The 57,671-nt window shown below is 43.5% G+C and carries 54 protein-coding genes (1 of these 54 only partly in view); 23 read left to right on the forward strand and 31 right to left on the reverse strand.

The features are described 5' to 3' along the window. Positions 1-72: 72 nt before the first annotated feature. The 3 genes from F6K64_RS17650 to F6K64_RS17660 all read right to left on the reverse strand — a co-directional run bounded on the left by F6K64_RS17650 (position 73) and on the right by F6K64_RS17660 (position 3,146). A complete protein-coding gene (locus F6K64_RS17650) occupies positions 73-744 on the reverse strand; it encodes a hypothetical protein (protein ID WP_287265919.1) in 672 nt (223 codons plus the stop codon). Between the two features lie 457 nt (positions 745-1,201). After that, positions 1,202-1,564 carry a hypothetical protein gene (locus tag F6K64_RS17655; protein ID WP_287265920.1) on the reverse strand — a complete coding sequence of 121 codons (363 nt, stop codon included), beginning with the start codon at positions 1,562-1,564 and terminating at the stop codon, positions 1,202-1,204. Between the two features lie 103 nt (positions 1,565-1,667). Next, entirely contained in the window at positions 1,668-3,146 is a 1,479-nt protein-coding gene (locus F6K64_RS17660) for a protein kinase domain-containing protein (RefSeq protein ID WP_287265922.1), read from the reverse strand. 330 nt (positions 3,147-3,476) lie between these two features. Between F6K64_RS17660 and F6K64_RS17665 the strand changes: the two genes are divergently transcribed. Both F6K64_RS17665 and iscB (F6K64_RS17670) read left to right on the forward strand, forming a co-directional pair. Next, the gene (locus tag F6K64_RS17665) at positions 3,477-4,331 is read left to right on the forward strand and encodes a shikimate dehydrogenase (RefSeq protein WP_287266023.1); all 855 of its coding nucleotides are present in this window, start codon (positions 3,477-3,479) and stop codon (positions 4,329-4,331) included. 213 nt (positions 4,332-4,544) lie between these two features. Next, positions 4,545-5,804, forward strand: a complete 1,260-nt coding sequence (gene iscB / locus F6K64_RS17670; protein WP_287255028.1) for an RNA-guided endonuclease IscB — start codon at positions 4,545-4,547, stop codon at positions 5,802-5,804. 92 nt (positions 5,805-5,896) lie between these two features. Here iscB (F6K64_RS17670) and F6K64_RS17675 read toward each other — a convergent pair whose 3' ends face one another. Beyond that, positions 5,897-9,787 carry a two-partner secretion domain-containing protein gene (locus F6K64_RS17675; RefSeq protein ID WP_287265923.1) on the reverse strand — a complete coding sequence of 1,297 codons (3,891 nt, stop codon included), beginning with the start codon at positions 9,785-9,787 and terminating at the stop codon, positions 5,897-5,899. 488 nt (positions 9,788-10,275) lie between these two features. Between F6K64_RS17675 and aroC the strand changes: the two genes are divergently transcribed. Continuing rightward, complete coding sequence (gene aroC, locus F6K64_RS17680) at positions 10,276-11,370, forward strand: chorismate synthase (RefSeq protein ID WP_008183970.1); 1,095 nt, start codon at positions 10,276-10,278, stop codon at positions 11,368-11,370. 7 nt (positions 11,371-11,377) lie between these two features. After that, a complete protein-coding gene (locus F6K64_RS17685) occupies positions 11,378-12,229 on the forward strand; it encodes an MBL fold metallo-hydrolase (protein WP_008183967.1) in 852 nt (283 codons plus the stop codon). Between the two features lie 126 nt (positions 12,230-12,355). On the opposite strand, the gene F6K64_RS17690 is transcribed toward F6K64_RS17685, so the two are convergent. After that, entirely contained in the window at positions 12,356-13,261 is a 906-nt protein-coding gene (locus tag F6K64_RS17690) for a phosphodiester glycosidase family protein (protein WP_008183965.1), read from the reverse strand. A gap of 93 nt (positions 13,262-13,354) precedes the next feature. On the opposite strand from F6K64_RS17690, the gene F6K64_RS17695 reads away from it, so the two are divergent. Then, positions 13,355-13,477 carry a hypothetical protein gene (locus F6K64_RS17695; protein ID WP_267872027.1) on the forward strand — a complete coding sequence of 41 codons (123 nt, stop codon included), beginning with the start codon at positions 13,355-13,357 and terminating at the stop codon, positions 13,475-13,477. Here F6K64_RS17695 and F6K64_RS17700 read toward each other — a convergent pair. Further along, positions 13,447-14,355, reverse strand: a complete 909-nt coding sequence (locus F6K64_RS17700) for a phosphodiester glycosidase family protein (RefSeq protein ID WP_008183963.1) — start codon at positions 14,353-14,355, stop codon at positions 13,447-13,449. The two genes, F6K64_RS17695 and F6K64_RS17700, sit on opposite strands and share 31 nt — an antisense overlap. Before the next feature lie 146 nt (positions 14,356-14,501). Between F6K64_RS17700 and argZ the strand changes: the two genes are divergently transcribed. Further along, positions 14,502-16,607 carry a bifunctional arginine dihydrolase/ornithine cyclodeaminase gene (argZ, locus tag F6K64_RS17705; protein ID WP_287265925.1) on the forward strand — a complete coding sequence of 702 codons (2,106 nt, stop codon included), beginning with the start codon at positions 14,502-14,504 and terminating at the stop codon, positions 16,605-16,607. Positions 16,608-16,733: 126 nt separating this feature from the next. Here the strand turns inward: argZ and F6K64_RS17710 are convergent, their stop codons facing one another. Further along, on the reverse strand, positions 16,734-16,970 hold the full coding sequence (locus tag F6K64_RS17710) for a hypothetical protein (protein WP_044493099.1): 237 nt from the start codon (positions 16,968-16,970) through the stop codon (positions 16,734-16,736). Positions 16,971-17,476: 506 nt separating this feature from the next. Further along, positions 17,477-17,680, reverse strand: a complete 204-nt coding sequence (locus F6K64_RS17715; protein ID WP_008183956.1) for an NblA/ycf18 family protein — start codon at positions 17,678-17,680, stop codon at positions 17,477-17,479. Positions 17,681-17,939: 259 nt separating this feature from the next. Between F6K64_RS17715 and F6K64_RS17720 the strand changes: the two genes are divergently transcribed. The 3 genes from F6K64_RS17720 (at position 17,940) to F6K64_RS17730 (ending at position 20,354) form a co-directional block, all read left to right on the forward strand. Beyond that, positions 17,940-18,113, forward strand: a complete 174-nt coding sequence (locus F6K64_RS17720; protein ID WP_154659776.1) for a hypothetical protein — start codon at positions 17,940-17,942, stop codon at positions 18,111-18,113. Positions 18,114-18,553: 440 nt separating this feature from the next. Further along, complete coding sequence (gene iscB / locus F6K64_RS17725; protein WP_008183953.1) at positions 18,554-19,840, forward strand: RNA-guided endonuclease IscB; 1,287 nt, start codon at positions 18,554-18,556, stop codon at positions 19,838-19,840. A gap of 220 nt (positions 19,841-20,060) precedes the next feature. Continuing rightward, on the forward strand, positions 20,061-20,354 hold the full coding sequence (locus tag F6K64_RS17730) for a DUF433 domain-containing protein (RefSeq protein ID WP_008183950.1): 294 nt from the start codon (positions 20,061-20,063) through the stop codon (positions 20,352-20,354). Positions 20,355-20,358: 4 nt separating this feature from the next. Here F6K64_RS17730 and F6K64_RS17735 read toward each other — a convergent pair whose 3' ends face one another. Then, the gene (locus F6K64_RS17735; protein ID WP_008183948.1) at positions 20,359-22,134 is read right to left on the reverse strand and encodes an N-acetylmuramoyl-L-alanine amidase; all 1,776 of its coding nucleotides are present in this window, start codon (positions 22,132-22,134) and stop codon (positions 20,359-20,361) included. A 1,355-nt stretch (positions 22,135-23,489) separates the two neighbouring features. On the opposite strand from F6K64_RS17735, the gene F6K64_RS17740 reads away from it, so the two are divergent. Beyond that, a complete protein-coding gene (locus F6K64_RS17740; RefSeq protein ID WP_008183946.1) occupies positions 23,490-25,232 on the forward strand; it encodes a SulP family inorganic anion transporter in 1,743 nt (580 codons plus the stop codon). Between the two features lie 198 nt (positions 25,233-25,430). On the opposite strand, the gene F6K64_RS17745 is transcribed toward F6K64_RS17740, so the two are convergent. Further along, the gene (locus F6K64_RS17745) at positions 25,431-25,976 is read right to left on the reverse strand and encodes a pyridoxamine 5'-phosphate oxidase family protein (RefSeq protein WP_008183943.1); all 546 of its coding nucleotides are present in this window, start codon (positions 25,974-25,976) and stop codon (positions 25,431-25,433) included. A 279-nt stretch (positions 25,977-26,255) separates the two neighbouring features. On the opposite strand from F6K64_RS17745, the gene F6K64_RS17750 reads away from it, so the two are divergent. Continuing rightward, entirely contained in the window at positions 26,256-27,479 is a 1,224-nt protein-coding gene (locus tag F6K64_RS17750) for a chromate transporter (protein ID WP_287255257.1), read from the forward strand. A 136-nt stretch (positions 27,480-27,615) separates the two neighbouring features. Here F6K64_RS17750 and F6K64_RS17755 read toward each other — a convergent pair whose 3' ends face one another. The 5 genes from F6K64_RS17755 to F6K64_RS17775 form a co-directional block, all read right to left on the reverse strand. After that, on the reverse strand, positions 27,616-28,221 hold the full coding sequence (locus F6K64_RS17755) for a hypothetical protein (RefSeq protein ID WP_287265927.1): 606 nt from the start codon (positions 28,219-28,221) through the stop codon (positions 27,616-27,618). A 53-nt stretch (positions 28,222-28,274) separates the two neighbouring features. After that, the gene (locus F6K64_RS17760) at positions 28,275-28,739 is read right to left on the reverse strand and encodes a DUF4365 domain-containing protein (RefSeq protein ID WP_287255252.1); all 465 of its coding nucleotides are present in this window, start codon (positions 28,737-28,739) and stop codon (positions 28,275-28,277) included. 210 nt (positions 28,740-28,949) lie between these two features. Next, entirely contained in the window at positions 28,950-29,345 is a 396-nt protein-coding gene (locus F6K64_RS17765) for a hypothetical protein (RefSeq protein WP_008183934.1), read from the reverse strand. Beyond that, positions 29,342-29,728 carry a DUF433 domain-containing protein gene (locus F6K64_RS17770; protein WP_008183932.1) on the reverse strand — a complete coding sequence of 129 codons (387 nt, stop codon included), beginning with the start codon at positions 29,726-29,728 and terminating at the stop codon, positions 29,342-29,344. The genes F6K64_RS17765 and F6K64_RS17770 overlap by 4 nt, the downstream gene beginning before the upstream one ends. Before the next feature lie 167 nt (positions 29,729-29,895). Then, entirely contained in the window at positions 29,896-30,312 is a 417-nt protein-coding gene (locus F6K64_RS17775) for a helix-turn-helix domain-containing protein (RefSeq protein WP_287265929.1), read from the reverse strand. 175 nt (positions 30,313-30,487) lie between these two features. Between F6K64_RS17775 and F6K64_RS17780 the strand changes: the two genes are divergently transcribed. After that, a complete protein-coding gene (locus tag F6K64_RS17780; protein WP_287265930.1) occupies positions 30,488-30,613 on the forward strand; it encodes a hypothetical protein in 126 nt (41 codons plus the stop codon). 578 nt (positions 30,614-31,191) lie between these two features. Here F6K64_RS17780 and F6K64_RS17785 read toward each other — a convergent pair. From F6K64_RS17785 to F6K64_RS17820, 8 genes are all read right to left on the reverse strand, one after another. Beyond that, entirely contained in the window at positions 31,192-33,849 is a 2,658-nt protein-coding gene (locus tag F6K64_RS17785; protein WP_287265931.1) for a CHAT domain-containing protein, read from the reverse strand. A 224-nt stretch (positions 33,850-34,073) separates the two neighbouring features. Next, positions 34,074-34,937, reverse strand: coding sequence for an S-layer family protein (locus F6K64_RS17790; RefSeq protein WP_008183923.1), 864 nt, complete (start codon positions 34,935-34,937; stop codon positions 34,074-34,076). A 50-nt stretch (positions 34,938-34,987) separates the two neighbouring features. Then, positions 34,988-36,592: a filamentous hemagglutinin N-terminal domain-containing protein gene (locus tag F6K64_RS17795; RefSeq protein ID WP_008183921.1), complete on the reverse strand. Its 1,605-nt coding sequence runs from the start codon at positions 36,590-36,592 to the stop codon at positions 34,988-34,990. Between the two features lie 319 nt (positions 36,593-36,911). Next, entirely contained in the window at positions 36,912-37,139 is a 228-nt protein-coding gene (locus F6K64_RS17800; RefSeq protein WP_044493093.1) for a hypothetical protein, read from the reverse strand. Positions 37,140-37,155: 16 nt separating this feature from the next. Next, a complete protein-coding gene (locus F6K64_RS17805; protein ID WP_008183917.1) occupies positions 37,156-37,572 on the reverse strand; it encodes a helix-turn-helix domain-containing protein in 417 nt (138 codons plus the stop codon). A gap of 377 nt (positions 37,573-37,949) precedes the next feature. Beyond that, positions 37,950-38,267: a hypothetical protein gene (locus F6K64_RS17810; protein ID WP_287254765.1), complete on the reverse strand. Its 318-nt coding sequence runs from the start codon at positions 38,265-38,267 to the stop codon at positions 37,950-37,952. A gap of 91 nt (positions 38,268-38,358) precedes the next feature. Continuing rightward, entirely contained in the window at positions 38,359-38,982 is a 624-nt protein-coding gene (locus F6K64_RS17815; protein ID WP_131827469.1) for a glutathione S-transferase family protein, read from the reverse strand. 402 nt (positions 38,983-39,384) lie between these two features. Beyond that, entirely contained in the window at positions 39,385-39,525 is a 141-nt protein-coding gene (locus F6K64_RS17820; RefSeq protein WP_008188457.1) for a hypothetical protein, read from the reverse strand. A 161-nt stretch (positions 39,526-39,686) separates the two neighbouring features. On the opposite strand from F6K64_RS17820, the gene F6K64_RS17825 reads away from it, so the two are divergent. Continuing rightward, positions 39,687-39,893, forward strand: coding sequence for a hypothetical protein (locus F6K64_RS17825; protein WP_044494884.1), 207 nt, complete (start codon positions 39,687-39,689; stop codon positions 39,891-39,893). Beyond that, a complete protein-coding gene (locus F6K64_RS17830; protein ID WP_154659921.1) occupies positions 39,880-40,146 on the forward strand; it encodes a hypothetical protein in 267 nt (88 codons plus the stop codon). The genes F6K64_RS17825 and F6K64_RS17830 overlap by 14 nt, the downstream gene beginning before the upstream one ends. On the opposite strand, the gene F6K64_RS17835 is transcribed toward F6K64_RS17830, so the two are convergent. Beyond that, positions 40,128-40,298: a hypothetical protein gene (locus F6K64_RS17835; RefSeq protein ID WP_287265932.1), complete on the reverse strand. Its 171-nt coding sequence runs from the start codon at positions 40,296-40,298 to the stop codon at positions 40,128-40,130. The genes F6K64_RS17830 and F6K64_RS17835 overlap by 19 nt on opposite strands. A gap of 43 nt (positions 40,299-40,341) precedes the next feature. Between F6K64_RS17835 and pyrG the strand changes: the two genes are divergently transcribed. Beyond that, positions 40,342-42,009, forward strand: coding sequence for a CTP synthase (pyrG, locus tag F6K64_RS17840; protein WP_008188463.1), 1,668 nt, complete (start codon positions 40,342-40,344; stop codon positions 42,007-42,009). 758 nt (positions 42,010-42,767) lie between these two features. Further along, positions 42,768-43,187, forward strand: coding sequence for a hypothetical protein (locus F6K64_RS17845; protein ID WP_008188465.1), 420 nt, complete (start codon positions 42,768-42,770; stop codon positions 43,185-43,187). Positions 43,188-43,746: 559 nt separating this feature from the next. On the opposite strand, the gene F6K64_RS17850 is transcribed toward F6K64_RS17845, so the two are convergent. The 5 genes from F6K64_RS17850 to F6K64_RS17870 form a co-directional block, all read right to left on the reverse strand. Further along, a complete protein-coding gene (locus F6K64_RS17850) occupies positions 43,747-44,571 on the reverse strand; it encodes a metallophosphoesterase (protein WP_502708045.1) in 825 nt (274 codons plus the stop codon). Between the two features lie 197 nt (positions 44,572-44,768). Next, positions 44,769-44,948, reverse strand: a complete 180-nt coding sequence (locus F6K64_RS17855) for a hypothetical protein (RefSeq protein WP_287265936.1) — start codon at positions 44,946-44,948, stop codon at positions 44,769-44,771. Between the two features lie 62 nt (positions 44,949-45,010). Continuing rightward, positions 45,011-47,026, reverse strand: coding sequence for an ArnT family glycosyltransferase (locus tag F6K64_RS17860; protein WP_287265937.1), 2,016 nt, complete (start codon positions 47,024-47,026; stop codon positions 45,011-45,013). 9 nt (positions 47,027-47,035) lie between these two features. After that, complete coding sequence (locus F6K64_RS17865; RefSeq protein ID WP_008188473.1) at positions 47,036-47,224, reverse strand: hypothetical protein; 189 nt, start codon at positions 47,222-47,224, stop codon at positions 47,036-47,038. A 10-nt stretch (positions 47,225-47,234) separates the two neighbouring features. Further along, the gene (locus F6K64_RS17870) at positions 47,235-47,924 is read right to left on the reverse strand and encodes a glycosyltransferase family 2 protein (RefSeq protein ID WP_008188476.1); all 690 of its coding nucleotides are present in this window, start codon (positions 47,922-47,924) and stop codon (positions 47,235-47,237) included. 1,061 nt (positions 47,925-48,985) lie between these two features. Here F6K64_RS17870 and F6K64_RS17875 point away from each other — a divergent pair. From F6K64_RS17875 to F6K64_RS17895, 5 genes are all read left to right on the forward strand, one after another. Next, positions 48,986-50,185: a glycosyltransferase gene (locus tag F6K64_RS17875; RefSeq protein ID WP_287251645.1), complete on the forward strand. Its 1,200-nt coding sequence runs from the start codon at positions 48,986-48,988 to the stop codon at positions 50,183-50,185. Between the two features lie 187 nt (positions 50,186-50,372). Continuing rightward, positions 50,373-52,061, forward strand: coding sequence for a glycosyltransferase family 39 protein (locus F6K64_RS17880; protein ID WP_287251646.1), 1,689 nt, complete (start codon positions 50,373-50,375; stop codon positions 52,059-52,061). Next, complete coding sequence (locus F6K64_RS17885) at positions 52,040-52,183, forward strand: hypothetical protein (RefSeq protein WP_165691865.1); 144 nt, start codon at positions 52,040-52,042, stop codon at positions 52,181-52,183. Before F6K64_RS17880 ends, F6K64_RS17885 begins: the two co-directional genes overlap by 22 nt. 154 nt (positions 52,184-52,337) lie before the next feature. Continuing rightward, positions 52,338-53,084, forward strand: a complete 747-nt coding sequence (locus F6K64_RS17890) for a sulfotransferase family 2 domain-containing protein (RefSeq protein WP_071102962.1) — start codon at positions 52,338-52,340, stop codon at positions 53,082-53,084. Between the two features lie 82 nt (positions 53,085-53,166). Next, on the forward strand, positions 53,167-54,078 hold the full coding sequence (locus F6K64_RS17895; RefSeq protein ID WP_287251649.1) for a CoB--CoM heterodisulfide reductase iron-sulfur subunit B family protein: 912 nt from the start codon (positions 53,167-53,169) through the stop codon (positions 54,076-54,078). 425 nt (positions 54,079-54,503) lie between these two features. On the opposite strand, the gene rpmA is transcribed toward F6K64_RS17895, so the two are convergent. Next, positions 54,504-54,776, reverse strand: coding sequence for a 50S ribosomal protein L27 (rpmA, locus tag F6K64_RS17900; RefSeq protein ID WP_008188487.1), 273 nt, complete (start codon positions 54,774-54,776; stop codon positions 54,504-54,506). Positions 54,777-54,852: 76 nt separating this feature from the next. Then, positions 54,853-55,290 carry a 50S ribosomal protein L21 gene (gene rplU, locus F6K64_RS17905; RefSeq protein WP_008188488.1) on the reverse strand — a complete coding sequence of 146 codons (438 nt, stop codon included), beginning with the start codon at positions 55,288-55,290 and terminating at the stop codon, positions 54,853-54,855. Between the two features lie 585 nt (positions 55,291-55,875). On the opposite strand from rplU, the gene F6K64_RS17910 reads away from it, so the two are divergent. Continuing rightward, on the forward strand, positions 55,876-57,360 hold the full coding sequence (locus F6K64_RS17910; protein ID WP_502708044.1) for an alanine/glycine:cation symporter family protein: 1,485 nt from the start codon (positions 55,876-55,878) through the stop codon (positions 57,358-57,360). Between the two features lie 47 nt (positions 57,361-57,407). Beyond that, positions 57,408-57,671 carry the 5' portion of a universal stress protein gene (locus tag F6K64_RS17915; protein WP_287265938.1) on the forward strand. It continues 171 nt past the right edge of the window, so only the first 264 of its 435 coding nucleotides appear in the window; its start codon is at positions 57,408-57,410; the stop codon falls past the right edge of the window.

A 57,671-nucleotide genomic window follows, 5' to 3' on the forward strand; every position in this document is an offset into this window, starting at 1 on the left:
AGCCACAACAAATAGCCACCACAGATAGCCACAAAACCATACACTTCGCTGCAGTTGTCGGTAACTACACCTCTAATCCGACATAACCTCGATAATTTCAGTATCTGAAATCATTTCGCCATTATGAACTAAATCCTGATGATTGTTGGAATTTAAGGTAACCTTGATTTCATTTTTACCAGGTTCAAGCTTGCCAATATAGTACCAATTGCTGTAAATCCTGTTAATTTTTTTGCCATTGATGTATAGATGTCCATGTCCTTCTCCTGGTTGATGGGCTTTGCTAGCATTCTTGGGAGAAAATTGGAAGTTAGAAACCTTTATTTCTAAATTCCATCCTGTCATCGGATCTGGATACACCACTAGGTCAACATCTGGGACAGGTTGACCAGAAGGAATTTCCATTGTGCCATGATGATGACCCATTCCTTCACCATGGTTGCTACTGCTACCGGCCTTGTGATTATGGTGATTATGCTCCATCTGTTTACTATGGTGATTACCGGTTTCGGTTTTATGACCATGGAGCTGAGCATGGAGCTGTTCAGAATCTAGATCTTCATAGGCTACCATTCCACAACCACTACCAAGTAAGCTGATAGTTACTAGACTGGCTGATGCTAATTTTAAAATAGTTCTAAGTGCTGAAAATAGTGTTAAGTCCTGAGGGCTAAGTATGCTTTCTTTGGCTCGGTAACTTAATAAGGTCTTGCTCATCCGATCGACAATTGTTGTTTCTACCATGGACTTTTGTAAATTGCCCATGAAATATTAAATCAGGTCAGGTTAATTGTCAAAAGACAAGCTGTAAAACTTATTAATTAGTTTAGGTAAGCAGTCAGCAGTCAGCAGTCAGCAGTCAGCAGTCAGCTTAAAATAAACCTTTTTGGCCTATGGCCACGCTACACAGAACAGCTTTGTGGCACAGGCTTCTATTAGTGGCACAGGCTTTGACCCTGTGAGATTAGCTAATGGTTACCTCTTTATTCAAAAGCTAATAGCTAATAGCTAATAGTTAATAACTCATATAGCGTTTATAGGACTCATGAGGTACAGTCTTATTTGAAGGTGATTACCTGTCTGAAGGCAGCCCATCGCTATTCCCTCTTATCTCTTCCCTGTCCCCAGATCCGCTGTTCCCTGTTCCCTAAAATCTAGAAATTGTGTACCTCACCAGTCGTATAATTGCTATAATTTACGATTACCAACCCACTTCTTGAGCTACTCCATACAATTCTTCTAAATGTCGGCAAAATTCACTGTAGGTTCCAATTGGGCGTGCGTCTAATCCAGTTAAATCTAAATTTTCTTCAGTACTTTTCTGTTGGAGGTCTACTCCTTCCTGTTTGTTCCGCATATTTAATCGGTAAGCATTTTGGTCTGGATAAATTTCAAAAATTATCTCGATCGCGTCTTCATAGGTATCTAAGGAAAGGCTTAGATCGAAGGGCTTTCCAGGTAAAACTAAGCTTATGCTGTCATAGCCTGTTACTTCTTCTGTGTAAAAAACTTGCGATTCGGACATGCTGATAATTATTTGAGTCCAGGCAGGAAAGCTAGTCATGTTTATTCTCCTTTAGGTAGTGATAGCAATGCCCCTAGGCTTAACCTGGAACTAGCATCGAACGCACTGAACACACCGACGCTACTGTTGAGCAATAGGTGATTCACCACGGCACTAGGGAGGTTACCCCAATCAAGAATACTAATAATAACAACAATAGTAGAGTAACTATGATACCAGTAATGACGAAGGATGTGATTGCCCAACCCCGTTGATGGCGCTTAAAGGCTTTGATACTCTTCCAACGGCGACTTTTCCATGCCCACTCATTGCCCTTGATGCCCAAAATAATCCCCATCACTGGCCAAGCAAGAAATCCAGTCACTAAGGATAGATCCGTCCAGGCAATCAGTCCAATCCACACTTGATTGGTAACACACCACAAACCTGGTAAACAAAAGGCACCCCAGTTCCAGCCTTGAATCTCTGCTGGCACTGGCACAGATTCGTTAAACACTTGCTTACAACCGGAATTATTGATGGGAGTCGGTGGCGGGTAGGATTTAGACTGGGGAGTTACAGCTACAGTACCCTTGATTTCTGTTTCTCTAACTTTAGAATCATCAGAATAATCGGTTCCGATTAGGTTTAGAACCTCTTGAGCAGATTGGAATCGCTCAGAGGGTTGGGATGCTAGCAAACGAGATAGAATACTATTAAAATCTGGGGATAGAGTTACTTCTTCTTCAGTTCGCCAGTTGAGGGTATAAGGATCAACCAGTTCCTGGGGCTGTTTGCCAGTCATCAGTACTAGCGCTGTTACTCCCAAAGCATACAGGTCACTATGGGGAGCAGCAATCCCTAGGCGTAGCTGTTCATCAGGTGCATAGCCAACTTTACCTAGACAAGTCCCACCAGCGTAGATGGCAGAGTTTTGCCCACTTGTTACCGGAGTATTGACTTCTAGGGCAATTTGTTTGACACCACCCAAGTCAATTAATACTGGCACTCCATCGGAAGCACGACGGATAATATTGTCTGGAGCAATATCCCGGTGAATTATGCCTAATTGGTGCAGGTAGCTTAAGACCGGGAGCAATTGCTGAAACAGTTGGATAATTTCGGTTTCGCTGAACCGTTCCCCTTTGCTTACTCGTTCTTCGAGTAAAGTTTGATAGGTTTTTCCTTCAATGTAGTCTTGGACGAGAAACAACCGTTTGCCATCCCGAAAAAATTCCCAGAATCTCGGAATTTGGGGGGATGAAAGCTTGTGCAGCATGGTTGCTTCCCGTTGAAATAGTTCTTCCGCTTTTTCTAGGGTATGGGTGCCTTGGTTTCTTGGAGTCAGCTCTTTTAGGGTTACTAGTTCATTAAAGCGTCCAGTGTCTTTGGCCAGGTAGGTTTTGCCAAATCCCCCTTGTCCTAAGGTGCGCTGAATTATGTAGCGATCGCGTAATCGGCTTCCAGTCTCTAATCTATGGTCTAGATTACTATGGTCTAATGAATTGTCTAGATTAGTATTATTTAGATTAGTCTCTAGGGGACTGGTACTGGAAGGAGATAGAGAGGCACCACAACGAGAGCAAAAACTTGCCCGACTGGGATTGATTTGCTCACATTTCATACAAATGATTGAATTCATGGCTCCACTCTTTTGAATACCAGCTGGGTTCATGCCGTTGCTGCCTAGTTAATTGGTATTATAATTGCCACTATAATTGGCTTGATATGATCTATTTTAGCCACCATGAGAAAAATGATAGTTCATTCAAATGTGATGTTTGGGGTAATAATATTAGACGGTTGACGGTTAATTGTCAAGGAATTGTTAACTAATTATCAACGGAAGGCAGCAATCTTAATAAGACTTAATAAGAAATAGTTAATAAGAAATATTGAAAAATTGAGCAATCTCGCAATTATTAACTATTTCGCGATTAAAATTCAAAGTTATGTGCGTAAAACGTGGGTGATGGTGCAAATAACAGGAACAACAAAGTTACTGGGTGTGATTGGTGATCCAGTGGAACATTCTTTATCACCACTGATGCATAACCGAGCGATCGCATCCTTGGGTGTGGATTATGTCTACCTACCTTTACCGGTAAAATCAGCAGATTTGAAAAATGCGATCGCTGGTTTTGAGGCGATTGGTCTAGTGGGCTTCAGTATCACTATTCCCCACAAACAGACTATCATCCCCTTGTTGTCGGAAATTTCAACAGTGGCTCAAGGGGTGGGAGCAGTGAATACGGTTTATCGCACCGATCAGGGTTGGATTGGTACGAATACCGATATCGAAGGATTTATCTCCCCGTTGCAAGGGTATGACCGGGATTGGAGTCAAACTACTGTAGTCATTTTGGGGTGTGGTGGTGCAGCACGAGCTGTAGTAGTCGGTTGTGCTCAACTCGGTTGTACTGAGATTCATGTGCTTGGTCGCAATCAGGAAAAGTTAGGTCAATTTCAGGACAGCTGGATTAATTCTGACCTTGCTATTACTATTCATACTCATCCTTGGGAACAACTACCGGAACTCCTGGCCCAAGCCAATTTGTTGGTTAATGCTACTCCGGTGGGGATGTATCCCAAGGTCGAGCAGTCTCCTGTTGATGAGCTAGCCATGGCCAGGTTGCCGGAAAATGCGATCGCTTATGACTTGATTTATACTCCTAATCCTACTCAGTTTTTACGACAAGCCAAAGAACGGGGAGCGATCGCAATTGATGGATTGGAAATGCTGGTGCAACAGGGAGCAGCAGCTTTCAAAATTTGGTTAGGACAAACTCCGCCAGTGGATATTATGCGTCACGCTCTCCTAGTGTAAGCCTTGGTAATCCCCGGTAACTCTTGGAATTGCCAAACTAGGATGCAGACTTAGGATTAATTTCCTACGTTGATTTGGTTATGACACCCAAGGGTGAACTCCAGCCCTTGGCTCTGTCGCTAATCATTAAGTCAAAGGCAAAATGTGTGATTAGCTTAACAAGCCATTTTAACCTTGTCGAGGAACACATTACCGAATTGAGACGCATTAAAAATGCAAAATTACGTATTTGTTATTGACACGAACAAACAGCCATTAAATCCAATTACTCCAAAGAAGGCACGTCGGTTATTGGATAAAGGTAAAGCTGCGGTTTTTAGGATGTACCCGTTCACAATCATTTTGAAAACAGCGATCAATAATCCAACGATATCACCCTGCCAAATAAAGATAGATCCTGGCAGTAAAGTAACTGGATTTGCCTTAATTCAAAACAACCAAGTCATTTGGGGAATGGAGCTAGAGCACAGAGGAGGATTGATCAAGAAAAAACTAGAATCTAGAAGGGCTGTAAGGCGTGGGAGGCGTAACCGAAACACTCGCTATAGAAAACCCAGATTCCTTAACCGTAAGCGCCCAGAGGGATGGCTACCCCCTAGTTTAGAACACAGGATTTTGACTACTCAAACCTGGGTTAAGCGATTGATTAAGTTTTGCCCAGTAAATGAGATTTGGGTTGAAAGAGTTAAGTTTGACACCCAAAAAATGCAAAATCCTGAAATTAGTGGAGTTGAGTACCAACAGGGGGAACTAGCTGGTTACGAGGTCAGAGAGTATTTGCTTGAAAAATGGGGGAGGGAATGCACTTATTGTGGCAAGCAAAATGTACCCTTACAGGTTGAGCATATCCATCCAAAATCAAAAGGAGGAAGCGATCGCGTAAGTAATCTTTGTTTAGCTTGCGAAAAATGCAATCAACGAAAAAGTGACAAACCTATAGAGGTTTTCCTAAAAAAGAAGCCGAGCTTGCTCCAAAAGATTAAAGTCAAAGCTAAACTACCATTGAAGGATGCGGCGGCGGTTAACACAACTCGCAACAAGTTAGTGAAAGTACTCCGAAACGCCAGACCTGTAGTAATTGGGACGGGAGCACAAACTAAGTACAACCGGACGAAGCTAAGACTACCTAAACAGCACTGGATTGATGCTGCTTGTGTTGGAGACATTGAGACCCTAATGTTGAAAACCTCTCAGCCACTATTGGCAACCTGTAAAGGGCAGGGTAGCAGACAAAAAGCAGCACTCAATAAATACGGTTACCCCATTAGACACAACCCATTAAGACCGATTAAAGGTTGGGCTACCGGAGATATAGCTAGGCACCAAAAATTAGGAATAGGCAAGGTTACTCCCAGAAGCAAAGGAAGTTTTGGATTTACCCCGTTAGGAATGAAGGGGTACAAGAGCTGTAAACCTCAAGATATATCGGCGATACACCGAAAAGATGGATACACTTACAGCTTTTGCCAGTAAATACCGGAACTTGCCAAGTAATAGTTGCTCTAGATTCACCTGCAGGAGAAATTGGGATTGTTGAAAAGTTAGCTAAAATTGATAGCGCTGTGCTATAAATCTCGGCAAGAGACATAGTGATACCAAGGCTTGGGTGGGCTAGTGGTATCGGTAGGGAAAGAAGTGAGAATGATCGTACCATCGGGACCAGTCATCCAACCTTGAGCTTCCACAATCCGTTTTGGCTTAGAATTCTGTGGAATAGAATTGTGTTCGGTCGAGGGAGCTAACGTCTGATTGTGATCAATTTCACTAAGGGTTTTATCATCTAGAGTCACCCAATCAGCAATGATGGTTTGACCGATAATCGGGTCGAGGGGACTAGCTGGAATGCCACCGCGTCCAGTAACAATAAATTCACCGAGTTCATCTACTGAGATTTTGCCACTCCTCGGACAGCTAGCAACAATCAGTGATGATGGGTCAGTTAAATTAATTGGTAGTTGATTTAATCCCCGAGAGGGTTCAAGATTCCCCGTATTGATGGTCACTATTCCTTGTGGACCAGACTGAGAACTGGCATCAATATCATTGGTGCCATTGTCTCGGATGGCTTTACGCTCCTCAATCAAACGGACATCTTCGGCATTAATAGTGATCTCACCACCTTTTCCCTGTTCAGCTTTGGCAATGATATCGCTACCATTAGGACCAGTTGGGGGAAAGGCAATTAAGACGTCGGTATCAATATCAATGTTGCCACCGGTAGCTTGATCGGAAGCCTCTGCGGAGATTAGGCTTTCGTTCAGCATCACTATCGAGTCTGATACGTCTAGTGTGATATTCGCTCCATCTTCCCCTCCACTCAGTTGAGTTTCAGCTAAAAGTGTGCCGTTGTCAAGCAACAGGGAATTAGCTTTAATGTCCAGATTTCCTGCTATCCCTTTCTCACTTTTGACTGTTATTTCCCCTTCATCCTCAACTTTGAGGGCATCAGTATTGATTGTGATATCGCTGGCTTGACCGATAGCTTTCTCTTTAGCAGCGCTGGAAATGACTCCACCATTAACAGTTAGTGTATTGGTGGTTAAATCTATAGGTCCACCGTTACCATTACTATTGGTGCTAGCATCTAAGGCTCCGCCATCAGTCACAGCAATTGAGTTAGCGTTAATTTTAATCTTACCACCGTTGCCCTGTGTTGACCTAAGATCCACACCAGTCAAGATCTGACTAGGTTGGTCATTAATGCCCACTCCGTCTATTAAAACCTGATCATCAACCGTAATGATCACATTGCCACCATTTCCCTTCTCTTGAGTACCAGATTGTAACCTAGCACCTCCAGTAATCGCCAATGAACCTTCTTTAACTTTGATCTTGATATCGCCACCATTGCCATCGCCATTACTTCTAACATTACTAAATATGCCAGTAGTGATTGACCTGGTTTTGTCCACTCCGTCAAGTAAAACCACTCCGTCAACTAAAACGCGATCGCGAGCTTTGATTTCCACATCACCCCCGTTTCCTTTGCCACGGGTTTCGGAATTTATCACAGCACCGTTGGTAAACGAAACTGACCGACCTTCAATCAATACGTTGCCACCGTCGCCCTCTGCTGTTTGTCTAACTCGAGTGAATATAATACTTGAAAAGCTTGACACCTTATTATTCCTGTTTTTATTTCTGAATATTAAAGCGCCATCAAAGATAACGTCATCCTCAGCAATAATTGATATGTTGCCAGCCTTTCCTTTGTCATATATTTCAGCACTTATTTGACCGCCATTGGTCACAAAAACTGACTTTCCCTTTATGGTGATGTCGCCACCATTACCTATAGCTTGTGGTTTGTTGCGAAACCTTGGGTTTTCTCTATCTCGACCGACCCGAGAGCGCAACCCGCTGGCTAGTGTCAGATCACTGTTTACCCCGTCAATGGTAACTGTATCGCGAGCTGTTATAGTTATATTGCCCGCATCTCCTATTCCCAGGGTGTCAGCTACGAGTCTAGCACCATTGCTGATAGTGACTGATTCGGCATCAATCGATATATCTCCTGCGCTGCCGATTACGGAAAAATCCACTTCGGTCAGAATCGAGTTACTGTTCTGGTCAACGATAACTTGGTCATCAGCAATAATTGTTACATCTCCACCATTTCCCTGTCCTTTGATCCTCGACTGCAAGAAAGCATCATTCATAAACAAAGAGCCTGTGGTCATGGAAATACCACCACTATTACCGATAGCGTCTTGTTCTATGTTGTTGAAAATTCCAGTAGTGTTAGGATTTTCCGGTTTCCCTTCAAAGGTGACTGTATCATCAGCAACAATAGTCACTTTCCCTGCATCAGCTTGACCAAAGGTACTGGTTTCGATCTGAGCACCGTTTTTGGCAGAGAGTGAGCCAGTATCAATAGTGATATCCCCACCCTTTTCTGTTCCGAAGGTGTTGCTAATAATGAAACTGTTGTCAAGGGATAGTTGATCATTTGTAACCACGGTAATATCCCCTGCTTTACCAGAAGCGGAAGAGGCATCAATGCGTCCGCTTATTTCAATGGGGCCCCGATAATCAATAATCACCTCACCACTATTTCCCACAAACCCACCGAAATCGTCATCAGTGCGGAGTGTTCCAATCTCCAGCTTGTTACTAGGATTCGATCCGTTCGGTTGATACTGATTGGTTAAAAATACCAGTCCATTCGGTGCTTTAATCGAGATGTCACCAATTTCGATATCTGCACTAGTAGCACCAGTCCCAAAGTTAGACCCTAAGTTTCCACTATCGGTATTTCCTGGCAAACCCCCCAGTAATGTCCAATCTATACCAGCACGGATATCTAGGGTCGGTTGGTTACTGCCATCTATCACTACCGATGTTCTCGCTTCGTCGGACAAGGTCACATTAGCCAGACTAGCTAAGAAGGGATTGGAGTTATCGGGGCTAATCGCATTATCAGCGGTATCGGTAGAGTTAATTTCGATGTCCCCAACGGTAACACTACCTCCTGCCAAAATATGGAGTGATGCTCCGGTATAGTTTCCTAAACTGACATCCCCATTGGCCAGAATTATCGGATCATGGGGACTGACTAAATTTCCCGGTAGCCCATCCAACTGTTCGATACTGACACTGCCGCCAGCGGAATAGTAAGCATTCCCAGCGATAGGATTATGCGATTGCAACCGTAAATCAGAACCAGCAAATAAACCACTTAGGACATGGTTATGGGCAGCAATATCAATTGACTGATTGCCCTGAATTAGCAGCAAGCCACCTGCTGACAACCTAAAGGGTTGCGCTACACTATCCCTAATCGTGACTGTATCTTCTGCGAACAGAGTTAAATCCCTAGCAGCTTCCAGTTGACCTTGTAAATCCAGATGGCCAGCGGCTAGGGTTAAATCTTGTCCTACTGCTAAATTCCCAGCATTTGTAATTGTGCTCCTCGGGTCATATTTGCCATACTGCAATCCTGGGGTGATATTAATGGTTAACAGTGGCGGGGCTTCTGGTGATGTGGCACTAAACTCCTGGCCATCACCAAATACCAAACTATTGGCAGTAGAGGCGAAAAAGGAACCAGCTACATCTAATCTCGCCTGATCTCCAAACACAATACCATTGGGATTGAGTAAAAACAGATTCGCTGGCCCATCTACTCCCAAAGTGCCTAAAATATTGGATAGATTACTTCCGGTTACCCGTGTTAAAATCCTCTGAATCCCAGAGGGATTAGCCAAATAAACTCGTTGTAGTTCTCCTACATTAAATTCAGCAAAACTATGGAACAAATTCTCCCCACGAGTTGCTCCCCCTTCAATTAAATCTGCCAGCGCCCCCTTGACCTCTACATTAGGAGTTACCCTTGACGCTTCATTTCCCAAGCTGCCATCGGGAGTAAGTTCAGCTACAACTGGAGCAGAAAACCCCCAAGCAAAACATCCGGTTAGGCAAATTATCCTTAATTCTAAAAATGCACCAACAGCCATAAGCATCCTAACCAATAAAATCGGATTATTGGGAAATTATATAACAGATTTTAAATTAGGATCATCAAAACAATTTGAACTTAACTAATCTTAATTAGTAGGTAAATTATTAAGTAAATCATTAGGTAAATCATTAGGTAAATTATTAGGTGGGAATCCAACAGGACTTAAGCCGCCAAACAGTTTTACTAAGGAATAAGATAAGTAAGTACGTAAGCATATGCGCTACAGATGGTGCTACTTGAGGTGCCGTCAGCCGTCAGTGGTCAGTAGTCAGTGGTCAGTGGTCAGCTTATTTTATTCAAAAACACCGATCTAGTAGGATGGCACAGTCTTCGACGCATCGGACCTAAGCCATAAGCACCTCAAGTAGCGTGCGCGTAGCGCATAAGCTGATAGCACCTCAAGTAGCGTGCGCTAATCGCTGACCGCTGATAGCTGATAGCTTAAGTAAGTACTACCATTAGAGGACTAATAGAGCACTAACTATGGGCAATACCTTTGGACATTTGTTTCGGATCACGACATTTGGAGAATCCCACGGGGGTGGGGTTGGGGTAGTCATTGATGGCTGTCCACCGCGACTGGAAATTTCTGCGGCAGAAATTCAGGTAGAACTAGACCGCAGGCGTCCGGGTCAGAGTAAGATTACTACTCCTCGTAAAGAAACCGATACCTGTGAAATTGTTTCGGGAGTATTTCAGGGCAAAACCCTGGGCACACCAATTATGATAATGGTGCGCAATAAAGACACTAGACCCCAAGACTATAGCGAGATGCAAAAAACGTATCGGCCTTCCCATGCTGATGCTACTTATGATGCTAAGTATGGCATTCGTAACTGGCAGGGGGGAGGACGTTCCTCAGCCCGGGAAACTATCGGACGAGTGGCAGCGGGTGCGATCGCAAAAAAAATTCTCCGGCAAGCTACTGGTGTAGAAGTCATTGGCTACGTCAAGCGTATCAAAACCTTAGAAGGTATCGTAGACTCCAACACCGTCACTCAAGACCAGGTAGAAAGTAATATTGTTCGTTGCCCTGATTCCGAATGTGCTCAACGGATGATTGAGCTCATTGAAGAAACTGGACGTAGCGGTGATTCCGTTGGGGGTGTAGTAGAGTGTGTGGCTCGCCATATACCCAAAGGCTTGGGAGAGCCAGTATTTGATAAGCTAGAAGCCGATTTAGCCAAAGGGGTGATGTCCCTACCAGCTAGTAAAGGTTTTGAGATTGGCTCTGGCTTTGGGGGCACTGTACTTACCGGCAGTGAGCATAATGATGAATTTTACACAGACGAAACCGGTGCAGTGCGCACGGTTACCAATCGCTCCGGTGGGGTTCAAGGTGGCATTAGTAACGGCGAGACTATTATTATTAGAGTAGCGTTTAAACCCACTGCTACCATCCGCAAAGAACAACGTACTGTCACCAGTACTGGTGAAGAAACCATTCTAGCTGCTAAAGGACGTCACGACCCTTGTGTCTTACCCAGGGCCGTACCTATGGTAGAAGCAATGGTTGCTTTGGTATTGTGCGATCACCTGTTGCGTCATCAGGGTCAGTGCGGTACTTTGAAGCATTAACTTACCAATGAAGACAAGCACTTCCTCCGAGTTTTCGGTTAAATTTTGGGGAGTCCGAGGCAGTATACCTAGCCCTGGACGGGAGACAATTCAATATGGCGGCAATACGTCTTGTGTAGAGATGCAAGTGGCTGGGTTACGCCTGATTTTTGATGGCGGTACTGGCTTGCGGTTGTTGGGAAAAAGCCTTAAGCAGCAGTTACCCATTGAAGCTTATTGGTTTTTTACTCACTACCACTGGGATCATATTCAAGGCGTGCCATTTTTCATTCCAGCCTTTGTGGAAGGGAACATTTTACATATTTATGGCGCACCTCCCCCCGGGGATTGCATGGAGCAACACTTCAAGGAGCGGGTGTTACACTTGAATGCTCCAGTTCCTACTAACAAAGTAAAGGCAGATTTGAAGTTCTATGACTTAGAACTAGGTCATAACACTGTCACCATAGACGATATTACCATAGAAACTGCTCCTTTGAATCATCCTAATGGTGCTATAGGCTATCGCGTAAGCTGGCAAGGGCATTCCGTGTGCTACTGCACCGATACAGAACATTTTCCTGACCGCCTTGATCAAAATGTGGTGTATCTAGCCCGTGATGCTGATGTATTAATATACGATGCTATGTATACCGATGAAGAATACCACAACCCCAAATCTCCCAAGGTAGGTTGGGGACATTCCACCTGGCAGGAAGGGGTGAAGCTGGTAAAAGCTGCTGGTGTTAAGAAACTGGCTATCTTCCACCACGAACCTAATCACTGTGATGATTTTCTCGACAAGCTGGCAGTGGAAGTTAAAGAAGTGTTTGATGGCGCGTTTATAGTCAAAGAAGGGATGATTGTTACGGTCAAGTAATGGTGAAGGGTTCAGGTTGAAGGTTTGATGTTGAAGGTTGAAAGTTTAAGTGTTGAAGGTTTAAGGTTTAAGGTTTAAGGTTTAAAGTTGAAGTGTTGAAGGGTTAAGGTTTAACGTTGTTGATCATTATTTGTCTACCGGAAAAGCATAGATGCCCAGATGGTTAGCAATTGCCCGTTGGCGCGTAGGCATACGGGTCTGAATCGGTGAATTTAACACCCGTAGCTTATTGTTATTTGCTACTACCAGAGTGGTGGAACCACCCCCATCCAAATTGAGGGCGCTATCGGCTCCTAATTCTTGAATAATAGTAGTCAATTCAGCCAAAGTAACCCCTTCGCTGTAAAAGCGCTGGCGACCATCAACAATAATTAACCACAAAGTTTTGCCTGATTTATCAATAGCGACAGCAGTGCGGGGATACAATAGTTTCTCATCTGTATTATCTCCCAATACTGCTGGCTTCCCTTCCTTTAGTAAAATTTCTCTACCGGCTATTCCCTCAGATGTGCCTAGAGGACAACGGTTTTGATAGATTTGAGCTTGGAGAAGCTTTGAAATACAAAGCACTGAATAATTTTTTGATTTTGGTGGAGCATAGGATTTACCATCAGAGATAACTTGCCCTTCTACTCTGACCGGATCACCAGGTTTAGGATAGGAGTCCGGTGGATACTCCCGAAAAGGATAAAAGAAACTACCGTTGATAGCTAATTGTAAGTTAAACTCTCGCACAAATTCCGAGGTAGTCCGGGCAGCAAATTCGTTTTTATTGATGGTATTTCCTGGTGTTACTAATAGTTTAATTCCTGGTGCGGTTAGGTCTATAGTAACAATATGTACCATCAGGGTACGGGGAGATTTGCGAGCATCTCTTTGATACACAATGCCTGGGAAAAGTTGTTGCTGCTTGTCGGTGGGAAGCGGACGCTTGAGCAGTAATGTGCCATAGATCAAAAGTGGCACGCTCACAATACTGATGCTAGTGGTAAGCAGAATTCGCTTTACTCTAGTTATATTTAATTTTTTCATGCTCTAAGCTAGAGTGCATTTAAACTATATATTAATGGGTTTGATTTATACTATATTTTGGGATAAAATAGCTATAACAATCCTCAATTAATAGTGATATTTTTTTGCCTACTCCCTACTCCCTATTCCCTATTCCCTATTCCCTATTCCCTACTCCCTACTCCCTACTTCCTACTCCCTACTCCCTACTCCCTATTCTCTAATGGTAAAGCATAAATTCCCAGATGGTTGGCAACTGGACGTTGGCGCGTAGGAATACGGGTCTGAATCGGTGAATTTAACACCCGTAGCTTAGTATTATTTGCTACTACCAGAGTGCTTGAACCACCCCCATCCAAATTAAGGGCGCTATCGGCTCCTAATTCTTGAATAATCTTATTCAACTCAGCCAAGCTAACTCCTTCGCTGTAAAATTTCTGGCGACCATCAACAATAATTAACCACAAGGTTTTGCCTGATTTATCAATAGCGACAGCAGTGCGGGGAGAAAATAAATTCTCACCGCCACGACCTCCCAATACTGCTGGCTTTCCTTCTTTTAGTAAAATTTCTCTACCGGCTAGTCCCTGAGATGTGCCTATAGGACAACGTTTTTGATAAATTTGAGCGCGGAGAAACTTTGAAATACAAAGCACTGAGGAAGTTGCTTTTGGAGGAGCATAGGATTTGCCCTCAGAGATAACTTGGCCTTGTACTATGACCGGATCAGCACTTTTAGGATAGGAGTTCGGTGGATACTGCCGAAAAGGATAAAAGAAACTACCATTGATAGCTAATTGTAAGTTAAACTCTCGCACAAATTTCGAGGTAGTCCGGGCAGTAAATTCATTTTTATCGACTTTATTTCCTGGTGTTACTAACAGTTTAATTCCTGGTGCGGTTAGGTCTATGGTAACAGTATGTACCATCAGCGGACGGGGTGAGTTGCGAGCATCTCTTTGATACACAATGCCTTGGAACAGTTGTTCCTGCTTGTCGCTGCGAAACGGACGCTTGACCAGCAATCCCCCATAGATCAAGACTGGCACGCTCACAATACTGATGCTAGTGGTAAGCAGAATTCCCTTCAGTCTAGTTATAATTATTTTTTTCATGGTACAATAATAAGTTTATGGATAAAATATTTAAGATTAATCCACCAACTTAACCTACTCGCCTGTCAATGGCAAATTGTCGTGACATTGGTTTGATTGCTGACTTACCGTGGTCGTGTAGGTATCTACCAGATCAGAAATCGACTATGACAGAATCAATTCGCTTCCTCATGTGTCCCCCTGACCACTACGATGTGGATTATGTGATTAATCCCTGGATGGAGGGAAATATTCACAAGTCATCGAGGGATCGCGCTGTAGAACAGTGGCAAAAACTTCACTATGTCATCAAAGAGCATGCCCTAGTCGATTTAGTTTCTCCTCAATCCGGTTGGCCAGATATGGTATTTACAGCCAATGCGGGATTAGTCTTGGGCAAGAATGTGGTGCTTAGCCGCTTCCTCCACAAAGAGCGCCAGGGGGAAGAACCTTATTTCAAGCAATGGTTTGATGACAATGGCTACACTGTCTATGAACTTCCTCAAGACTTACCGTTTGAAGGAGCTGGGGATGCTCTGCTAGACCGGGAAGGGCGTTGGCTGTGGGCTGGCTATGGCTTCCGCTCAGAACTTGATTCCCATCCATACCTTGCTAAATGGTTAGATATTGAAGTTGTGTCCCTGCGGCTAATGGATCAACGCTTCTATCACTTGGACACTTGCTTCTGTCCCCTGAGTGGTGGCTATTTACTCTACTATCCCCCAGCATTTGATTCCTATTCCAACCGCTTAATCGAAATGCGGGTACCACCGGAAAAACGAATTGCAATCACAGAAGCTGATGCAGTGAACTTTGCTTGCAATGCGGTCAATATTGATCAACTTGTAGTGATGAACAAAGCTAGCGATCGCCTTAAAGATCGGCTCAGTCAAGCTGGGTTTGAGGTGATTGAAACCCCCTTGACGGAATTTATGAAAGCTGGTGGTGCTGCTAAATGCCTAACTTTACGGGTAACTGAACCAGTCCGCAGTGAAGTCCATGGCAATCAACCGGTTGAAAGCCGCATTATTCGTTTAGAAGGTCATTTGCTTGATTCTGGTATCATCAGCCGTGCCTTGGATTTAATTGTAGGAGGTGGGGGTAGCTTCCAGGTACTTAACTTCGACCTAGGAACACAGCGGCAAAGCACCTCTAATGCTGAACTGAAAGTCTCCGCACCAGATCATGAGGTGATGGCAGAGATTATGACTAAGCTGATTGATCTAGGAGCTGTCACTCCTGCCCAAGAGGTGTGTGATGCTAACTTGGAACCTGTTACTCAAGCAGGGGTTGCTCCCGATGACTTTTATGTTACTACGATTTATCCTACAGAAGTACGGGTTAATTGTGAGTGGGTTAAGGTACAAAATCAACGCATGGATGGTGCGATCGCAGTAACTGAAACCCCAGACGGTGTCATCGCTCGTTGTAAACTGGTGCGGGATTTGGAAGTTGGAGAACAGGTGATCTTGGGAGTAGAAGGAATCCGGACGGTGCGCAAAACTCAATCCCGTGAACAACGCAATCAGCAAGAATTTAGTTTTATGGCATCTGGGGTCTCTAGTGAGCGCCGGGTAGAATTAGTAGTGGAACAAATTGCCTGGGAGCTGCGCCAAATCCGAGACCAAGGGGGCAGAGTAGTAGTGACAGCAGGACCTGTGGTAATTCACACTGGCGGTAGTGAACATTTATCCCGTTTGATTCGACAAGGGTATGTTCAGGCGCTGTTAGGGGGAAATGCGATCGCAGTTCACGACATCGAGCAATCCCTGATGGGAACCTCCTTGGGTGTGGATATGAAACGAGGAGTAGTTGTCCATGGTGGACACCGCCACCATCTCAAAGTCATCAATGCTATCCGTCGCTGCGGTAGCATTGCCCAAGCGGTAGAACAGGGTGTATTAACTAAAGGGGTGATGTATGAGTGCGTCCGCAATCACGTACCATTTGTCCTAGCCGGTTCGATCCGAGATGATGGTCCTCTGCCAGATACCCAGATGGATTTGATTAAAGCACAGCAAGAGTATGCCAAGTTATTGGAAGGGACAGATATGATCTTGATGCTGTCTACTATGCTTCATTCTATTGGCGTGGGCAATATGACTCCAGCCGGAGTGAAGATGGTCTGTGTGGATATTAACCCCGCCGTAGTGACAAAATTAAGCGATCGCGGTTCAGTAGAATCTGTTGGTGTTGTCACTGATGTCGGTTTATTCCTTAGCCTGTTAGTGCAGCAGTTAGATAAGTTAACCAGTCCTTATCTAGTCAAGTAATTAGTTTAACTGTTGAAGAATTAAGAATTAAGAATTAAGAATTAAGAATTCTACATTCTACATTCTACATTCTACATTCTTAATTCTACATTCTTCATTCTACATTCTTCATTGATTACTAAATTATTAACTTGCTTTATAATCGATAGTTTCATTGTCACTAGGAACCAAAACCCAGTCTGAGAGTCTTAGTTTCTGATAAGTTGCCCAGCCTTTAGAACCGCCAGGTACTGGGTAATCTGGGACAGCATATTGGGGAAAAGCTGTGTACGGACGCCAAGCCTCATAAGGGGAAGTCCGCAAGTGCAACATTTTATGTTCATTACTACCAAAGCTCGATAACCAGCACATTTGTTTTACCATGGGATACTCCTTGATTGTGAATTAAAGCTAGAGAGCGTTGGTTAACTGAGCATTTGAACAGTAAGTAGGTGAGAAATTACTCTGAATTGCTGAGTTGCTGAATTCATCGATAATTTAGCAATTCAGTCATGTTAAATGTATTTCTTGCTACCTACGTGATGCACTTAATAATGTTATGCTGTCTCAGCCACCTTGACTCTAACTGGTGTGTTTATTGTTTCTTCAGTAATTTAGCTGTGGATTCCGGAGAATTGGGTTAAGCTAATCGGAATTTAAATGGAAAATTTTCCGTATTAAGCAAAAGTAAGCATTAAGCCCTCAGCGGTCAGCCCTCAGCGGTCAGCCCTCAGGTATCATGCATAAAATCAACCCAGCGTAGCGTGCGCCTATGGGCAATAAATTAAACGAATGCTTACCAAGGCCAAGCTGATAGCTGATAGCTGATAGCTGAACGCGCACGCGTGTGCGTAGCACATAAGCTTACTTCCATACCTTGCTCCCTGAGCTTACTCACTCCAAGGTGGAGGATCTCCGATTAAACTTTGTTTAACGAAATTCCTGAAATGAATTTCACGAATTGACATCTGTCTATAGAGCTCGCACAGCAGATTCTTTGCTTGTTCAAGGTCAAGATTTTGAATTTGCGTCTCAAACACCTTAAGATTGAACTCCTGTTCTAGGGAAAATTCTATTGGTTGATGTTTTTCCATGATGATTTGACTCCTATAAATTTCCAGAAATTAGGGATTGGTTAGAACCCATTACCCACGTTAATTACGAGTGGGTAGCTTGACGCCTTAATTACTTATCACCTTGAGTTGGGATTTTTCTGCAAGGATTAGTGTAAATAGGCTTTCTACTAGTTATGATGGCAAATTTTACGAGACTTTACAGTACCCTTGCGGGTACTTTGTATCCCACCCACACCTATCCTTAACTATCACATCGGTAAAGCAACCAGAAAATGCGATGTTCCTTTGGAACCGCTTTCGGCAAAGCCGACGCTGCGCGAACGCGATTGACCGTAGGTCACGCTACGCGATGAAGCGAAGCTTCCGCGCTTGTGCGATTGACCGTAGGTCACGCTACGCGAACGCGCTTCAGGGGATATCCAGAGAAGCCGGAGCCCCAAATCGTCAGTAAAAATACTTAGCGGTATCTGAGTTCTGATTGCTATATCGATAGTTTCAGAATAATTGGCAGACAAGAGTAGAATGCCTCAGTATTGATCTCAGTTTTTTGTATCAGTTGTTTCAGTTATATGATCTAAATAGATATGTTCAAGGTAAGTTTATGCCAGTTATAGAAGTTAAAACCTATGTAGAGTATCGGGACAGTCAATAACTCACCGCTAAGTCCTATGGGACTATAGCGGGAGCTTGTAGAAGCTCATAGTTGACCAGACTAAGACTTGATAATGGTCTACGTTATTTGAGTCATAACACCTGTAGGTGCGTGCCAGCCTTCAGCTCTGTTGTTAACAATTAAACATCTGTAGAGAGTTAAGGAAGTGTTGTTAACCTAAAAAGCTCTTATAACATTGTCAAGGCAAACTTTACCCACGTTGTGGAGTGTTCAAAGTAATGCGAGTTTTCGTTTTAGATCAAGATAAAAAAACTCTGGATCCATGTCACCCGGCACGAGCTAGAGAACTACTCAAGAAAGGAAGGGCTAAAGTATTTAAGCGCTATCCATTCACTATTATCATGCAGGATAGGAGTGTTGATAATTCTGTAACTCATCCACACAGAATCAAAATAGACCCTGGTTCAAAAACAACCGGAATAGCTGTCATTCAAGAACAGACTGGACGGGTGACAGGTGCATTAGAAATTAACCATCGAGGACAAAACATCAAGAATTCTTTGGAGTCCAGAAGAGCCTTAAGGCGAGGTAGAAGAAGCAGGCAAACTCGTTACCGTAAACCTCGATTTCTCAACCGCAGACGCCCAGAAGGGTGGCTGCCTTCGTCACTAATGAGTCGAATATTTAATATTGAGACCTGGGTGAGACGACTGAGGAAGTTGTGTCCAGTGACTGCAATATCTCAAGAGTTAGTGCGGTTTGACACTCAAAAAATGCAAAATCCAGAAGTGTCAGGAGTTGAATATCAATATGGCGAGCTGTATGGGTTTGAGGTTAAAGAGTACCTTCTTGTTAAATGGGGACACAGTTGTGTCTACTGTGGTGCCATTAATACGCCTTTAGAAGTTGAGCACATTGTTCCAAAATCAAAAGGCGGCAGTAATCGAGTCAGCAATCTAACTCTTGCTTGTCGGTGTTGTAATCAGAGAAAAGGCAACGACCCGATTGAGAAATTTTTAAAGAAAAAACCAACAATTCTCAAAAAAGTATTAACTAAAGCAAAAACCCCTTTGAAAGATGCCGCAGCCGTCAACTCAACCCGTTGGGAATTATGGAGAAGACTAAAATTAACTGGATTACCCGTCGAGACAGGTTCGGGTGGATTGACTAAGTTTAATCGTAAGACTAGGGGTCTCGAAAAAGCTCACTGGATCGATGCTGCTTGTGTAGGTAAAACTACCCCTGGGAAAATTTTACTAAACGGAATAAAACCACTGACAGTAACAGCTAAAGGTCATGGTGTTCGTCAAAGATGCCGACCCAATAAATACGGGTTCCCAAAAGCTCATGCTCCTTCTGCTAAGTTTTTTAAAGGTTTTCAGACAGGAGATATCGTCAAAGCTAACATAAAAAAAGGAAAATATGCCGGGCAGTATACAGGTCGGATAGCTATTCGTTATCGTCCAAGTTTTGTACTAATGGTTCCTGAGAGAAAGATCGATGTTCATCCAAAATATCTAAAAACAATATTTAAGGCTGACGGCTATGAGTATGCGTCTAATTAATAACGATTCGCTATCGCTGGCCGTAGGCCACGCTACGCGAACAATTTATTGACCTGCGGGAATTCCCCGGAGACGAAACCTGTTTATTGTGGAGCCTTTAGAGTCAGTGGGCTATGCAGATGCATGGTTAAATCTTTTTTAATAAGGCGACCCTATCTTACGGTAACTTTAAACCCGCTAAAACTAACGTTTATAACGGGAGTCCCCTTCCCGTATTTAGATGGTTACATCGATTGCAGGCACACGAATTTCTCTCGACTCGGTTGTGTATACTTTCCGCAACGGATTATCACCGGAAAGTATTGTCCAATCTTTCCCACTGTTGACCCTTGAACAGGTTTACGGAGCGATCGCTTTCTACTTAGCTAATCCTGATCAGATTGATACTTACCTCGCTGTCGAAGAGGAAGAGTTTGATGCCATGCCTCAACCATTACAAAGCACTGATCCGTCTCTGTATAACAAACTTAGGTCACGATTAGTTTTTCCCCTCAGTAATCGTGATTTTCCCTAGTGCATTACTCCACAGTAGCCAACCATTCCGTAATCCCATCTGCGATCGCATTAGCCAATTGCCTTTGTTCTTGGGAATTGCTAATCCATTCAAATTCCACTGGATGAATCATAAATCCCAATTCCAACAGCACCGAAGGAGCTTTGTGAGGACGGGTTAGGGCGAGATTATTCCAAAATACTCCGTAGGATGGACGCCGGAGCTTTTGGACTAAATAATTATGCAAAAACACTGATAAATCGTGGGCTTGGGCATGATACCAAAACATTCCGATCCCAGCAGTATTAATGGCATCACCATCATCTGGTAACGCATTATAATGGATAGAAAGGGCAATAGTTGGTTCTAGTTCGTGAATCATATCCATCCGGTCTCGTAATGACACATCCTTGTCAGTTTCCCGTGTCATATATACCGTTGCTCCCCGTTGTACCAATTCCTTTTGCAACAATTTCGAGACTACTAAATTAACATCCTTTTCTGGATACCCATTCGGTCCCCTAGCTCCTTTTTCTGCTCCCCCATGTCCGGGATCAAGCAGTATCTTAATTCCTGCTAACCGTTGAGTGGATAGACCCAGTATTCCTCTACTGCTCAAGTTTGGTGGATGTCTCAGAGACAGAATGAGAGTAGTGCCTTCATACCTCAAGTCATACCCCCACTGCTGCTCAGATTTGAGTCTAAAATTATACTGCACCCGGTCTGGAGTCACTTGGTACCAGTCTAGGCGCTTAATCACTGGGTCATCATTTAGGAAAATCGTATCCGTTTGAGCGGTTAGATTATGTAGCGTTAGGGTAAAGGTTTTATCGGACTGCTGCACACTCACTGGTACTGGTATCTCTAGGGGAAAGAGAATTTCTGTTGCTCCAGGTACCTGTCGGGAAGTAATACTGCGAATAATCGACTTCGGGGGAGTTGCACCAGCAATCACCTTGGTTTCCTTCTGGCGAATCCAAGCACCATAATCAAGACGTAACCAGTCTCCTTGTTTACCAGTAACTGCTGCTCTAGTTCCCTTTGGTAGAGGAGTTAAGCGAGAATAGCTAGTACTCGGTCCAGTGCGGGCAACCCCAGCCTCCTCTATTACCTCTATCACCTCTAAGCGGTTAGGAGATAGAATTTCCACTGTACCTGTACCCCGCTGACTGACTCTCTCGCCATTGAAATTTAGTTGAAACACAGGGTTGCCAAAATTTCCAACCTGTGATACCAAAGCGCATCCCTCGTAGTTATTAATGACTGCACGAGGTGTAGGTTGGTTTTGACCAGTCAATACAGCAAAATTGGAGGGAAGTTGGGCATCTTGGGATTGAGGGAGTAAGGAAATCTGTTGATTGCCCAGGGTGACGGAAACCCTAGCACGAGGGGATGCGATCGCACCAAAACAAATCTGTTCTCCAGGTAATCTAGCAATATCTGCTGCTGGGGTCAGGGAATCTTTCGCAAATCCCAAACCTGCTGGTAACTCTGGTTCAGTAGACAGTCGAGTTACCGTAACTTGAATTTCCTGGTTTAGATAGCGCAAGGTAAACCGATTTTCTCCCAGCTGCAAAGGGAAACTAGGAGCAAAATTCCCACTTTGGCTACGGGGGATAGGTTTACCATTGACCAGCACCTGTGAAGTAGGGGCTGCAGTACCAATCAAGAAAATTTGCTCTGCAGTAGTTTTATGCTCACGGGGGGGATAGGCCAGGAAAAGGGGTTGCTCAGCCGAAACAGGTAAAACAAGTAATGTAATCACAGAAGCTAGTATTGCCCAACTCAGGATTTTTTGCATGCTTTCTCGTCAACAGCAGGATAGGTTACCATTGACACTCCCCGGCCTTGTATAAGCGGGGATTCCTAGATCAACGAGCCGCCTTAAACCGCCGTATTCCTATTTTTGACGCCGCCAAAAACAGGACAGTACTTAAACCAAAAACCCGTATTGACCAAGTTCTTAGTCAACTTACGACAGACCCAGAGGGCGATTCTCCCTAGGCGTTTAGTTACTTAATAGGAAGTGCATGTGCATAGTCCGTTTCCCTTCCTTTTCACTCGGTTCCGGTGTGCCCCACCGTACCGTTTTTTTTTCTCAAAGCGTGATTTTTCTGGGTTCACACACCAATTGGTAGTTGATGATTGGGTTTTTAAGGAGGATTTTCCCTACCCTCCGGGCATTACTACTTTAAGGTCAATAAGTTACGGGTCTCTCTCCCGGCTCACCCTCGGTTTTTCAGCCTTTACCCTATATTCTCAGTATACTCTGGCGCTATATAAGTGTCAACCTTTTACTGAAAGATTTTTTAGGCGACTTTAGTCGCGCTTGTTTCTTCATCCCCGGTTTAAAAACACGGGGATGAAGACTTGTACGGATCCTAGTAATTAGCCCAATCTTACCAGGACTATCCCAATCTGATTTAACCTGAGTGCGAGATCAACAACTATCGTCCCATTGACGAGTCTCTAGTCAAAGAGTGTTTAGTCTCTAGTCAGAGTAATTGATTTTCCAGGAATTTTTCACCAGAATTTGCGAAATAATCCACCAATCCTTCTGTATACTCCCACTAACCTTGCTCAATTATTCTTTGGGGAGATCAGCAGGGTAAACGTATGTTATTTTGAAATGCCTACTGGATATAAGATTGATAAAATAAGTATTTTTGCTTATTAATTGTTAAATCTTTGTTAGGTGCCCTTTCCGCATCTAATTATTAAATTCGCCACGGGTCGCACCTCTTGATGCAGTTGCTCATGGGGTAAACCCCCAAGACCGCACTGCATCGCTTCTGAGTAAGGTTTCTATAATTTAGATCTGTGTGCCCTGGGGAGATTCAGAGTCTCTGGTGCTAGGCATCGATTGATTTAGTGGTAGACTCCATACATTAACTAATAATTTTAACCGTTTCACCTCCAACAGTGTAAAATTCTAGTGTAAAATTCTAAGGCATCTTATATAGCAATTCTTGCTTATAGCAATTCTTGCTGCCATATACTTTAGTGTTGCCCAGGTAAATCCTGGTTTCTATATTTGGATGGCTCTACCCCTTAGATTTTCCTATACCATCATGGTAGGAATTCCAAGTTATATGGAAAGAATCAATTAGATGTGGGCCTAGAGCAAGTATTATTCTCTCACTAAATTACCCACTCATGCAATTTGTTAATGGTTTACATTTCCGTAATTTGCGCGGTGATGTCTTTGGTGGTCTGACTGCTGCAATTGTCGCACTACCATTAGCTCTAGCTTTCGGAGTATCCTCCGGTGCTGGGGCAATTCATGGTCTTTACGGCGCTGTTTTTGTCGGTCTGTTTGCCGCTCTGTTTGGCGGTACTCCCTCTCAGATTTCTGGTCCCACTGGCCCGATGACCGTAGTGATGGCAACGGTGTTTACGGCGCTAGTGGCTAAAAACCCAGATACTGGCCTAGCCATGGCATTCACCGTTGTCATGCTAGGAGGGATATTTCAAATCTTATTTGGGCTGTTGCGGCTGGGGAAATACATTACCCTGATGCCCTACACAGTGATATCTGGCTTTATGTCAGGGATTGGTGTGATCATTCTGCTGTTACAGATTGGTCCATTTTTCGGGCATCCGAGTTCTGCCAATGTGGTACAGTCTGTCCTGGATTTTCCTAGGTTCGTGGCTAATCCCCATTTTGCCGCTACCGGTTTAGCAATCCTGACTCTGGTGATTATGTTTGGATCACCTCGGAGGCTGAATCGATTAATTCCATCCCCCCTACTAGCACTGATAGTCTGTACATTGATATCGGTTGTCTTCTTCGGAGACCTCCCAGACAGCGAGCTCAGACGGATTGGAGAAATCCCCACAGGCTTACCCAAGCTGTATTTGCCAGTCTTCAATTTCAGCCAAATCAAAGACATGATTGGCTATGGTCTAATGTTAGCCACCTTGGGTGCCATCGACTCTCTGTTAACTTCCCTGGTTGCTGATAATATTACCCGTACCCAGCACGACTCTGACCGGGAATTAATTGGTCAGGGTATCGGTAATACGATTGCTGGCTTGTTTGGTGGCCTACCTGGTGCTGGTGCTACCATGCGGACGGTAATCAATGTTCAGGCTGGTGGTCAAACTCCGATTTCAGGCATGATTCATGCCCTAGTGCTGCTGGTGATTGTTGTGGGTGCGGGAAGCCTGACTCAAAGTATTCCCCATGCTGTACTAGCGGGCATCTTGATTAAAGTAGGAATCGATATTATTGACTGGAGCTTCCTCAAACGAGCCCATCAAGTCTCCATCAAGGCAGCAGCATTAATGTATTTAGTGTTATTCATGACTGTATTTGTTGACCTAATTACAGCCGTTGCCGTTGGGGTGTTCATTGCCAACCTGTTGACTGTCAAAAACCTCAGTCAGCTACAGATTGATCAGGTCAAGGAAATTACTGCTCCTGATGATGGTGAAAATAGTTTGAGCTATGAAGAAAAACAGCTTCTGAAACAGGCTCGTGGTCGAATTTTCCTATTCCGTCTCGGCGGGCCAATGAGCTTTGGTGCAGCCAAGGCTATCTCTCAGCGGATGGGGATTGTGGAAAAGTATGATGTCCTGATCTTAGATCTGAGCGATGTTACCTTGTTGGGAGTGACGGCTTCTCTAGCGATAGAGAATATGGTTAAAGAGGCTCGTGGCAAACGTCGTGATGTGTTTATCGTCGGTGGTAGTGATAGGGTTAATCAAAGGCTGGAAAAGTTGAAAATCCTGGAACTATTACCAGCAAGAAACCGAGTTAGCGATCGCATCGAGGCATTAGAGCAAGCAACTGCCTTGATTACGGGAGAGCAATCACATATCAATAGTGATTTAGCCCAGGAAAATCCCATAGAGGTCAATAGCGCTGCCGCTAATTTAGACCAAACTAAACAATAAGTTGGTTTGGTTGTTTGTCAGAATGCAGAATGCAGAATGCAGAATGGTGAATGCAGAATGCAGAATGCAGAATGGTGAATGCAGAATGCAGAATGTAGAATGCAGAATGTAGAATGCAGAATGTAGAATGTAGAATGTAGAATGCAGAATGCAGAATAAAAAAAATTACAATTCTAAATTTTAAATTCGAAATTCTTGTTAATTCTCTAAAAGATTAGTCGGTAACCCATCTATACTCTCAGTATTTTTGGCTTGCCAATACTCGTGAATTCCCTTTTCTCCCTTGTTATTCGCCCACTTGAGCAGAGTTTCCCTCTCTCCTTTTAAGTCATACAAGGGTACACCATAACCACAGGAGGTTTGGGCAGATTCTACATTCAATACAATAATTTGCCTTTCCCCTGGTAGGCTATTGAATAGGGAGTAGACTGTTTCCCATTCCTTATCCCTAGGTCGAATTACCTGACCGTGACCATAAAGGCGGAGAATTAATGGCTTTTCAGTGAAGCTACAAAACATAATTGTCATTCTGCCATTTTCCAGCAAATGAGCAGATGTCTCGTTACCGCTACCGGTTAAATCTAGATAAGCCACTGTTCTACTATCAATACACCGAAAAGTGTTAATACCTTTGGGGGATAGGTTAATACGACCTTGATGGGGAGCTGTGGCTGTAAAAAATATCTTTTGCTCCTCAATAAACTCTCTTAAATCTTGATTGATTTCTGAGTAAAACTTAGCCATAGTTTACCACAGATTACTCTAGTAATATTGTATCATAAAAATACGCAAATAAAACGCGATCACAGTTATCTAATTTATCTAATTTATCTATCAGCTAATGCGTTACGCGCAACTATCGATAATAAGTTATCTGCAAATAACTATACATTAAATTTTATTACCCCGACTCCCAACTCCCAACTCCCAACTCCCGATTCCCGATTCCCGACTCCCGACTCCCGATTCCCGAATCCCTGTTCCCTTTGGTATATTAACCTTGACGCCTTTGGAGTCATACCAGTGTCTAACGAAATAGACGATATTCAGCCTGAGCAACACAACAGTTCTGACGCTCAACTGTCCCCACAACAACAGGGGCAACGACTAAAAGAATTAGCACTAGTCTTTTTTAAATTGGGGACAATTGCCTTTGGTGGCCCAGCTGCTCACATTGCCATCATGGATGATGAAGTAGTGAAGCGACGACAGTGGATGAGTCATGAGAAGCTGCTCGATCTACTGGGAGTTACTAATCTTATTCCAGGCCCTAACTCTACAGAATTAGCGATTCACATCGGTTATGAGCGAGCGGGATGGCGAGGGCTGTTTGTTGCTGGTTCTTGTTTTATCTTGCCAGCAATGGTGATTGTCTGGATCATGGCAGCAATTTATGCCCGTTACCAGAGTGTGCCCCAGGTAGAGTGGCTCCTTTATGGTATCAAACCAGTTATCATCGCCATTGTTTTACAAGCGTTATGGAAGTTGGGAAAAAAAGCAGCAAAAGATATTCCCACCACAGTAGCAGGAGTTGCAGCTACTGTCGCTTTCTTCTTAGGCACCCATGAAATTCTATTACTGCTGTTGGTCGGAGCTGCAGTAATGCTAGTTAAAAACCTTTGGCGTAGAGGAAACAATATCACAGGTGCTTTACTTATACCTTTCTCTAGTGTTTTAGCACAGACCGGTGTACCATCCGCTGCTTCTATATCTTCCGCTAGTGTGTTCTTATTCTTCCTAAAAATTGGCTCCGTTCTATATGGTAGTGGCTATGTGCTGCTGGCGTTTCTACAACAAGATTTAGTAGAGCGCCATCAATGGCTTACTTCCCAACAACTGCTTGATGCGATCGCAATCGGTCAAGTCACTCCCGGTCCTGTGTTTACCACTGCTACCTTTATTGGCTATCTGCTGAATGGAAATGTTGGCGCAGTAGCTGCAACAATTGGAATCTTTTTGCCTGCCTTTGTGTTAGTCGGAATCCTCAATCCTTGGGTGCCCAAGCTACGCCAATCCCCCTGGGCAAGTGGATTCCTAGACGGTGTTAATGCCGCTTCCTTAGGACTGATGACAGGAGTCACTTATATCTTAGCACGTACTGCTTTAGTAGATTGGTTAACCGTTATGGTAGCAATAGTTAGCGCGGTGCTGGTATTTCGCTTTAAGGTAAATTCCGCATGGTTAGTATTAATCGGCGGAATTATCGGATTGATTTCACAATTAGCCCAGTTGTCGATTGGGTTTTAGGGAGTCGGGAGTCGGGAGCGGTGCGACCCGTGGCGAATTTAATTCGCCTACGGAAAGCGCACCGAGGGAGTCGGGAATCGGGAGAATGAGGTAGAAAGAATTTTTTCTAGTTTTACTGTTCCCTTGGCTAATAGTATTACGCTTTTCCTTTAACCATGTTCACTAGAATCCCAATAACTTTATTAATATCACTAATATAATAGCTATCATTATCTATATAAGCGACATTTTTTTCAAGCTTAACAAACCTCCATTCATCCCCTGTAGTTACTGCACCATATACACAGGGTAAATCATAACTTTCTTCTTGATTAAAGAGTTGAGCAGCATACATTTCCGCAATACATTGACCCAAGCCAGAAATAATATTTTCATTCTTAGCTTCAACTATTGTAATTACCGGCAAATCTAAATATAACTGCTCTTCTGAACCACTAATGATATAATCACAAAATCCAGTTAAGCCTTTTTCCTTATCGACATTAAAATCAATCCCTGAGAATAGACTAATTTTTTGAGATGATTTTTCTTTGACTTCCAGTAAAATATTAATAATGATTAGTTCTGACCTAGCTTTTTCCGTATTAATGGCTAAGGCTAAAGGGAGATTTCTTTTTAAGGTCTGTGCCAGATAATCACTTATTTGAATTTCTTCACTATTGGAAAATAGTGACTGATCCTCGACAGTCTGGATATTAAAGTCAAGCTTGACTTTCTTTAGAGTAAAGTCACTATATGCCACTTAAGTCTCCTGGTTTTGAGCCTAATGCTAAGGCGGTCGGGGTATGGGTGTTGTTATGCGGCGGATTGGTGCTTTCGATTATACCAAGCATTAACTTCTGCGATTATCTGGCTAACCTGCTCCTGATCCAGAGAACGCCATTGATTGTTTTCAAGAGTATGAAGGCTCTGGTTGGATTCACTGGGATACTTCAACCATCGGTAATAGCCCCTGTCATCGTCCATAGTGAAAAACAATACACATACCGGGAAGGGCAAATCTTGAAAGTACTTCTTTTCTTGGTCAGATAAAACTAGTGACGCTTCTTGCTGTATGTCCTTGAAAGCTTTGTCTCGACCTTTGATGTGAACACCAAAAACCCTTCCTGTTGGTAATTTATCCCGTAGTATTGTTACCAACATATCTAGCCCATAATCAGCCTTCATCCTTTCCACAACTAGATCTTGGCTACTTGTCAAATATACTATCGCCAGATGTTCAGCACGCTCACCAATGAAATAATCTAAATCTCGCTTCATTACTGCCTCCACTATTGCACTAGGAAGTCTGCTGTAACTTGACTGCGATTGACCGTAGGTCACGCTACGCGATGGCTCGAAGAGCCCGCTAAAAGCGATTGGCCTACGGCCACGCTACGCGAACGCATCAATTGATTGCTACTGACTATATTGCCACCTTAACTGAGTTTAATTAGGCAAGCAAAGGTTTGTAATTGTTGAGCTTCGTATTCATGGAATGAAAAGTCTCATTGAACCTCTATAGTCATCAATGTCAAAGATAATCTCAATTAGCCGATCAACACAACGATTGCGATAATCAGGATCACTCAGAACTCGATCAGAATCTCCAATTGTGACAACAGGTAATGAAGTAGATGTATTTTCTTCACGCATCACTTTCTCTAGAGAATTCTTACCGTTCATACTCCGATTGGCTGTTAGCAGGATCATTTGATTGGCTTGTGCAAACCGCCAAACTACTCTGTCATCACTAGTAATCGATAATTCAATCTCTGCAAAAGTGACAAACCGAATGGGTAACAGCTCCAACCAGCCAAGGCTAGCAATACTACCTGACAAAAGTAGAGCATGTCCTTCAAGATTATGATCAACCAAGAAAATCATCGCTGGGACTCAAATTGAGCTTGATGTTTTGCTTTCTGTGCTTGCAGCTTTTCCCAAGCCGCCTCCCTACCTGGTAATGGTGGCTTTTTGGCAAGTCGGGCAATCAGGTCACGATTGCGCTGTTCATAATACTGTCGCAATTCTTCAGCTTCTTTCACTACAATTTGATACTCAGCTTCGACTTCAGCACGATTGGCTTTAATATAGGCCAGAGCAGCATTTATTTGTTCCTCGGTTAAGTTGAAGAGACCACGAATAAGCTTAGGAGGATATTCAGCAGTTAGGTAATCTATTACATCATAGAGTGTGATGCGTGTACCTGATATCGTCAATCCCCTTTCTGTGCGAATGATAGCCACTTTTCCATTAGACTCTAAACTCATATCCCTTATTCTTAAAAGACTAAATCCATCATTAACTACGCTATCAGCTATCAGCTATCAGCTATCAGCTATCAGCTTATGCCCGTAGCGCAATCGGTGCTTTTGAATAAAATAAGCTGACCACTGACCACTGACCACTGACCACTGACCGCCCATCCCTGGCCAAATCAACTCACTTTAAAATCAGAAATCGTCTCAATCCACACCCTAGCCCCACATTTTAATGGGTCATCTGGACGATACATCACCCGACAGGGACCATTGACCTCCACCGTATGACCGTAAGTATTTTTAGAACCCCGTTTCACCGTGATCACAGGGTTGCGATCGCCCGTCTTGAGATTGTTGCGAATTACCTTCTGATTAACGTGAATCACAGCTTTGGTGTACTCCGTGCGCTTTGACCAATTCCGCTTCGGGCCACGAGTACCAGGGGTAACCACCGGCATACCGTCAAACAGAGGAATCACCCAAGTTCTACCCACCTTATAAGCCCCCTTAACTCTGCCCTTGCTCAGCAGGAAACGGACGCGAGTGGCAGAAACACCTAGTAATTCAGCGGCTTGAGCGGTAGAAATCATCATGGCGGTAAAACCATTGCTTTAACAATACTGTTATATTAACACAAGTTCTCAGAAGATGCAAGGGGTTAGAAAAACTATTGCATTGACACTATCTCTAGTTAGAGGGTGGTAAGTGTTTTAAAAGTTGTAAGAATGTTAAGGGTGGAAAGAGGGGTTAGAAAAAACTATTGCAGCGATGCAGCGCGGTCTTGGGGGTTTCCCCCATGAGCGACTGCATCAAGACACTGACGCACTATATTTGTCAGCAGCACACAAAAATGCGATCGCTATTTTGAGAACCGGTATGCGATCGCTATTTTGAGAAGCAGTATGCGATCGCTATTTTGAGAACCGGTATGCGATCGCTATTTTGAGAAGCAGTATGCGATCGCTATTTTGAGAACCAGTATGCGATCGCTATTTTGAGAACCAGTATGCGATCGCTTTTTGAGAACCGGTATGCGATCGCTTTTTGAGAAGCAGTATGCGATCGCTTTTTGAGAACCGGTATGCGATCGCTTTTTGAGAAGCAGTATGCGATCGCTTTTTGAGAACCGGTATGCGATCGCTATTTTGAGAACCGGTATGTGATCGCTATTTTGAGAACCGGTATGTGATCGCTTTTTTGAGAACCAGTATGGGATTGGCCTACGGCCACGCTACGCGAACGCACCAAATACAACTAATACAATTCTCGTTACTGTTGCCAGCTCCAGTTCCTAATAGCAGTCGAAGTAAAGATTAAGACATCTTTCTGTTCCCTGCTCCTCTTCTCTCCTCCCACACTCCCCACACCTCCCACACTCCCCACCCTCCCCACACCTCCCACACACCCCACACCCCACACCCTACTCCCTACCCCCTACTCCCTACTCCCTACCCCCTACTCCCTACTCCACTTCACAACCAATTTCCCAACAAAATAAAAGCCGACCAGTAAAAGGGGTGACTAAATTCCGGCGTCTGCAACAGCTCCTGTTGAGCTTGACCCAGAGCTTCAGCCTTGGTAACTTTGCCTGTGGCTAACCTCTGATAAAAGTGAGTCATTAACTCTGCAGTGGCTAGATCGTCCACATACCAGAGACTGGCAATGGTACTGCGTGCCCCAGTACGCACTGCTACTCCAGCCAATCCCAAAGCCGCTCGGGAGTCTCCTGCCGCTGTCTGACAAGCACTGAGGACGAGTAATTCAATCGGATTTTTTTGCTTTTGATCCGCTGAGATCAGAGTATTTAACTCATTGAGATTGATTACGTCGTCCCAGGTCAGGAGAAAGGTTTCTTCAGCTACTGAACTGAATTGACCATGAGTGGCTAGATGGAGCACTTCGTACGCAGAGTTATTAACTTCTGTATTGAAGTTGGATTCAGTAAAGGATTCATTGAGTAGAATCAATGAGGGAACTTGAGCCATGATATTCTCTAATTCTTCCTTCACCCCAGGAAGTGCTCCTAAATTGGGACGATGGGGACGAGTTTCCGTGACTCCAGCAGCCAGAACTGAAACGTTTTCTCTGACATTGGCTTGAGAGTCGATTAATTGTAAACTAGGTGCTACCGCAATATTATATTTCTCGATAGCATAGTTTTCCCCGTCATAAAGCACAGACATGGGAATATTCCGCAGGGCTCCGTCTGGAATAAATACTAGGGTGAGGATGTTGCTGTTGGCTAGTTCCGCTTCAATGGGGGTGATTAACCAGTCGTGTATTGTTTGCAAGTTTTCCTTTTCAAGACCTCGCCAAGGGCTAGTAATAGTTCTCCAAGCCAAAGCCAATTGTTGTTCTATTTCTGTTTGAGGTAAGTTAGTGGTGATTTGGCGCAGAGGTTGCCCGGGCAAGGTGACAATTACTTCCAGGCGGTCTGGCAAGATAATGGTATAGAATATCGCGGCTTTTGGGTCTATTTCATCGATATTAACTGGTTTAGCATCTAGACAGGCATCCCTAAAAAAGTTGTCTAGTTCTGCTAGTTGCAGGGATTCAATCACATCTCGTGCTTGTTTGAGGTTTTCTTGAGATGCATTGGGTTCTAGGAGTAGTCCTACTAATTCTCGGTAGACTGGTTCGACACTTTCTCGAAACTCAAACTGAATATCGCTACTAATCGCGACTAGGTCGCTACGAATCGATTGCAGGGTTTGCACCGATTGAGAATAGGCCGCGATCGCACCTTTTTTATCTGCTTTTTGGTTGAGGATTCTGCCCAGTTGCCATTGCCATTGATAGGCTAAATCGGGAGCATTGACTTGTTGAGCAATTAGTAAGGCTTTTTCCGTTAAGTCTTGGGCTTCATCAAGACGTGATGCGTGTTCGTATAAGGTTCCCAAGTTACCAATAGCTTCAGCTTCCGCTCTTTTATCTCCCAACTCCCTAGCCAGCTTAAGGGCATCGGCGAGATAAGTAGCCAGGGAGTTGGGAGATTTGAGATTTGAGTTTTTACTTTTTGACAGGGTTTGGGCTAGATTAATTCTAGCACTTATTGCTGTTTGATTTGGAGATAATGTCGTTAAGGTATAGTCTATCCCTGACAATAACTTTCTGGCTTGTGACCACTCTTGTTTAGCTATCAATATACTTAGTTGATTTAATTGTCCCTGAATCTTAAGATCCGGTAAGGGAGATTCCTCCACAACCCGTTGATAGAAATCCATTGCCTCTTCTGTTTCCCCTTGTAATCTAGCTGTATCCCCCAAACTGAGTAGACTTTCAGCAATCAAAGTCTGATTTGGTAAGTTTTCGGCGATGGCTAAACTTTGTTGTAAAATTTCTTGAGAGTCTTGGAATTTACCCACTCGGCGCAGGATATTACCTAGGTATTGGAGGGCGGTACTTTTGAGTTTACTATCCGGTTGCTCTTGGAGAGTTTCCTTGATTTTATTTAACGTTTTATTAGCTTGATGATACAACCCTAATGATCGTAAGGCTTGCACTTGGTAAATCTGACTTTCTGTTAATCGATTTAGGTCTCCTAGGTCTTGGTAAATAGCACTAGTTTGCTTCCAATTTGATAAAGCTTGTTTGGCATCACCTAGAGATAAGTATACTTGTCCTTCCACTGACAAAATTTGGGCTTGTAATTCTTGACTTTCTTTGGTATTATGGAGTTGTGATAATTTGCTATAACTCTGGGATAGTATTTCTTGAGCTTGTTCCAACTTTCCCAAACGTTGATAAACTAAAGCTAGATTAACTAAGGAGTTAATCTCACCAATAATATCCCCACTCTCCCTGTAGTTACTAATAACTTGCTCCAACAACGGTATCGCCTGTTGATATTGCCCTGTTTCATAGAGGTGTTGGGCTTGTTGTCCTAGGGAATCGGGAATTAGGCGTTGCTGAATCTTCGAGTGAATGCGCGACCGTTTAGTCTTGTTAAAGCCCCCTAAATCATCCAAATTTGGGGGACTTTGGGAGTTTTGTTCCCCCCAGCGAGGGATTGCTCGCTGGGGGGCTAGGGGGGCAAAATTATACCCAAAATCAGCAGAATTTGATAAGGCTTTCCCGGATGGTAGTAAACAGGTTAATGCGATGGCAATTACAAATGATAGTTTTTTCATAATAATTAATTAAGGGAATTGGGAATAGGGAATAGTAATAATAGTTGATTAACTCTTGCCTCTTGCCTCTTGCCTTTCTTTCAGAGAGTATGTTCACCTTTTAAATAAAAATGCTATAGCAATTTTATATCCCATAAGGTACCTATTATCCCCCTAAATCCCCCTTAATAAGGGGGACTTTGAGGTTGAAAAGCGTACCTCATAACTACGATAAACGCTATATATTACTCTTCCCTACTCCCTGCTCCCTGCTCCCTACTCCCGATTCCCGAATGACAATCAAGATGGGGCAATATCTGCTCAACAGGAGTACCCCTAAACGGTTGCGCCGTCAGAATAATTGTGCCATCCTTGGCTCTGACCCAGCCTTGGGCTTCGATAATCACTTTTTTTTCTTGGGCAGGTTGAGGGCGTCTGACATTAGGTTGTTGCTGCAATTTTTGTCTCCTGGTGCTGGCTGAGCCAGGACGAGTTCTCCAGCCCACTGTTCTGTCGGTATTAATCACCGGATCTAATCGAGTCGGTGGTAAACCCCCTTTGCCGGTAATGGTAAAGGAACTGCCGCCAGCAATCCGATTATTCTCAAAGCCACAAAGGTCATTGGCGAGGATTGCTTCTGCATCGACTAGGCTTGCTGGTAATTCGGTTAAGCCTGAGGTGGGGTCTACGTCTGGGGTATTAAGGATTACTTCACCGCTGAAAGATGGGCCAAGGGTGGAGGTGGCGGTGATGTCATTGTCTGGAGTTAGACGATCCCGGAACTCTAAGCCAAAGATGCCTTGGGCATTAATCTCAACACGACCTCCTGGGCCAAATTCAGCATTGGCGGTGATGTCGCTATTTCCGAGACCGACTAGGGTATCAGTATTAATTTCTATATTTCCCCCATCAGTATTCTGGGCGTTAGTGGTAATGTTGCTTTCGTCGAGGAGTCGGATATCACGAGCTTCTAGGATAATATTGCCTTCTTTTCCTGCTGTTTCTGCTGTGATGATTCCTTTGTTGTCAAGGAAGATGGAGTTGGCATTAATCTCTACCCTGCCTGCTGAACTCCCCGGTTGAATGCTTCTAGCGCGGGAGCATCCCATTTTGGAAACAATATTACCCAAAGCAACGATATTTCAAGGGTTTCAGCCCCCTAAAAAGAGCTAACGTGCCAAATTGGGATGCTCCCTCTAGCGCTAACTTCTGCTCCATCAGAGATTATTAACTTATCAGTGGTAATATTCAACAACTCTCCTGCATTTCCTGTTGCTTCTCGATTAGCTTGAATCAATAATCCGCTGGTAAACTCACCATTGGCTGATGTACCAATCACTTGAACAGAATCAGAGGCATTCACTCTCAAGGTTCCTCCGTTCCCTTCACCTCTTGTGTTAGCGCTAACTTGTCCTCCATCTTGAACAAGTAACTTCCCAGTAGTAATACTTAAATTTCCAGCTTTTCCTATCCCTTGAGTTTGAGTAGACAAGACGCTGGGAAACTCAGCACCAATTACTTGAACTTCAGAGGCGTTCACACTCAAGCTTCCTGCGTCTCCTTCACCACGAGTAATAGTATCCACTTGTCCTCCATTCTGAAGCAAAAAAAAGTCAGTGTTAATCAGAATGTCTCCCCCATCTCCCGCACCAGAAGTGAAAGCAGAGAGGCCGCTAGGAAATCGAACTTGAATCAACCCATCAATAACTTTCACAGACTCAGAAGCATTCACAGTCACGTTTCCTGCCTTTCCCTCGTCAAAAGCGTTACTTAATACGCTTGCTCCATCCCTAAGGGTCAACTGACGAACATCGATGTTTATATCTCCACCGGGTAATGAGGTGAATGTGCTTGCTCTAACGGTAGAGGTTCTACCAATATCTAACTGTGAACCCCGGATGGAAATTGCTCCGTCGCTGTCTTGGGCAGCCAGGTCATTTTGTTCTTCAACGCTGGTACTGATAAAAGACCTCAGTATTCCGATATCCCGAAAGTTCTCAATACCTTCGTATCCCAAAACCCAACCTTTCCCTTTTGGTGTCAAACTTACTAGACCTGGACCAGCAACACTACCCAGTTCAATCCGACCACCTCGTGCTTCTAGAAAAAATCCTTCTAAGGTAATATCCCTTCCTACAAGAGCTAAAGTTTTACCAGGTTGCACTCTTAGCCCTAGTCCTTGAAAGAAACTCTGGAAACCACTAATTCCTTGTGCCCTAATACTGCCTGAGTTTTCTCCATATTGCAAACCAAGAGGCCCCTTAATCGTTAACAGAGGTGGAGCATCTGGGTTGGTGGCGCTGAATTGAAAACCATTGTCAAACACCACGCTGTTGGCAGTACTCCCAAAAAATGAGCCTCCCAAATCTAGGCTGCTATTGGGACCAAAGACAATACCGTTGGGATTTATCAGAAATAAGTTAGCATTTCCCAACACTCCCAGAGTCCCTAAAATATTGGAAACATTACCTCCAGTTACCCGACTCAGGATGTTCTCAATTCCAGCCGGATTAGCAAAATAAACCCGTCCCATCTCACCCACATTAAAATCTGAAAAGCTGTGGAAGAGATTACTGTCTCTAATCGCGCCACCTTCAATTAAATCTGCTAGGGCACCCTTAATAGTCACATTGGGCGTTACCACAGACCGTTCATTACCGAGGGTATTATCTGGAGTAATTTGCCCTAATGCGGTAGTTGCAGCCAGTAGAGAACACAGAACAAAGGGACTTGCTTGCAGAAGTCCGTAAACCACAGCTTTCATGTTAATCAATCAAAATGCTCCCGATGTCTGGGATTATTTCATAAAATACCTGTTGATTCTGTTAAGTTTTATTAGGTAGGGTGGGCAAAGTAATCTATTCGTGACGAATCAAAACAAGCAAACGGTTTTTCCGTAAGCATTCAGCCGTCAGCTGTCAGCCGTCAGCTAAAGGCTCACCCTGGGCGAACAGCTTTTTGGCACATGCCACAAGCGCTGTGACTTTACTCAGATTAAACTTTTGCTTACCTGTTTTATTCAAAAGCTGTTCCCTTAGCTTGCCGATAGCCCATAAGTAGGGTAGGGTGGGCAACGTAATCATTTAGTGACCAATCAAAAGAAGCAAACTGTTTTTGCCCACCCTACAAGCTGAATCCTTAGCTGACTTGCCGATAGCCCATAAGTAGGGTAGGGTGGGCAACGTAATCATGTAGTGACCAATCAAAATCACCAAACTGTTTTTGCCCACCCTACTCAAAGTAGAGTAGGGTAGGGTGGGCAACGTAATCATGTAGTGACCAATCAAAATCACCAAACTGTTTTTGCCCACCCTACAAGCTGAATCCTTAGCTCACCTTATAATCAGAAATCGTCTCAATCCACACCCTAGCCCCACATTTTAATGGATCATCCGGACGATACATCACCCGACAGGGGCCATTGACTTCTACCGTATGACCGTAAGTATTTTTAGAACCCCGTTTCACCGTGATCACAGGGTTGCGCTCCCCGCTCTTGAGATTTTGGCGAATTACCTTCTGATTAACGTGAATCACAGCCTTAGTGTACTCCGTGCGCTTTGACCAATTCCGCTTCGGTCCGCGAGTACCAGGAGTGACCACCGGCATACCATCAAACAGAGGAATCACCCAAGTCCTACCCACCTTATAAGCCCCCTTCACTCTGCCTTTGCTCAGCAGGAAACGGACGCGAGTGGCAGAAACACCTAGTAATTCAGCGGCTTGGGCGGTAGAAATCATCATGGCAGCAAAACCATTGCTTTAACGTTACTGTTAACTTAACACAAATTCTCATAAAATGCAAGGGGTTAGAAAAACTATTGCAGCGATGCAGCGCGGTCTTGGGGGTTTCCCCCACTCGCTATTGCATCAAGACATTGACACTATCTTTAGCTAGAGAGTGGTAAGGGTGGTAAGAGGGGTTAGAAAAACTGTTGCATTAACGCTATAGCAGAAGTCAGAAGTCAGAAGTAAAACTATTGCTATACTTAGCTTTGAGACTTTTGTCATGTCCTAACTGCCCTGGCGACTGCTATATCTGAGTTTAGGGGTTTTAAGGGTGGTAAGAGAGGAAAAAGTTTAAAGGGTCACAAAAACTGTTGCACTGACACTATCTCTAGCTAGAGGGTGGTAAAAGTTGTAAAGGTTGTAAGTGTGGTTTTAGTGGGAAAAGGGGTCAGAAAACTGTTGCACTGACGCACTGATGAGCAGCCCATATTGCGATCGCGTAGCGGTGCCTGCGGCACATCGCAGAGAACCGGTATGCGATCGCGTTTACAGAACCAGTATGCGATCGCGTAGCGGTGCCTGCGGCACATCGCGTTTACAGAACCAGTATGCGATCGCGTAGCGGTGCCTGCGGCACATCGCAGAGAACCGGTATGCGATCGCGTAGCGGTGCCTGCGGCACATCGCAGAGAACCGGTATGCGATCGCACCAAATACAACTAATACAATTCTCGTTACTGTTCCGATCTCCCCATCTCCCCATCTCCCCATCTCCCCATCTCCCCATCTCCCCACTCCCGATTACCGATTACCAATAGTTTCTCTAAAAGCTGGACGTTGAGACAAACGCATCACATAATCAGCAATAGCTGGATACTCTTTCAAATCCAAATTTACCAGTATTTTGGCATAAGCTAAATAAGAGCCTACTGCAATATCCGCCACACTTAAATTATCCCCTAACAAAAACGGTTTATCCGTTAATAGTTCATTTAGTGGCTTCAACAAACTGGAAGTTTCTTTCTCCCGTCTATCGTCCCAAAACAATTCTAGTCCTAAAGTAGCATTAGCAAACAAAACCCACTGCAAAATCTCCGACTGTTCTTCCAGAGAACTAGGGGTTTCTCCATACTTATTAGCTAAGTAAACCAAAATCGCTCCCGACTCCCAAAGTTTAAAGTCCCCATCTACAATTGCTGGCACTTTCCCCATTGGATTAATCGACAAGTATTCCGGCTGTTTATGCTCTCCAGCTTTCATATCCAGCAAGATATACTTATAGGGCACTCCCAACTCCTCAAGATACCACTGCACAATCGCAGCTCGGCTCCGAAGAGCACCATAAAGTTTTAGTTGTGCAGATGATTGACTGACTTCAAAATTGTCATGACTACTGAATTCTGACTCTTGAGTAGGATAAGACATTGTTATAGATCTAGATTCGTTTACCTTAGAAGTATTAAATGCACTTTTCCCACTGACAGGATTAACGTATCCAAGGATTATATAAGTGGATAAAGTAGCTAATAAACAGAATAATAGACCCATAGCAATAAGTCAAGTAGTTGTTAATTTTGTGAGGTAGAAATTTCTGGGTTTTAGGGAGCAGCGAGTAGGGAGCAGGGAGCAGGGAATAGGGAATCGGGAATAGTAGAAAAGAGCGATGCAGCGCGGTCAAAGGATGCTACCCCATTAGCGACTGTATCAATAAGCTACAAAGACTTTTTGATGTTATGAGAAATCCGCCAGATTGTTAATGACCTATTTATAAATGCTATACAGCGTTTTTCATAACTATAAGCTATAAAGGTACATAAAATTTTTTACCTATTCCTTATTCCCGATTCCCGATTCCCGATTCCCGTTCCCCTCCTGGGAGGGGTTAGGGGTGGGTTCCGATTCCCGATTCCCGTTCCCCTCCTGGGAGGGGTTAGGGGTGGGTTCCGATTCCCGATTCCCGATTCCCAACCAGTTTTTAACAAAAAATTTAAAAATATGTTATAATATAAAATTTTTATGATAGAATAAAAGAGTGGGCGCTGAGACGCCCGGAGTCAAGAGCTAGCCCGTAGATGTTGGACCGTCGGCGGGCTAGCTCTGGCTCCCCTACAAAAGGAGATAGTTTGATTATGAGTTATTCTGAACGCCTTCATCCGTGGGTGGTCATTCGGCTGTTACCCAAGATGCAGCGGAGAGTCGTTGCTCGCTTCCGGAACCGGTCTGATGCGGAAGGACACTTATGGGCTCTGAAACGATTAATGCCTGATGCTCAATTTGTCATTGTCTTTGACGTCGGTAATCTAGACCTCGGTAATCCAATGGATGAGGAATCCTAGGGGTTTTGCATCGATCAGCGGTCAGCGGTCAGCGGTCAGCGGTCAGCGGTCAGTAGTCAGTGGTCAGTGGTCAGTGGTCAGCCGTCAGCCGTCAGCCGTCAGTGGTCAGCCGTCAGTGGTCAGCCGTCAGTGGTCAGCCGTCAGCCGTCACCTTCAGTGGTCAGTGGTCAGCCGTTGGCTGAAAGCTGATAGCACCTCAAGTAGCGTGCGCGTAGCGCTTAAGCTGATAGCACCTCAAGTAGCGTGCGCGTAGCGCTTAAGCTGATAACTGATTGCTGATTGCTGATTGCTGATAACTGATTGCTGATTGCTGATTGCTGGTAAATGATAGCTGATAGCTGAATACTGATAGCTGATAGCTGATAGCTCAGCAGCACCAAACAACTCTGGTGTACCATGGCACAATGAACCCAGAAAATCTATATCGCGCTATAATATTATTACTATTATGACTAAGTTTGTCTTCATAACTGGAGGGGTTGTATCCAGTATTGGCAAGGGGATTGTTGCTGCTAGCTTGGGACGTTTACTCAAATCCCGGAACTATTCCGTCTCGATTCTTAAACTAGACCCCTATATTAACGTAGATCCGGGCACCATGAGTCCCTACCAACATGGAGAAGTGTTTGTAACATCAGACGGTGCCGAGACAGATTTAGATTTAGGTCACTATGAACGCTTCACGGATACCTCCGTCTCTCGCCTAAACAGTGTCACAACTGGCTCGATTTATCAAGCCGTAATCAATAAAGAACGTCGCGGTGACTACCAGGGGGGAACAGTGCAGGTGATTCCCCACATTACCAATGAAATAAAACAGCGCATTCATCGAGTTGCCCAAAATTCCAATCCTGATGTAGTGATTACAGAAATTGGTGGCACATTGGGGGATATTGAATCCCTACCGTTTTTGGAAGCAATTCGTCAATTCCGTAAGGATGTCGGGCGCAATCACGTCCTTTATATGCACGTCACCCTATTACCTTGGATTCCTGCGGCTGGAGAAATAAAAACTAAGCCAACCCAGCACTCCGTCAAGGAATTGCGTGCCATTGGGATTCAACCGGATATTTTAATTTGCCGATGCGATCGCGCTTTCCCAAGCGGATTAAAAGATAAAATATCAGCATTCTGTGATGTACCAGTAGAGTCAGTTATTTCTGCACAGGACGCCAGCAGTATCTACGAAGTCCCCCTAATGCTAGAAAAAGAAGGACTAGCCCAGCAAACTCTAGAGTTATTCCAGATGGAGCAACGGGAACCAGATTTAACCCATTGGCAGCGGTTAGTTGAGCGTTTGCATAATCCCACTCACCATCTTGAAATTGCCATTGTTGGTAAGTATATCAAACTAACTGATGCCTATCTATCCGTTGTGGAAGCTTTGCAGCATGCTGCGATCGCAAAGGATACCAAAATCAAAATACACTGGGTTAGTGCTGAGGATGTGGAAGCTTACGGCCCTGAACCCTTCCTAAACGGTTTTAACGGTATCCTTATTCCTGGAGGCTTTGGGATTCGGGGAGTAGATGGCAAAATTCAGGCCATTCGGTATGCTAGGGAAAATCAGATTCCCTTGCTGGGCTTATGTTTAGGGATGCAGTGTTCTGTAGTTGAATGGGCACAGCACATAGCCCTCTTAGAAGATGCCCATAGTGCCGAGTTTTTCACTGATATCAAGAATCCCGTCATTCATCTATTGCCAGAACAACAAGATGTAGTGGATTTAGGCGGTACCATGCGTTTAGGGCTATACCCATGCCGTATAGCACCTGATACTCTAGCATCTTCCCTCTACCAAGAAGAAGTTATTTATGAGCGCCACCGCCACCGCTATGAATTTAATAATGCTTATCGCAACCTATTTCTAGAAACAGGTTTTGTGATTAGTGGGACTTCTCCCGATGGTCGCCTAGTGGAAATAATTGAATTGAAAGAACACCCCTTCTTTATTGCCACTCAGTTCCACCCAGAATTTAGCTCCCGTCCTAGTCATCCCCATCCATTGTTTGTGGGATTTGTGCAAGCTACCCTTGACAAAGCACAGGTTAAACAGTCCACTACTAACGGCAGTACTAGCGAAAACCAGCAATCCATTGCCCAAGTAGGCTGCTAAGTATGTGACGCAAGTTCTTTCGGTATTGATCAGGGTAAATAGGGCAACGGATGTCACATATGTCGCAGATTAGGGGATCAATGACATCATGCCGGATAATTACCCTCCATCAAAACATGATTCCACAGAAATTATCCGGCTCTGAGGAATAAACCCCTGAAATATGACTTAGCTTGATCAGCAGCTAGGTAACAGTGAAGTACCCCAACCGACACGAAGTAGGTTGGGGCTTCCAACTTTCGCTCAATTCAGGGATGATCTTAATAGAATTAAGAATTAAGAATGCGCGAATTTAGAATTGGATTCTTAATTCTACATTCTTAATTCTACATTCTTAATTCTACATTCTTAATTCTACATTCTACATTCTACATTTTTCCTATCCTGGTTAACTATTTCTCCTTATTGGTTGAAAGTCAAGTAACAAGTAACAAATGGAGCATGTCAGTTTTGTTAATCCCTGATTCAGATCCCCCTAAATCCCCCTTAATAAGGGGGACTTTTGAATCTAATTCCCCCCTTGATTAAGGGGGGTTAGGGGGGATATATGTACATAATTACAAAGGTGAAATGCTCCCAGTAACAAGTAACAAGTGTTAATTAACAAGAAGTAACCAGTAATCTGAATAAGAAGAGCAATCCGTATAGGAATTGTGATAATTTTTGTTTCCTGTTCCCTTTGCTAAAGTGATTAACTGGACTCGTTCGAATTGGTAATTGCTAGTATTACCAACCCATTATGTCAATAAGGAGGTTTTGTGAGTTACTGGATAAAAGTTAATTACGATCATCGAGAATATGTCATTGATCTGGATCGGCTTAGTACATTCACCCATGGACCCAACGGAAAAATAACCTTCTGGTTACCCGATAGTACTATTCCCATTATTATCAACCGTCAAAGTGACCCAGACGGTTATCAACGAGTGGTGAACTACATTCAAAAGTTATCAGCACGATCACCTTCTGGTTTTTGGATTACATTCAGTTACGAGCGTCATGATTATATCCTTGACCTCAACAAAATCAGTAGTTTTTGTCACTACCCAAATCAGAGATTAACCTTTTGGTTACCTGACAGTTCCATGCCCATCATTATTAGCGAACAAAAATATCCAGAAATTTATCATAAGATAATAGACTACATTGAACAAAAAACTGGCTATTTACTAACGTAATTATAGAATTTAGAATTTAGAATTTAGAATTGGGAATTTAGAATTAATAATTTAGAATTTAGAATTTAGAATTTAGAATTATACATGCTACCTTCTGGCTTCTGGCTTCTGGCTTCGGGAGCATCCCAATTTGGCACGTTAGCTCTTGTTAGGGGGCTGAAACCCTTGAAATATAGTTGCTTTGGGTAATATTGTTTCCAAAATGAGATGCTCCCCTGGCTTCTGGCTTCTGGCTTCTGGCTTCTGGCTTCTGGCTTCTGGCTTCTGGCTTCTGCCTTCTTAATTCTACATTCTTAATTCTACATTCTTAATTCTTAATTTTTAATTCCCCATTCTTAATTCCCCATTCTTAATTCTACATTCTTAATTCTACATTCTTAATTCCCCATTCTTAATTCCCCATTCTTAATTCTACATTCTTAATTCCCCATTCTTAATTCCCCATTCTTAATTCTACATTCTTAATTCCCCATTCTTAATTCTACATTCTTAATTCCCCATTCTTAATTCTACATTCTTAATTCCCCATTCTTAATTCTACATTCTTAATTCTACATTCTTAATTCAATGTAATTACTGTAACTTCTGGTGGACAAAATAGACGACCTGGCCAATAAGTTCCTAAACCACGATTAGTATACAACTGATTTTTACCGATCGAATGTAAACCCTCAGACCATTCCCAGTGCTTAGTTACTTTTGAACATACTTTCAAATACGGTATCCAGGGCTGCACAGATTTAGGAATATACTTCCGGAGGGTTTTCAACAATGCTGGCGCAGGTCCGATTCCTGGAATCACAATCTGACCACCATGGGTATGACCAGACAACTGCAAATCCACTCGCCAACGCTGTAATATCTCCGCAGTATCAGGGTTGTGGGATAAGACAATCCGGGGTGTTTTGGGGTCAATTTGATTGAGCACTGGACCAGGATTGAAATCACCAGACCAAAAATCAGCAAGTCCTACTAGAGGTAATTGTGCTCCAAACGGATAAGCGATCGCATTCCACAACACCTTCACACCAATCTTAGTTAGAGCCTGAGTAATTGTTGCTTTTGAATGACGCCAGGCTAAATCATGGTTACCCAGTATAGCATAGATTCCATGGCGACTTTCCAGGTACTTCAATCGCCGCGCTAGTAGATAAATAGGAGTCGGGCTATTGGTTACGTAGTCGCCAGTTAACACGACTAGATCAGGTTCAGCTTGATTAGCGGCTTCAATAGCGTCAGCTAAGATATTTTCTCGTAACTGCTGTCGATCATAATGTAAATCGGATAGTTGTACAAGTTTTGTGCCTCGCAATGACGTAGGTAAATCCGCGATCGCAACGGTGACTTTTTCTACCTTTAAAGGTCCTGAAAATATCCAATTCATCCAGCTAATCAAGAGGGTCATTAAACACTTGCCTCCAGCATAGCTCAGCCATCAGCTATCAGCCATCAGCTATCAGCCAATGCGCTACGCGCACGCTTCGCGAACAGCCATCAGCTATCAGTTATCAGCCATCAGCTAATAGCTATCAGTTTTTGAATAAAACAGGTAACCATTTGTTGTAAGCATTCAGCTATCAGCTAATGCGCTACGCGCACGCTACTTGAGGTGCTATCAGCTTTGGAATAAAACAAGTAAGCATTGGAATAATGCTGAGTTACCTCACAGCGTCGTTCGCACAGCGTGGCCATTCGCGCACGCGTGGCCGTTCGCGTAGCGTGGCCAAAAGGCCAAAAGGCCAAGGCCAAAGCCTGTGCCACAAGGCTGACGGCTGAACGCTGACCGCTGATAGCTAAAATCTAATTTAGAATTACGGATAAAATCAGGATTTTTTTTGACTAAGGAAAATTTTGACCTTATCTTTTGACCAAGCTTGAGGATAAATTCTATTTTGGTAAGTTATTTCCTCAGCTTGGTTAGTTTGATCAGGTTCAGGTTTAGTTGAAAAAATTCCACAAGGAATAAATTTGCTATTGGTGGAAAGTTCAGACTTGCTGGCTGATGTATTCTTAACGTTTATATGTTCAATCCTCACTGGTGAATCAGTCTGTTCTTGTAACAGTATCCATAATGGGTATTCCCAGTCATTGTCACCTAAATACAGTCCAATATCTGTACATTTACTACTTTTCAAAACATCAATAGCACCGAGGTAACCTGATTGGATTCGAGACCTACTGTTAAAATATTGCTCAGTACGGCTAGTGTTGAAAATACTGTTAGCGCCCAGAAGAGGTCGTTCTCTGCCAGATAATGCCCATGGTAATGATGTGATAATCAAAAGCACTGCTATAACATTGGCAACTTGACGTAACTTAATTTGGGACAATACTATTCCGACTACTGCAGAAAAAAGTAAGAAAATTGGTAAATGAAGCCGACTGTTCCACCATTGCCATTTCAACAGGAAACAAAATAGTATAAATATGCTAATAATCACAGCAATATAACTGAGTATATAGCGTTGCTTTCGACCCTGTCGTTGGATGAAACAAGCGATGATGGAGAAAACGATTAAAACTAGATGAAGGGTGTTGCTAGTGTTGTTTTCCGTAGCATTAATTCCCAGAGTTGATAATCCACCAGGAATCCCAAACTTTCCGGTATAGGTCGTGCGGGGGTCACTGATATCTACACTTAAAACAAGATGGAATAAACTAATTATCTTATGGGATATAGGATTAATTATCTTACTATTTGTTCCCATATGAAGACCAATATTTCTCAAAATATTGGAGACTAAGACTGAGGTTGTAAAAATTTCATTAGTATATCGTAGTTCTTCTGAAGCCGTGGCAATTGGAGTGCCATACAAATCGAAGTTACGGATATAGTGACCGAGATTAATTAAAATAACAATAACCCCTACCGTTAAAATTGGTTTCCACCATCGCCAACGTAGGCGCTTAATCATCATCAGTGAAAACCAGATAAATAAGGGAAATGCATAAATATAGGCTGTTGCTTTCGTAACAATAGCCATCCCCATGGTAGCACCAACCCCTAATATATTAATCCAGCTAACTCTGGATTTGAGAGTCAAAATAATAAAGTAAGCCAAACAAATCACCCAGAACGAAACCACATAATCATTCTGGGTACTTGACCCTTGTAGGATTCCCATCGGAATAGTAGCAGCGACTACAGCAGCAAAAACCTGTCCTCGTATCGCCGCTCCCAATTCTTTAGCAATCAGAGATACCCCAATCACGCTACCAATCATACTGAACCATTGGACAAGATTAGCTAAGCGATCGCTCCTACTCAAGAGTTGAAAATGCATGATCGTAAATTCAGCCCAAGGGTTTTGGTAAAGCTGTCTGGGAATATGGGTAGGATAATGAGCAACACTGTGATGCTGCATCCAATGAAGGACACGACTCATGTGGTAAGTCATGGAATCCCAGGTATTGGGAGGCGCAACGATAGCAGTTAAGCCTACGGTAGCGACCAGAAATCCTATACCTCCAAGTAATACCAGTAAAAAACCAGAGATTTGGGCATTCCCATTGTTTGGATTTTGCCCATTCGTGGAGGGTGAGCTTTGCCCAATCCCATTTTGCCCAATCCCATGTTGTGAATCCTGGGTGCGGGTGACTCGTCCTGGTTTAACAGTCCGAAAGTAAGCAAAAATCAACGTCAGACTCAATAAACCCCAGATTCCCGCTATCCAACCCCAAGTAATTAACTTAAATAAACTTAAAACTTCAGTGATAAAGGTTAATAAGACTCCCCAGGTAATAGCTGCCCACAATAGGGAACTACGCCAGCAATAATTGTAACGATAGATGAAGAGAAATAAAACAGTGAAGGTAATCAGAGGGAGCAAAGCCAACATAGTTAGTTATTATAGCAAAGGGAGTAGGGAATAGGGAATAGGGAATAGGGAATAGGGAATAGGGAATAGGGAATAGGGAATAGGGAGTAAGTGATTAACCAAAAGTTCATGTAGGGTGGGCAGTGTATCAGACAGATTCCGAAGTTTGTAATAGGGTTGCTCGGCACTGCCCACCATCGGATTATGACTGCCCACCATCAGATTATGACTAAGGAAAAAGATTGTATTTTAGGATACATAATATTGCCCGAAACCCATCCCTCCAGCCAATTTTTTTTCCTTCTTCGTAAGTGCGACCATAGTAAGATATTCCTACTTCATAGATGCGGCATTTCTTTTTGGCAACCTTAGCAGTAATTTCTGGTTCAAAGCCAAACCGAGATTCTTCGATTTTGATAGATTGGATAAGATCACGCCGGAATGCCTTATAGCAGGTTTCCATATCGGTAAGGTTAATATTGGTAAACATATTGGAGAGCATGGTTAAAAATTTATTGCCCACCATATGCCAGTAGTACACTACCCGATGGGGACCACCGCCAGCGAAACGGGAGCCATAAACCACATCCGCTTTGCCATCAATAATCGGCTGCATTAACAAGGGATATTCCTGGGGATCGTACTCTAAATCAGCGTCTTGAACGATTACGATATCTCCAGTAGCCAAGCCAAACCCAGTCCGTAAGGCAGCTCCTTTGCCCCGATTCTTGTGATGATAGACAACATGGTCAATCTGGGATTCTAGTGATGACTCTAAAATCTCTCTAGTGCCATCCGTTGAGTAGTCATCGACAACAATAATTTCGCACTCTTTAACCGGAGATGCTTTGACAGCTTCAATAACATTGGCAATTGTGTTGACTTCGTTAAAACAGGGTATTACAACACTTAGCTTCATAAGCTTAATCCTTAATAATAAGCAAATAATTTGATTAGCTTAAAACTTTACATAATCTTTACATAATCCCCGCCTAATTCCCCTAGCCTTTGGTTAAGTAGAGAGTTTGAGCCCCTAAACACATCACGAAATATTTACATAACGTCAGTTACATAAAGTTATGGGAAGTTTCCCCGTGATTAGATGGGATTGAACCCTCAAATTCAGGGCACGACCAGGATTGATAGACAGGTTTGAGGTTGACTACTTGACACCCTGAATAAATTAGTATAATTCTACTGTAGGATTATAAATAGATCAACTAAATAGAGCAACATAGAGCAACTAACATAGAGCAACTACTAAACCATTACGCTCAAGCCTGATTGGGGAGTCGTTGCTCATTACTCATTAGTATTTTGGTAAGCATTCAGCCGTCAGCGGTCAGCCGTCAGACTTTGGCTGATAGCTTGTAGGGTGGGCAAAAACAGTTTGCTTCTTTTGAGTATTCTAGATTATACTACTTTGCCCAACCTACTTTAATTGGTCTGATCCGCGACACGCTGATAGCAGCTTGTAGGGTGGGCAAAAACAGTTTGCTTCTTTTGAGTATTCTAGATTATACTACTTTGCCCACCCTACTTTAATTGGTCTGATCCGCGACACGCTGATAGCAGCTTGTAGGGTGGGCAAAAACAGTTTGCTTCTTTTGAGTATTCTAGATTATACTACTTTGCCCACCCTACTTTAATTGGTCTGATCCGCGACACGCTGATAGCAGCTTGTAGGGTGGGCAAAAACAGTTTGCTTCTTTTGAGTATTCTAGATTATACTACTTTGCCCACCCTACTTTAATTGGTCTGATAGCACTGATAGCTGATAGCTGATAGCTGAATGCTTACGTATTTTGACTAATGACTGATAACTAGTGACTAATAACTAAACTAATGACTAATGCCATAGGCTTGATAGCACTAGGTATTAGGCGCGCTAGACATTAAGTACTAACACCATTAACCCAAAACCTAACATCTAACATCTAGCACCATTAACCTAAAAAAAATTCCATCAACCAAGAGAGTATGTCTTTGGATACCAGTAATGACTACATAACACCAGAAGAATCTCACCTTAGTGATTCTTCCTTATCCTTGGTGATTCCCACCTATAACGAGAGTAGAAACATCGGGGAGCTAATTAGAATCCTGAGCAATTTGCTCGATGAAGCTATACCAAACCAATACGAACTAATTGTAGTAGATGACGATAGTCCTGATCGTACCTGGGAAATCGCCCAGGCTCTGATGTCGGACTATCCACAGTTACAGGTAATTCGCCGTCAGCATGAACGGGGGTTATCTACAGCAGTTATTCACGGCTGGAAGGTAGGTACTGGAAAAATTTTGGGGGTAATTGATGGGGATTTACAGCATCCACCAGAGATATTAGTAAAACTTTTGGTAGCAATGGAGGATGGAGCCGATATCGCTATTGCCAGTCGTCATGTAGACGATGGTGGTGTTAGTGATTGGAGTGTAGTGAGGCGTTTCTTATCCAGAGGTGCTCAACTTTTAGGATTATCGATTTTACCAGAAGTTATCGGTCGTGTTTCTGACCCAATGAGCGGTTTTTTTATGGTACGCCGTAGTGCCATTCAGGAAAAAGACCTCAATCCTCTGGGGTACAAGATTCTAATTGAAGTGCTGGCTAGGGGAAAAATTGGCCGAATTGCAGAAGTTGGCTATGTATTTCAAGAGAGACTCTCAGGAGAGAGCAAAGTTACCTGGAAACAGTATGTAGACTATATTAGACACTTACTCCGGTTAAGGTTTTCTCTCGGAACCATTGGTAAACTTAGAAAAGGCATTCCCTTCCCCTTAAAGCGGTTTATTCGTTTTGGCTTAGTGGGATTCAGTGGGGTATTTGTGGATATGACTGTGCTTTACTTACTCCATGACCCTGCTAGTTTGGGTTGGGGACTCACCCGCAGTAAAATTATTGCTGCTGAAGCGGCCATTATGAATAACTTTATTTGGAACGATGCCTGGACATTTAGGGATATAGCGAGTCAGCAGTGGGGATGGGGTAAGCGCTTGAAACGGTTTTTGAAGTTTAACCTGGTCTGTTTGATCGGTTTGTGCCTAAATGTGCTGTTGTTGAATCTGTTGTTTAATCTCCTGGGAATTAACTATCTGATTGCAAATGGTATTGCGATCGCAGCCGTTACTTTCTGGAATTTCTGGATTAATCTAAAACTCAACTGGCGAGTGACGCAAAAATAATGATAACCGGTTGACTGTTGACTGTTGACTGTTGACTGTTGACCGTCAACAGCAAAAGGTTTTAGGGAGTCGGGAGCGGTGCGACCCGTGGCGAATTTAATTCGCCAACGGAAAGCGCACCGAGGGAGTCGCGGTAAGAAAATTGAATGTACTTCATAACAATGAATATCATCTATGGTAAACCTATATGGTAAACAAATTGCAGCAAACTCGTAGATTTACATCAACTTGGTTAGGGCTTTTAATTATTATCCTGTTGATGCTAGGAATAGTGTTTCGATTCGTAAATATTGACAAAAAAAACTACTGGATTGATGAAACCTTTACCTCGCTACGGATTTCTGGTTATCGATTGTCAGACATGATACCAGAAATTTCCAATGGGGATGCGATCGCTATTAAAGAATTACATAAGTATCAGCAGACAAATCCGGAAAAAACTTTGATTGGTACGATTAAGGGATTGGCGTTTGAAGAACCTCAACATCCCCCATTCTATTACGTGATGGCGCGATTTTGGGGGCAGTTATTTGGGAATTCAGTAGCAGTGAGGAGAAGTTTTTCAGCTCTGATTAGCTTGCTGATGTTTCCTGCTATCTATTGGTTATGTCAAGAATTATTCGAGTCGTCCTTGGTGGGATGGGTAGCTATGGCCTTAGTTGCCGTTTCTCCCTTTCAGGTATTGTATGCCCAAGCAGCAAGACAGTATGGCTTATGGGGCGTAACTATTTTGCTATCAAGTGCAGCACTGTTACGGGCAATACGCTTAACCAAACCAAGAAACACCACCAGTAAGATTAGAGACATCCTACACTTTATCTCTACCTGGGGAATTTACGCCCTCACGTTAGTGACAGGATTTTATACCTTTTTATTTTCTATCTTAGTAGCCATCAGCCATGGCATCTATGTACTGGTAACAGAACGGTTCCGCTTCAGTAAAATTATTGTTTACTATGGGCTATCATCGTTAATGGCTTTGATGGTATTTGTCCCTTGGTTACTGGTTTCTAACAGTAACCTTTCTAAGGTATCCAGCAAAACCAAATGGGCACTCAAAGAAGTTCCCTTATCATCATTAGCCCAAACCTGGCTGATTAATATTAATCGGAGTTTCTTTGATCTCAACCAAGGCTTAAATTTCCCCAGCGTAGTGGTCTCTGTAATAATCTTAATCCTAGTCGGCTATGCCATTTACTTTCTCTGTCGTCATAGTCCCAAACGAGTTAGTCTATTCATCTTGACATTAATTGGAGTTACCGCCTTAGCCCTAGTGCTACCGGATTTAATTTCCGGAGGCAAGCGTTCTAGCGTAACTCGCTATCTAATTCCCTGTTATCTTGGTATTCAGCTAGCAGTTGCTTACCTATTTACTAACAAAATAACTAACAAAGTAACTAGTATTTTTCAGGGAGTATGGCAACAGAAGCTATGGCGACTCGGAATGATTTTGCTACTGTCTGGTGGAATTCTATCCTGTGTGATCAGTTCTCAAGCAGAATTTTGGTGGAACAAGTATACTAGTGCTAACCATACCCAGGTAGCAGCAATCATTAACCAGGCTGACCAACCCCTCTTGCTGACAAAAAGTCTGGAAGTGATCTCCCTGTCTTACCTTCTCGACTCCAAAGTGAAGTTTTCTTGGTTAAGCGACAAATCCGTAAAGATGCCTAATGGCGAAAAAAGCAAACAGTTAATCATCCCCGAAAATACCGATGAATTCAGTGATTTATTTTTATATAATCCATCTAAGGAATTGCGAGAAAAATTCGAAAAACAATACAACTATAAATCAGAACTTATTGGCAAATGGAACCATAAACTTGAACCAACCTACGAAATTAAAACGTTTCTGTGGAAACTAGTAAAGCAATAAACTTAAGCATTCAGCTATCAGCCGTCAGCTATCAGCCGTCAGCCGTCAGCCGTCAGCCGTCAGCCGTTGGCCTTTGGCCACGCTACTTGAGGTGCCGTCAGCTAAGAGCTCACACTACTTGAGGTGCTGCGCAAACAGTAGCCTGACCACAGGCCCAAAGCTGATAGCTGAATGCTGATAGCTGAATGCTGATAGCTGAATGCTGATAGCTGAATGCTGAATGCTGATAGCTTACGTCTTGTTTATAATAATCCCTAGAATAACAGGAGCTTGCTCATGGCAATGATTTGCCGTAAATACGGCTTACTCTACCTGATGGCACCGCGAACTGGTTGCACAGCAGTAGAAGATGTCCTCGAAAAAAAGCTAGAAGGTGAACTAGTCCCCCCCCAAGACATCCTAGACGCCAACGGAAAATTTTTGATGCACAGAAGACATCATTCTCTACGAGAGATGTTCAGACGCAATCTTTTGACAGAAAAAGAGGCAGCATCTTATCTAAAATTTAGTTGTATTCGCAACCCTTTTGACAGTTTAGCTTCCGACTATGTAAAAAGAGCCTCAAAATACCAACACTTTATCGCTGACTCCACGTCATGGGTTCACCGTCTACCGGGTTATATAGAAGACATGGAATTTTGCAAAACCCATTCATTTAATGATTGGATTGAGAAACACTATGGCTCTATTTACGGCAATGGACTGAAACGAACCCTTCAATCCCTGGTTCGGAATACTAATCGAAACCGACTTAAACAGTTTGTAGGTCTTCCCGCTGAACCGTATACACTCTATGGAAGTTATACCAAAGGTATGGATAGTGTAATGCGTTTTGAAACCCTTCAGGATGATTTTGACAGAGTCCTGGATAAAGCTGGAGTGCCCTTCAAAGTGCAAATACCAGTGATCAACAAAACCGAAGAAAGAAAGAAAAACTATCGAGAGTACTATAATGAGCGATCGCGAAAAATTGTCCAGTACGTTTTTCACGAAGAACTAAAGCGCTACGGTTACGAATTTTGAACAAGCTAGTAACGGTTAGGGCATCAGCTGTTACCCTTGAGCTGATCTCTAACCGCTTTAAGGCGATTAAGTATAAATTACTATGCCATCTGCTACGCTCAAATATGCCTATTTTCCCGGCTGTGTTGCTCAAGGAGCCTGTGGAGAACTATACCAATCTACGTCAGCTTTAACCCAAGCGCTAGGTATTGAACTGATTGAGTTGAAAAAAGCTGCTTGTTGTGGTTCTGGTACCTTCAAAGAAGATTCCCAACTCCTAGAAGACACTGTTAACGCTCGCAATATCGCCCTAGCTGAGGAGCTGAATCTACCCCTGTTAACCCATTGCAGCACCTGTCAGGGAGTAATTGGTCATGTAGATGAGCGTTTAAAGGAATTCCAAGAGACCGACACAGCTTATGTGGAAAAAGTCAATGGCTTGCTGAAAAAAGAAGGCTGTTCTCCTTACAAAGGCACTACGGAAGTCAAGCATTTACTGTGGGCATTGGTGGCAGATTACGGCATGGAAGCCCTAGCCGCACAGGTGAGTCGTAAGCTAACTGGACTCAAATGTGCTGCATTCTATGGTTGTTATTTGCTGCGAGCTCAGACATCAATCCCCTACGATGACCCAGTGCATCCAGAATCCATGGAAACTGTATTTCGCACTGTAGGAGCAACACCTGTATATTACCGAGGTCGTACTCAATGTTGTGGTTGGCCAATTTCTAGTTATGCCACAGAACAATCCTTCAAGATGGCAGGGAGGCATATTCAGGAAGCCTTGGATGCTGGTGCCGACTGCATGGTGACCCCTTGTCCGTTGTGTCATCTTAATCTGGACTCCCGTCAACCGGAGGTAGAAAAGGTGATTGGGCGTCAGTTCAGGTTACCAGTATTGCATTTACCCCAGTTAGTTGCCCTAGCGCTAGGGGTTAGTCCAAAGCAACTGGGTTTAGAACGGCACGTGGTTTCGACTGGACCTGTATTAGAGAAGTTGGGCCATAAAGTATGAAGTGTGACCTATCAAGTGTGAAGTCTAAATCCGGTTGACGTAAGCATTCAGCTATCAGCTATCAGCTATCAGCTTATGCGCGATGCGTGGCTATCGGCCAAGGGCAAATCCCCAGACTTTCAATTCTCATTAATCTGGAACTATTAAATTATCCTTTTCAAGGTTTATTTTAAGCTGTCAGCCGTGAGCTAAAAGCTGACGGCTGACAGCTGACGGCTGAATGCTTACCGGTTGACTAATTATCATCTCCCTTATCGGGTAATGGGTAATTGGTAGTTAACGATTACCCATTACCCATTACCTTTTGTCTTTGCCAGACATATTTTCAAGAGAAAAGCACCCCCTCGGGGGTGCCTCATCAGTTACCATCAACAGCAGCCAACTGCTGATGGAGGGATTTCAGTCTCAACTATAAACTGTTGTATCTAAGCTGATGCTTCGGTTTCAACCGGGTAAACGCTGACTTTTTTTTGGCTTTTGCCCCTTCTTTCAAAAGTGACTATGCCATCAGCCATGGCAAATAGAGTGTCATCACCGCCGCGACCAACATTGGTACCAGGATGAACCTTAGTACCTCGCTGACGTACCAAGATGTTGCCAGCCTTGACAAACTGACCACCGTAGCGCTTGACCCCTAGGCGTTTGGAATTAGAGTCACGACCGTTACGAGTACTTCCTGTTCCTTTCTTATGAGCCATAATGTTCCTTTATATTTAGGTGTTTTTACGGGAATTTTGAGGTAATTTTGCCCTATGCACAAGTCTGAGCCATAAACTATTCCGGAGCAGTTTCAGCGGTTTCCTGAGTTGCTGGTGCTTCAGTTGCTGGTGCTTCAGGGGCAGTTTCTGCTGAGACTGGTGCTTCCTCTGCTTTGGAAACCGAGGCGAGCACAGAACCATTCATACTAATAGCATCAATCATCAGACGGGTTTTTTCCTGTCTGTGTCCCCGCTTCTTACGGGTTTTCTTCTTGGGCTGCATTTTGTAGACGATGATTTTGCGATCGCGAAAGTGTCGCATCACCGTTCCTTGTACGGTTGCTCCTTCAACTAAGGGCTGACCGATGCTGATTTCACCATCATGATTAACGAACAGGACTTTGTCGATGGTGACATTTTGCTCTGGTTCAACGTGCAGTAGTTCGATGTCGTAAAAGCGACCGGGTTCGACTCGCAGTTGCTTGCCACCAGTTTCGATAATTGCGTAGGTCATGGATTTGTTTTTCTATAGTTGCCGTACAGGTAGCTGGTTAGTGTTTGTTCCGATGGATAGGATTTCTTGGTTGTGCCAGCTTTTGCTATGCCTTCACCTGATCCGAGCAGGAAAGTACACTTGACACTCCCCACAGCTATAAGCCGGGGGATTCTTGGCTCCACGACTTGACTTGCCATGACAGGTTTACACCAAGCACAGTAGAGGCCAAATCTCCCCAAGCGTTCAGATCATGGATCTAAGTTCCGGTGTGCCCCACCGTACTCATGGTTTTTGCTAAGACTTGCCAGGCTTTGTCTAATTTTTTGTCCAATGACTTTCGCAGGCGACCAGATCGTTAGACCAGACTTGCGCAATGTGCATTTTCTTGACACATTCTTTACGCTGCCTACTTATATCAAAGAGTAATTTTCCCAGCTTGATCACTTCTTTATTATATACTAAATAGCCAGTATCGGCATTCCAGATAAAAATTAGCTCACGGGGAATTTATTCCCCACGGGCTCATTCCCATAACTATAAGTTAAAGGCTTTTGCCCTTCGAAATCTCGGTAAGTCCTGGTAAAAAAGTATTGCTAAAAGACGTTGACACTAAATCCTATTTTTTTTTACTCATCCACTCTAGCTCTAGCAGCAAACAACTCGGTTCTAACTAACCTCACCGCTATTGTTAACCAAATCTTAAATGGCATATCTAATGTACTCTTCTTTAGCATCGGTGGTATGCCACTGATTGTCTTGTGGCTAGTCTGTGGTAGCCTATTCTTCACCTTCAGGATGAACTTCATCAACATCTGGGGATTTCGACACGCCATTGACATCGCCTTAGGCAAATACGAGCAACCCAACCAAAACGGTGAAATCTCTTCCTTTCAAGCTCTATCAACTGCCCTATCCGCTGGTGTTGGACTCGGTAGCATTGGCGGTGTTGCCTTTGCCATCAGTATCGGAGGACCAGGAGCTGCGTTCTGGATGACCCTTGCTGGCTTATTTGCCATGAGCAGTAAATTTGTAGAATGTACCCTGGCTCAAAAATATCGAGTGGTCAGACCAGACGGAACTATAGCTGGTGGTCCAATGTATTACCTCTCGGCTGGTTTAGCCGAAATGGGATATCAAAAACTCGGGAAAATTGTGAGCCTCCTATTTTGCATCTTTGCTATTGCTGGGTCATTTGGTGGTTCGAGCATGTTTCAAGCTAACCAATCCTTTGAAGTAATGGCCAGCGTAGTCCCCTGGCTGATCAATCGAGGCTGGCTTTATGGATTAATTCTGGTTGGCCTAGTGACATTGGTGATTATTGGTGGCATTCAACGTATTGGCTTAGTGGCTGGTACCATCGTACCCGTCATGTGTGGGATCTACATTTTGACATCCCTCTGGATTCTAATTGTCAATTTTTCCAGCATCCCATCTGCCATCGAAACTATTGTGACAGAAGCCTTCTCTCCCCAAGCCGTTGAGGGAGGTTTGATTGGGGTGTTAGTACAGGGATTAAGGCGTTCAACCTTTACTAATGAGGCAGGTATTGGTTCATCTGCCATGGCTCACGCCGCTGCCAGGACTGAGGAACCAGTGCGGGAAGGAATTATAGCCCTACTCGAACCTTTTATTGTTACTGTGGTCATCTGCAATATGACTTCTCTAGTAATAGTCATCACTGGAGTATACAAAAATCCTGAGTTTGCTGACTTCGGTGGTGCCGAAATGACCGCTGCTGCTTTTGGGAGTGTAATTAGTTGGTTTCCCATCCTCCTTGCCATCTCTGTGTTCTTTTTTGCTTTCTCTACCATGATTTCATGGAGTTACTATGGTGAAATCTGTTGGGATTATTTGTTTGGTTCGAGAACGTTGATTGTCTACAAAGTATTATTTCTTATCACCATCTTTATTGGAGCTGTGGCTAACCCAGAAGCAGTCATTAATTTCAGTGATAGTATGCTTTTTTCTATGGGTTTACCTAATCTTTTCGGTGGCTACTTACTCTGTAGCAAAGTAGCCACTGAACTTAAAGACTATATGGACCGCTTGAATGCTGGAAAAATAGTTACCGTCACTCAATCTTCCTAGAAGATTAGTATTTATAATATTTTTAAACAAGCCATAGGAGTGAATCTATGAGCTTATTTGCCACCGACCGTATACTTGTCCCAATTGATTTTTCTGAAACCTCCTTTGAGGCTTTAGAAAAAACAATAGACTTTGTCAAGGATGCATCTCATATATACGTTATCCATGTCCTACCTCCTCTCAACCCTGGTGAACCGGGAGTTATGTGGCGTACGGTAGATAGCCAGACTCGTAAATCCCATGTGGAAAACGTGCTTTCTGAGAGATTCAAGGAACCTCTATACCAAGGAATTCATATCAACGTCACCATC

It is taken from the genome of Moorena sp. SIO3A2, from assembly GCF_010672265.1.
GTDB classification, from domain to species: domain Bacteria; phylum Cyanobacteriota; class Cyanobacteriia; order Cyanobacteriales; family Coleofasciculaceae; genus Moorena; species Moorena producens.

Bases quoted from the DNA above. Each gene is read 5' to 3' on its own strand.
- F6K64_RS17685 (WP_008183967.1), top strand. From the start codon at position 11,378: ATGAAGACAAGCACTTCCTCCGAGTTTTCGGTTAAATTTTGGGGAGTC.
- F6K64_RS17860 (WP_287265937.1), bottom strand. From the start codon at position 47,026: ATGTTGGCTTTGCTCCCTCTGATTACCTTCACTGTTTTATTTCTCTTC.
- iscB (WP_008183953.1), top strand. From the start codon at position 18,554: ATGCGAGTTTTCGTTTTAGATCAAGATAAAAAAACTCTGGATCCATGT.
- aroC (WP_008183970.1), top strand. From the start codon at position 10,276: ATGGGCAATACCTTTGGACATTTGTTTCGGATCACGACATTTGGAGAA.
- F6K64_RS17730 (WP_008183950.1), top strand. From the start codon at position 20,061: ATGGTTACATCGATTGCAGGCACACGAATTTCTCTCGACTCGGTTGTG.
- F6K64_RS17765 (WP_008183934.1), bottom strand. From the start codon at position 29,345: ATGATTTTCTTGGTTGATCATAATCTTGAAGGACATGCTCTACTTTTG.
- F6K64_RS17740 (WP_008183946.1), top strand. From the start codon at position 23,490: ATGCAATTTGTTAATGGTTTACATTTCCGTAATTTGCGCGGTGATGTC.
- rpmA (WP_008188487.1), bottom strand. From the start codon at position 54,776: ATGGCTCATAAGAAAGGAACAGGAAGTACTCGTAACGGTCGTGACTCT.
- argZ (WP_287265925.1), top strand. From the start codon at position 14,502: ATGACAGAATCAATTCGCTTCCTCATGTGTCCCCCTGACCACTACGAT.
- F6K64_RS17745 (WP_008183943.1), bottom strand. From the start codon at position 25,976: ATGGCTAAGTTTTACTCAGAAATCAATCAAGATTTAAGAGAGTTTATT.
- F6K64_RS17660 (WP_287265922.1), bottom strand. From the start codon at position 3,146: ATGAATTCAATCATTTGTATGAAATGTGAGCAAATCAATCCCAGTCGG.
- F6K64_RS17690 (WP_008183965.1), bottom strand. From the start codon at position 13,261: ATGAAAAAATTAAATATAACTAGAGTAAAGCGAATTCTGCTTACCACT.
- rplU (WP_008188488.1), bottom strand. From the start codon at position 55,290: ATGACCTACGCAATTATCGAAACTGGTGGCAAGCAACTGCGAGTCGAA.
- F6K64_RS17715 (WP_008183956.1), bottom strand. From the start codon at position 17,680: ATGGAAAAACATCAACCAATAGAATTTTCCCTAGAACAGGAGTTCAAT.
- F6K64_RS17830 (WP_154659921.1), top strand. From the start codon at position 39,880: ATGAGGAATCCTAGGGGTTTTGCATCGATCAGCGGTCAGCGGTCAGCG.
- F6K64_RS17870 (WP_008188476.1), bottom strand. From the start codon at position 47,924: ATGAAGCTAAGTGTTGTAATACCCTGTTTTAACGAAGTCAACACAATT.
- F6K64_RS17890 (WP_071102962.1), top strand. From the start codon at position 52,338: ATGGCAATGATTTGCCGTAAATACGGCTTACTCTACCTGATGGCACCG.
- F6K64_RS17790 (WP_008183923.1), bottom strand. From the start codon at position 34,937: ATGGGATGCTCCCGCGCTAGAAGCATTCAACCGGGGAGTTCAGCAGGC.
- F6K64_RS17775 (WP_287265929.1), bottom strand. From the start codon at position 30,312: ATGATGATTTCTACCGCTCAAGCCGCTGAATTACTAGGTGTTTCTGCC.
- F6K64_RS17760 (WP_287255252.1), bottom strand. From the start codon at position 28,739: ATGAAGCGAGATTTAGATTATTTCATTGGTGAGCGTGCTGAACATCTG.
- F6K64_RS17675 (WP_287265923.1), bottom strand. From the start codon at position 9,787: ATGGCTGTTGGTGCATTTTTAGAATTAAGGATAATTTGCCTAACCGGA.
- iscB (WP_287255028.1), top strand. From the start codon at position 4,545: ATGCAAAATTACGTATTTGTTATTGACACGAACAAACAGCCATTAAAT.
- F6K64_RS17780 (WP_287265930.1), top strand. From the start codon at position 30,488: ATGCAGCGCGGTCTTGGGGGTTTCCCCCATGAGCGACTGCATCAAGAC.
- F6K64_RS17710 (WP_044493099.1), bottom strand. From the start codon at position 16,970: ATGGTAAAACAAATGTGCTGGTTATCGAGCTTTGGTAGTAATGAACAT.
- F6K64_RS17785 (WP_287265931.1), bottom strand. From the start codon at position 33,849: ATGAAAAAACTATCATTTGTAATTGCCATCGCATTAACCTGTTTACTA.
- F6K64_RS17700 (WP_008183963.1), bottom strand. From the start codon at position 14,355: ATGAAAAAAATAATTATAACTAGACTGAAGGGAATTCTGCTTACCACT.
- F6K64_RS17805 (WP_008183917.1), bottom strand. From the start codon at position 37,572: ATGATGATTTCTACCGCCCAAGCCGCTGAATTACTAGGTGTTTCTGCC.
- F6K64_RS17655 (WP_287265920.1), bottom strand. From the start codon at position 1,564: ATGACTAGCTTTCCTGCCTGGACTCAAATAATTATCAGCATGTCCGAA.
- F6K64_RS17865 (WP_008188473.1), bottom strand. From the start codon at position 47,224: ATGGTGGGCAGTCATAATCCGATGGTGGGCAGTGCCGAGCAACCCTAT.
- F6K64_RS17895 (WP_287251649.1), top strand. From the start codon at position 53,167: ATGCCATCTGCTACGCTCAAATATGCCTATTTTCCCGGCTGTGTTGCT.
- F6K64_RS17665 (WP_287266023.1), top strand. From the start codon at position 3,477: ATGGTGCAAATAACAGGAACAACAAAGTTACTGGGTGTGATTGGTGAT.
- F6K64_RS17880 (WP_287251646.1), top strand. From the start codon at position 50,373: ATGGTAAACAAATTGCAGCAAACTCGTAGATTTACATCAACTTGGTTA.
- F6K64_RS17825 (WP_044494884.1), top strand. From the start codon at position 39,687: ATGAGTTATTCTGAACGCCTTCATCCGTGGGTGGTCATTCGGCTGTTA.
- F6K64_RS17735 (WP_008183948.1), bottom strand. From the start codon at position 22,134: ATGCAAAAAATCCTGAGTTGGGCAATACTAGCTTCTGTGATTACATTA.
- F6K64_RS17795 (WP_008183921.1), bottom strand. From the start codon at position 36,592: ATGAAAGCTGTGGTTTACGGACTTCTGCAAGCAAGTCCCTTTGTTCTG.
- F6K64_RS17850 (WP_502708045.1), bottom strand. From the start codon at position 44,571: ATGAATTGGATATTTTCAGGACCTTTAAAGGTAGAAAAAGTCACCGTT.
- F6K64_RS17875 (WP_287251645.1), top strand. From the start codon at position 48,986: ATGTCTTTGGATACCAGTAATGACTACATAACACCAGAAGAATCTCAC.
- pyrG (WP_008188463.1), top strand. From the start codon at position 40,342: ATGACTAAGTTTGTCTTCATAACTGGAGGGGTTGTATCCAGTATTGGC.
- F6K64_RS17770 (WP_008183932.1), bottom strand. From the start codon at position 29,728: ATGAGTTTAGAGTCTAATGGAAAAGTGGCTATCATTCGCACAGAAAGG.
- F6K64_RS17815 (WP_131827469.1), bottom strand. From the start codon at position 38,982: ATGTCTTATCCTACTCAAGAGTCAGAATTCAGTAGTCATGACAATTTT.
- F6K64_RS17650 (WP_287265919.1), bottom strand. From the start codon at position 744: ATGGTAGAAACAACAATTGTCGATCGGATGAGCAAGACCTTATTAAGT.
- F6K64_RS17720 (WP_154659776.1), top strand. From the start codon at position 17,940: ATGTTCCTTTGGAACCGCTTTCGGCAAAGCCGACGCTGCGCGAACGCG.